The 57,671-nt window shown below is 42.4% G+C and carries 53 protein-coding genes, 1 tRNA gene and 1 pseudogene (1 of these 55 running past the window's edge); 41 read left to right on the forward strand and 14 right to left on the reverse strand.

Annotated features, from left to right (window positions below; all coding sequences use genetic code 11):
- Positions 1-228 precede the first annotated feature (228 nt).
- A complete protein-coding gene (locus DWW86_RS14545) occupies positions 229-507 on the forward strand; it encodes a hypothetical protein (RefSeq protein ID WP_015543413.1) in 279 nt (92 codons plus the stop codon).
- On the opposite strand, the gene DWW86_RS14550 is transcribed toward DWW86_RS14545, so the two are convergent.
- Positions 477-1,685 carry a metallophosphoesterase gene (locus DWW86_RS14550; RefSeq protein WP_072522559.1) on the reverse strand — a complete coding sequence of 403 codons (1,209 nt, stop codon included), beginning with the start codon at positions 1,683-1,685 and terminating at the stop codon, positions 477-479. The genes DWW86_RS14545 and DWW86_RS14550 overlap by 31 nt on opposite strands.
- A gap of 141 nt (positions 1,686-1,826) precedes the next feature.
- Here DWW86_RS14550 and DWW86_RS14555 point away from each other — a divergent pair, with 141 nt between their 5' ends.
- The 3 genes from DWW86_RS14555 (at position 1,827) to DWW86_RS14565 (ending at position 3,968) form a co-directional block, all read left to right on the forward strand.
- Positions 1,827-2,660, forward strand: coding sequence for a SpoIID/LytB domain-containing protein (locus tag DWW86_RS14555; RefSeq protein ID WP_072522560.1), 834 nt, complete (start codon positions 1,827-1,829; stop codon positions 2,658-2,660).
- Positions 2,661-2,734: 74 nt separating this feature from the next.
- Positions 2,735-3,544 (forward strand): M23 family metallopeptidase, encoded by an 810-nt coding sequence (locus tag DWW86_RS14560; protein ID WP_227196729.1) that lies wholly within the window; start codon positions 2,735-2,737, stop codon positions 3,542-3,544.
- Between the two features lie 181 nt (positions 3,545-3,725).
- Positions 3,726-3,968, forward strand: coding sequence for a GIY-YIG nuclease family protein (locus tag DWW86_RS14565; RefSeq protein WP_072522561.1), 243 nt, complete (start codon positions 3,726-3,728; stop codon positions 3,966-3,968).
- Positions 3,969-4,021: 53 nt separating this feature from the next.
- On the opposite strand, the gene trhA is transcribed toward DWW86_RS14565, so the two are convergent.
- A complete protein-coding gene (trhA, locus tag DWW86_RS14570) occupies positions 4,022-4,711 on the reverse strand; it encodes a PAQR family membrane homeostasis protein TrhA (protein WP_117943811.1) in 690 nt (229 codons plus the stop codon).
- Between the two features lie 188 nt (positions 4,712-4,899).
- On the opposite strand from trhA, the gene DWW86_RS14575 reads away from it, so the two are divergent.
- The 6 genes from DWW86_RS14575 (at position 4,900) to DWW86_RS14600 (ending at position 12,590) form a co-directional block, all read left to right on the forward strand.
- On the forward strand, positions 4,900-5,463 hold the full coding sequence (locus DWW86_RS14575) for a LytR/AlgR family response regulator transcription factor (RefSeq protein WP_117943812.1): 564 nt from the start codon (positions 4,900-4,902) through the stop codon (positions 5,461-5,463).
- A gap of 342 nt (positions 5,464-5,805) precedes the next feature.
- Positions 5,806-6,363 (forward strand): hypothetical protein, encoded by a 558-nt coding sequence (locus DWW86_RS14580; protein ID WP_117943813.1) that lies wholly within the window; start codon positions 5,806-5,808, stop codon positions 6,361-6,363.
- A gap of 221 nt (positions 6,364-6,584) precedes the next feature.
- Positions 6,585-7,289: a hypothetical protein gene (locus DWW86_RS14585; RefSeq protein ID WP_117943814.1), complete on the forward strand. Its 705-nt coding sequence runs from the start codon at positions 6,585-6,587 to the stop codon at positions 7,287-7,289.
- 194 nt (positions 7,290-7,483) lie between these two features.
- A complete protein-coding gene (locus DWW86_RS14590) occupies positions 7,484-8,923 on the forward strand; it encodes an extracellular solute-binding protein (protein ID WP_117943862.1) in 1,440 nt (479 codons plus the stop codon).
- 35 nt (positions 8,924-8,958) lie between these two features.
- On the forward strand, positions 8,959-11,952 hold the full coding sequence (locus DWW86_RS14595) for a bifunctional diguanylate cyclase/phosphodiesterase (RefSeq protein WP_117943815.1): 2,994 nt from the start codon (positions 8,959-8,961) through the stop codon (positions 11,950-11,952).
- A gap of 89 nt (positions 11,953-12,041) precedes the next feature.
- Entirely contained in the window at positions 12,042-12,590 is a 549-nt protein-coding gene (locus DWW86_RS14600) for a stage V sporulation T C-terminal domain-containing protein (RefSeq protein WP_117943816.1), read from the forward strand.
- 81 nt (positions 12,591-12,671) lie between these two features.
- Here DWW86_RS14600 and DWW86_RS14605 read toward each other — a convergent pair whose 3' ends face one another.
- From DWW86_RS14605 to DWW86_RS14615, 3 genes are all read right to left on the reverse strand, one after another.
- The gene (locus tag DWW86_RS14605) at positions 12,672-13,703 is read right to left on the reverse strand and encodes a 3-deoxy-7-phosphoheptulonate synthase (RefSeq protein ID WP_117943817.1); all 1,032 of its coding nucleotides are present in this window, start codon (positions 13,701-13,703) and stop codon (positions 12,672-12,674) included.
- Between the two features lie 102 nt (positions 13,704-13,805).
- Positions 13,806-14,369 (reverse strand): M15 family metallopeptidase, encoded by a 564-nt coding sequence (locus tag DWW86_RS14610; RefSeq protein ID WP_117943818.1) that lies wholly within the window; start codon positions 14,367-14,369, stop codon positions 13,806-13,808.
- Between the two features lie 57 nt (positions 14,370-14,426).
- Complete coding sequence (locus DWW86_RS14615) at positions 14,427-15,890, reverse strand: nicotinate phosphoribosyltransferase (protein ID WP_117943819.1); 1,464 nt, start codon at positions 15,888-15,890, stop codon at positions 14,427-14,429.
- 161 nt (positions 15,891-16,051) lie between these two features.
- Here DWW86_RS14615 and DWW86_RS14620 point away from each other — a divergent pair.
- Positions 16,052-16,123 (forward strand) — tRNA-Gln (locus DWW86_RS14620).
- A gap of 51 nt (positions 16,124-16,174) precedes the next feature.
- Here DWW86_RS14620 and DWW86_RS14625 read toward each other — a convergent pair.
- A complete protein-coding gene (locus DWW86_RS14625) occupies positions 16,175-16,783 on the reverse strand; it encodes a GNAT family N-acetyltransferase (protein ID WP_117943820.1) in 609 nt (202 codons plus the stop codon).
- A 195-nt stretch (positions 16,784-16,978) separates the two neighbouring features.
- Here DWW86_RS14625 and DWW86_RS14635 point away from each other — a divergent pair, with 195 nt between their 5' ends.
- From DWW86_RS14635 to lysS, 13 genes are all read left to right on the forward strand, one after another.
- Positions 16,979-17,686: an acyl-[acyl-carrier-protein] thioesterase gene (locus tag DWW86_RS14635; protein ID WP_117943822.1), complete on the forward strand. Its 708-nt coding sequence runs from the start codon at positions 16,979-16,981 to the stop codon at positions 17,684-17,686.
- Between the two features lie 41 nt (positions 17,687-17,727).
- Positions 17,728-18,570, forward strand: coding sequence for a CvfB family protein (locus DWW86_RS14640; protein ID WP_117943823.1), 843 nt, complete (start codon positions 17,728-17,730; stop codon positions 18,568-18,570).
- A 40-nt stretch (positions 18,571-18,610) separates the two neighbouring features.
- Positions 18,611-22,078 carry a DNA polymerase III subunit alpha gene (locus tag DWW86_RS14645; RefSeq protein WP_117943824.1) on the forward strand — a complete coding sequence of 1,156 codons (3,468 nt, stop codon included), beginning with the start codon at positions 18,611-18,613 and terminating at the stop codon, positions 22,076-22,078.
- Positions 22,079-22,194: 116 nt separating this feature from the next.
- Entirely contained in the window at positions 22,195-23,184 is a 990-nt protein-coding gene (pfkA, locus tag DWW86_RS14650) for a 6-phosphofructokinase (protein WP_117943825.1), read from the forward strand.
- A 123-nt stretch (positions 23,185-23,307) separates the two neighbouring features.
- Positions 23,308-24,084: a TrmH family RNA methyltransferase gene (locus DWW86_RS14655; RefSeq protein ID WP_117943826.1), complete on the forward strand. Its 777-nt coding sequence runs from the start codon at positions 23,308-23,310 to the stop codon at positions 24,082-24,084.
- 26 nt (positions 24,085-24,110) lie between these two features.
- Positions 24,111-24,551 (forward strand): NfeD family protein, encoded by a 441-nt coding sequence (locus DWW86_RS14660; RefSeq protein WP_117943827.1) that lies wholly within the window; start codon positions 24,111-24,113, stop codon positions 24,549-24,551.
- 1 nt (position 24,552) lies between these two features.
- Complete coding sequence (locus tag DWW86_RS14665) at positions 24,553-25,497, forward strand: SPFH domain-containing protein (protein ID WP_117943828.1); 945 nt, start codon at positions 24,553-24,555, stop codon at positions 25,495-25,497.
- A 108-nt stretch (positions 25,498-25,605) separates the two neighbouring features.
- The gene (argF, locus tag DWW86_RS14670) at positions 25,606-26,607 is read left to right on the forward strand and encodes an ornithine carbamoyltransferase (RefSeq protein WP_072522592.1); all 1,002 of its coding nucleotides are present in this window, start codon (positions 25,606-25,608) and stop codon (positions 26,605-26,607) included.
- Positions 26,604-27,410 carry a biotin--[acetyl-CoA-carboxylase] ligase gene (locus DWW86_RS14675; protein WP_117943829.1) on the forward strand — a complete coding sequence of 269 codons (807 nt, stop codon included), beginning with the start codon at positions 26,604-26,606 and terminating at the stop codon, positions 27,408-27,410. The genes argF and DWW86_RS14675 overlap by 4 nt, the downstream gene beginning before the upstream one ends.
- A 27-nt stretch (positions 27,411-27,437) precedes the next feature.
- Entirely contained in the window at positions 27,438-27,800 is a 363-nt protein-coding gene (locus tag DWW86_RS14680) for a DUF6145 family protein (RefSeq protein ID WP_072522594.1), read from the forward strand.
- 3 nt (positions 27,801-27,803) lie between these two features.
- Positions 27,804-28,769 (forward strand): tRNA dihydrouridine synthase DusB, encoded by a 966-nt coding sequence (gene dusB, locus DWW86_RS14685; protein WP_181985369.1) that lies wholly within the window; start codon positions 27,804-27,806, stop codon positions 28,767-28,769.
- Positions 28,770-28,931: 162 nt separating this feature from the next.
- A complete protein-coding gene (gene greA, locus DWW86_RS14690; protein ID WP_015543439.1) occupies positions 28,932-29,414 on the forward strand; it encodes a transcription elongation factor GreA in 483 nt (160 codons plus the stop codon).
- Between the two features lie 31 nt (positions 29,415-29,445).
- Positions 29,446-31,491: a lysine--tRNA ligase gene (gene lysS, locus DWW86_RS14695; protein ID WP_117943830.1), complete on the forward strand. Its 2,046-nt coding sequence runs from the start codon at positions 29,446-29,448 to the stop codon at positions 31,489-31,491.
- A 180-nt stretch (positions 31,492-31,671) separates the two neighbouring features.
- Here the strand turns inward: lysS and DWW86_RS14700 are convergent.
- Positions 31,672-31,872: pseudogene (locus tag DWW86_RS14700) on the reverse strand (TnpV protein); the annotation flags it as partial.
- Positions 31,873-32,402: 530 nt separating this feature from the next.
- On the opposite strand from DWW86_RS14700, the gene DWW86_RS14710 reads away from it, so the two are divergent.
- On the forward strand, positions 32,403-32,711 hold the full coding sequence (locus DWW86_RS14710) for a type II toxin-antitoxin system RelB/DinJ family antitoxin (RefSeq protein WP_026649468.1): 309 nt from the start codon (positions 32,403-32,405) through the stop codon (positions 32,709-32,711).
- Positions 32,708-33,046, forward strand: coding sequence for a type II toxin-antitoxin system RelE/ParE family toxin (locus tag DWW86_RS14715; protein WP_117943831.1), 339 nt, complete (start codon positions 32,708-32,710; stop codon positions 33,044-33,046). Before DWW86_RS14710 ends, DWW86_RS14715 begins: the two co-directional genes overlap by 4 nt.
- 397 nt (positions 33,047-33,443) lie before the next feature.
- Here DWW86_RS14715 and DWW86_RS14725 read toward each other — a convergent pair whose 3' ends face one another.
- Positions 33,444-33,797 carry a cupin domain-containing protein gene (locus DWW86_RS14725; protein ID WP_004614173.1) on the reverse strand — a complete coding sequence of 118 codons (354 nt, stop codon included), beginning with the start codon at positions 33,795-33,797 and terminating at the stop codon, positions 33,444-33,446.
- A 142-nt stretch (positions 33,798-33,939) separates the two neighbouring features.
- On the opposite strand from DWW86_RS14725, the gene DWW86_RS14730 reads away from it, so the two are divergent.
- Positions 33,940-34,272, forward strand: a complete 333-nt coding sequence (locus DWW86_RS14730; protein ID WP_008373705.1) for a winged helix-turn-helix transcriptional regulator — start codon at positions 33,940-33,942, stop codon at positions 34,270-34,272.
- Positions 34,273-34,421: 149 nt separating this feature from the next.
- Complete coding sequence (locus DWW86_RS14735) at positions 34,422-34,610, forward strand: hypothetical protein (RefSeq protein WP_330392910.1); 189 nt, start codon at positions 34,422-34,424, stop codon at positions 34,608-34,610.
- On the opposite strand, the gene DWW86_RS14740 is transcribed toward DWW86_RS14735, so the two are convergent.
- Positions 34,597-35,034 (reverse strand): Rrf2 family transcriptional regulator, encoded by a 438-nt coding sequence (locus DWW86_RS14740; protein ID WP_028087392.1) that lies wholly within the window; start codon positions 35,032-35,034, stop codon positions 34,597-34,599. The genes DWW86_RS14735 and DWW86_RS14740 overlap by 14 nt on opposite strands.
- A gap of 154 nt (positions 35,035-35,188) precedes the next feature.
- Here DWW86_RS14740 and DWW86_RS14745 point away from each other — a divergent pair, with 154 nt between their 5' ends.
- The 5 genes from DWW86_RS14745 (at position 35,189) to pepT (ending at position 40,191) form a co-directional block, all read left to right on the forward strand.
- The gene (locus DWW86_RS14745) at positions 35,189-36,058 is read left to right on the forward strand and encodes an SIR2 family NAD-dependent protein deacylase (RefSeq protein ID WP_117943832.1); all 870 of its coding nucleotides are present in this window, start codon (positions 35,189-35,191) and stop codon (positions 36,056-36,058) included.
- The gene (locus tag DWW86_RS14750) at positions 36,058-36,906 is read left to right on the forward strand and encodes an SIR2 family NAD-dependent protein deacylase (RefSeq protein WP_117943833.1); all 849 of its coding nucleotides are present in this window, start codon (positions 36,058-36,060) and stop codon (positions 36,904-36,906) included. Before DWW86_RS14745 ends, DWW86_RS14750 begins: the two co-directional genes overlap by 1 nt.
- Positions 36,907-36,953: 47 nt before the next feature.
- Complete coding sequence (locus DWW86_RS14755; RefSeq protein WP_117943834.1) at positions 36,954-37,931, forward strand: SIR2 family NAD-dependent protein deacylase; 978 nt, start codon at positions 36,954-36,956, stop codon at positions 37,929-37,931.
- A gap of 140 nt (positions 37,932-38,071) precedes the next feature.
- A complete protein-coding gene (locus tag DWW86_RS14760) occupies positions 38,072-38,752 on the forward strand; it encodes a hypothetical protein (protein ID WP_117943835.1) in 681 nt (226 codons plus the stop codon).
- 218 nt (positions 38,753-38,970) lie between these two features.
- Positions 38,971-40,191, forward strand: a complete 1,221-nt coding sequence (gene pepT / locus DWW86_RS14765; RefSeq protein WP_117943836.1) for a peptidase T — start codon at positions 38,971-38,973, stop codon at positions 40,189-40,191.
- A gap of 42 nt (positions 40,192-40,233) precedes the next feature.
- Here the strand turns inward: pepT and DWW86_RS14770 are convergent, their stop codons facing one another.
- From DWW86_RS14770 to DWW86_RS14780, 3 genes are all read right to left on the reverse strand, one after another.
- Complete coding sequence (locus DWW86_RS14770) at positions 40,234-40,998, reverse strand: TIGR03915 family putative DNA repair protein (protein ID WP_117943837.1); 765 nt, start codon at positions 40,996-40,998, stop codon at positions 40,234-40,236.
- A gap of 4 nt (positions 40,999-41,002) precedes the next feature.
- Entirely contained in the window at positions 41,003-42,547 is a 1,545-nt protein-coding gene (locus DWW86_RS14775; RefSeq protein WP_117943838.1) for a putative DNA modification/repair radical SAM protein, read from the reverse strand.
- Positions 42,548-42,648: 101 nt separating this feature from the next.
- Positions 42,649-43,431, reverse strand: a complete 783-nt coding sequence (locus DWW86_RS14780; protein ID WP_117943839.1) for an alpha/beta hydrolase — start codon at positions 43,429-43,431, stop codon at positions 42,649-42,651.
- Between the two features lie 226 nt (positions 43,432-43,657).
- On the opposite strand from DWW86_RS14780, the gene DWW86_RS14785 reads away from it, so the two are divergent.
- Positions 43,658-44,077 carry an SseB family protein gene (locus DWW86_RS14785; RefSeq protein WP_072522613.1) on the forward strand — a complete coding sequence of 140 codons (420 nt, stop codon included), beginning with the start codon at positions 43,658-43,660 and terminating at the stop codon, positions 44,075-44,077.
- A 279-nt stretch (positions 44,078-44,356) separates the two neighbouring features.
- Complete coding sequence (locus DWW86_RS14790) at positions 44,357-45,439, forward strand: transglutaminase-like domain-containing protein (protein WP_286187739.1); 1,083 nt, start codon at positions 44,357-44,359, stop codon at positions 45,437-45,439.
- 75 nt (positions 45,440-45,514) lie between these two features.
- On the opposite strand, the gene DWW86_RS14795 is transcribed toward DWW86_RS14790, so the two are convergent.
- Together DWW86_RS14795 and bilS are read right to left on the reverse strand one after the other, a co-directional pair.
- Complete coding sequence (locus tag DWW86_RS14795; protein WP_117943840.1) at positions 45,515-46,339, reverse strand: NifB/NifX family molybdenum-iron cluster-binding protein; 825 nt, start codon at positions 46,337-46,339, stop codon at positions 45,515-45,517.
- Between the two features lie 70 nt (positions 46,340-46,409).
- A complete protein-coding gene (gene bilS / locus DWW86_RS14800; RefSeq protein WP_117943841.1) occupies positions 46,410-46,913 on the reverse strand; it encodes a flavodoxin family protein BilS in 504 nt (167 codons plus the stop codon).
- A 716-nt stretch (positions 46,914-47,629) separates the two neighbouring features.
- Between bilS and DWW86_RS14805 the strand changes: the two genes are divergently transcribed.
- From DWW86_RS14805 to DWW86_RS14830, 6 genes are all read left to right on the forward strand, one after another.
- Positions 47,630-50,335 (forward strand): YfhO family protein, encoded by a 2,706-nt coding sequence (locus DWW86_RS14805; RefSeq protein ID WP_117943842.1) that lies wholly within the window; start codon positions 47,630-47,632, stop codon positions 50,333-50,335.
- 16 nt (positions 50,336-50,351) lie between these two features.
- Positions 50,352-51,698, forward strand: a complete 1,347-nt coding sequence (locus DWW86_RS14810) for a hypothetical protein (RefSeq protein ID WP_119247492.1) — start codon at positions 50,352-50,354, stop codon at positions 51,696-51,698.
- Between the two features lie 81 nt (positions 51,699-51,779).
- Complete coding sequence (locus DWW86_RS14815) at positions 51,780-52,850, forward strand: U32 family peptidase (protein ID WP_117943844.1); 1,071 nt, start codon at positions 51,780-51,782, stop codon at positions 52,848-52,850.
- 261 nt (positions 52,851-53,111) lie between these two features.
- Positions 53,112-55,367 carry a formate C-acetyltransferase gene (gene pflB / locus DWW86_RS14820; protein ID WP_117943845.1) on the forward strand — a complete coding sequence of 752 codons (2,256 nt, stop codon included), beginning with the start codon at positions 53,112-53,114 and terminating at the stop codon, positions 55,365-55,367.
- A 2-nt stretch (positions 55,368-55,369) separates the two neighbouring features.
- Positions 55,370-56,107, forward strand: coding sequence for a pyruvate formate-lyase-activating protein (pflA, locus tag DWW86_RS14825; RefSeq protein WP_117943846.1), 738 nt, complete (start codon positions 55,370-55,372; stop codon positions 56,105-56,107).
- A gap of 534 nt (positions 56,108-56,641) precedes the next feature.
- Positions 56,642-57,671, forward strand: partial view of a hypothetical protein gene (locus DWW86_RS14830; RefSeq protein WP_117943847.1) — the 5' portion only. Its footprint extends 62 nt past the window's final position; only the first 1,030 of its 1,092 coding nucleotides appear in the window; the start codon lies at positions 56,642-56,644; its stop codon lies beyond the right edge, outside the window.

Below are 57,671 nucleotides of genomic sequence, written 5' to 3' on the forward strand. Positions count from 1 at the left end.
CTCCTTTCTTTTCAAGGGTTTCAAGTGTGTAATCGGGTTCGAATCCCCGATGTCTCATTAGAAAGCACTATCATTTCGATAGTGCTTTTTTTGTACTCGGAAAAAAGTTAAAACAAAGATGCACTGTCGTTCTAAACAAGACAACTGCTGCATATATTATATTACATATGTAGTAGTGGGAAGTGCGCAGTCCCGGTGCTTTTTATGGAGAATAGCAGGAGGTTCATTATGAAAAATATGAAGGAAAGGTTTCATAAACTGATAACTGTAATTCTTTGTTTTCTGGTAAGTATGGTTCCGAAGAGGGATGAAGTAGATGTATCTGTGATCGGACAGGCTGTTACTGCATCTCCGGTTAATGGAAATGCAGCTGGCGCAGCAACTGTCTCTGCAGAAAATATGGATAAAGATGTGAATATGTGGATAGTGCACAATCGAAAACATCATCGCATGTGGAAAAAACTTTTTTTCTGGCTTCAGGGTCCGGGTGATACGAAATTGACCTGAATTGAGCAGATTTCGCTGTCCGTACCTAATCGCATGGCGGGTCCCCAGACACCGGCACCGGAAGTTACAATGCAGGTCATGGCATCCTTTTGGCTGATGCCACATGGATTCTCCCACATCGGTTTGATGGTCAGATTTCCGGGAAAGGTCTGTCCGTTGTGTGTATGACCGCACAGATCTAAATCAGTACCCGCGTCAGCAAGTTCCTGAAGTTCTTTTGGCTGATGATCAATAACAAGGATCGGTTTGTCCCTGTCCAGCAATTTGGTAAGCTGGTCAGGGGCTTTTCTTGTTTCATGGATCTTTTCTATGAGGGAGGCATCTTTGCGTCCGACAATATAAAATTTGTTATCTATCAGGACACTTTCGTCTTCGAGAAGCTTAATATTGGATTTACGGAGAAATTCATTCATGCGTGGATCTTTTACATCTGAGATATTATCTCCTTTGTGATGAAAGGTAAATCCGGCAAGAATTGCCTCGTTCAGATCATGATTTCCCCAGCATGCATATACTCCATAAGTGGATTTGATGGAACGCAGAACCTTTGAGAGCTTTTCGGGACTGCGGATCGCATCATATTCATTGTCAAAAATATCTCCGGCAATGCAGACAAGATCAGGTTTTTGCTTATTGATTTTATGGACAAGTTCATGTGCATGGATGACACCGGCATTGTAACCGAAATGTGTGTCAGCGACGAGAACAACTTTAAGTTTATCTGTATCGGGAACAGTTTTATTTATCGTAACTTCATAAGGTGTTACTTTAATGTATTTTGCATGGATAATTCCCCGGATACACAGACCAATGATTAGCAATACACAGACAGCACCTGCAACATTAAAGGCAATTCGTGAGTGAATCCACGATACTCTGCATACATATTTGAAAAATAACCGTCCGAGATCAGCCGCCATCACGATCATCAGTGAGTAAAGGAAAATACCGAGAAAATAATTTCCGGTTACTTTTAATGCGCGATGTAGCACTCTTGGCTTTTTAATAAAGAAACCGGATACAAGGCTGGTCGCGACTATGGCATAGATAATTGCGAAAATAGTGCGAAATGCCATAGTACGCAAAATACTGTGACAGCTGCCCATCCACAAATATGCCCATCGCAGAATATACAGGTTGAGGATAATATAAACAGGTGCAAGATAAATTGCAATCATATAAAACCTCCGAAATTTTTTTACATTATATAATGGATGTTTTTTGATGTCAAAGAAAGAAAAAAGGGAAAAATATCGAATTTACTTATAAAGTATGGATGATTTTCATATATTAGAGTAAAACGAGCATGGAAGATAAATATGAAGGGCAGAAAACAATCGTGGGTTACAAAAATTTTTCTGTTACTGACACTTCCATATCTGGTCACGGTCTTTGTAAATGGTCCGGAGGCAGTTGCTGTAAATAAAACAACAGATATGGAAAACATACTTCCGATAATTTTAAGTGAGCAGATTTCTCCGGAATATCGGATAGAGACGCTTGAAGCACAGGCAGTCATAGCAAGAAGTAATCTTATGCGAAAGCTTCAGGAGCAAGCAGACACAGGTTCCATTCTTTGTGAAATCAGCAATAACATAAAACAAAAAGGATGGGTATGGAAAATTCCGGAAAAATGTTATGAGACAGCGGTGAAAAATACGCAGGGTCAGATACTTACTGTGGAGGGAGAGTTAAAACTGGTACCTTATCATGAAATCAGTGCCGGAGAAACAAGAGACGGGGAGGAAGCTTTTCATGATTCGCAATATGCCTATCTGAAATCGGTGGATAGCAGTGCAGATAAAGATGCGGCAGAGTATTTAAGCAGTACTTATGTATCAGAACAACAGCTTCCAAAAGAGTTGGCGATTAGTTCACGGGATAAAAGAGGATATGTGCAGAGTCTGACGGCAGACGATAATATATTAGAAGGAACTGCGTTTGCATCCGGGATGGGAATTGCATCGCCGGCATTTTCCATGCAGAAGCTGGATGGCAGAATACGCTTTTTAAGCAAAGGAAAAGGGCATGGGCTTGGTTTTTCTCAATATGGCGGGGATGTGCTTGCAAAAGAGGGAAAAACATGGCAGGAAATTTTACATATTTATTTTCCATTGATGGAAATTGAAACAGAAGATTTTGATTATATTTAGTAAAATTGAATATTTTTGCATATACTGGACACCCTGTTAATACAGAAATGATTATAAGCAGAGGTGAAAAGAATATGGCAAATAACAGAATTGTAAGGTACGTAACAAATACGGCGCTTCTGGCGGTTCTTGCAGCGGCGGGAATTGGAGTTTATCAGCTCGGAACATCCGGAACGGATGTGGAAATTCAGGAAGAAGCACCATCGTACCTGAATGACACGGCAGATAACAAAGAGAATGAGGATTCGGCAGTAGATGCGGGAACCAGTCTTGTAGAAGCGGAGATGAAGGACGAAGGAACAGACACTGAAAAAGAGATGAGCGGTGTAGAAAACACAGTACTTGCAGACAACGAAGATGCAGATCAGACATCCGTACAGACCGTAGATGGGAACGGAGCAGCACAGAGTGCAGTCAATACAGAAAGTGTAAGCACTTCTGCAAGTGCCGAAGCAGCTCCAAAACTGAGTTTTTCGGAAGATACGCTGATGGAATGGCCGGTAGATGGATCGATCCTGTTGGATTATAACATGGATCAGACGGTTTATTTTCCGACGCTGGATCAGTACAAATTAAGCCCGGCAATTTCTGTTCAGGCAGTGGAAGGAGCTCCTGTTCTGGCATCTGTTCCGGGAACTGTTTATTCAATTGAGGAAGATCCGCAGACAGGAACTACCGTAACTATGGAAATCGGAAGTGGCTATCAGGCAGTTTACGGGCAGTTGAAGGATCTTACTGTTGAAGAGGGTGACACAGTAACAAAAGGTACAGTGATCGGGTATGTGGGGACTCCGACAAAGTATTACAGCAAAGAAGGTAGCAATCTTTATTTTGCAATGAAAAAGAACGGAGAACCTGTGGATCCGATTGCATATCTTCCGTAAATGGTTCACAAAAAAGAAAGTACAACGTATAATAAAGCAGGTAGGAAATAAAAATTCGTAGCCGGCTGCTTTATATAGAAATGAGGGTAACTGCCGGAAAGAATGGCGGTTATCCTTTTACATAGAGCAAATAAAAAGGTTGTTACATAAGATACAGCATGACCGGTAAAAGAGGAAAAGGATGAACTATACATACATGATGAAATGTGCGGATGGTACACTTTATACGGGGTGGACAACCTCGGTGGAGAAACGTCTGAAAGCGCATAATGAGGGGAAGGCCGGCGCAAAGTATACGAGGGCAAAGCGCCCGGTGGAACTGGTTTACTATGAGGGATATGCAACGAAAGAAGAAGCGATGAGCAGGGAGTATGCGATTAAGCAGCTTACAAGGAAAGAAAAACTTGCCCTGATGGATTTTTGAAAGAGAAATAATATTATTCTAGAAAGAACTTTCATAAGAAAAATACCCTGCCGTTAAATTGGCAGGGTAGAGATGAAGCAATACATGAGGATAAAGTGGCAGGCACTTCCAAGCATAATGAATACATGGAAGATTTCATGTGAACCGAAGTCTTTGTGACGGGCATTGAATAAAGGAAGTTTCAAACCATAGATGATGCCGCCGACGGTGTAAATAATGCCTCCTGCGAGAAGCCAGCCGAAACCGGCACGCGGAAGAGAATGAAAAATCGGGACAAAGGCAAGGACGCACAGCCATCCCATACCGATATAAAGCACAGAAGAGAGCCATTTCGGGCAGGTGATCCAGAGTCCCTTAAGTAGAATGCCCAGGATCGCAACGCCCCATACAAGTCCACAGAGGATATAACCGATACGGTTATGCAGTGCAATCAGGCAGATCGGTGTATAGCTTCCTGCGATCATAACAAAGATCATCATATGATCCATCTTACGCAGGCGTCGGTTAACAGTTTCGGTAGAATCAACGGAATGATAAACTGTGCTTGCTGTATAGAGAAGGATCATAGTGAGGATAAAAACTGCCAGTGCCACGATATGAAGCGGAGCATTCTCACCGGAAGCAGCCCGTAGCAAAAGAGGAGCGGTACCGGCAATTGCCAGAAGCATCGCAATTCCGTGTGTGATGGCACTCCACGGATCCTTTAAATTTAATTTTGAGACAAGTGAGTTTATATGCATCATAGTAAACGCCTCCTAAACTGTAAAATAGGTATGAGATAATTAAAAACATATCATGTAGTAATCAATACTACATAAGAAGTATGCTAAAACTATAACACTTTTATACATATTTGTGAAGAGAAAATTTATTAAAAGAATCTAAATTACTGTTCACAGGTAATATTCCGCGAGGCATTTTGTCATGAGTAATGGAAAAATCCCGAGACATACGGGGCAAATATCTTGTAACAACAGATCCTGAAGAAAAGTTCTTTTTGTCTGCACAGCAGCGTTGTACGTTTGTGTGGGAGAATACCGGCAATGGACTGCAGATCAGTCATATCCATATTTCCAATCCAATAGGTGAGCTGAAAATTGCTGAAGATGAAGCATTTCCTGATACAATGGGAAAAATGGCAAGTCACTATATGAAAGAAGAAATTTTACGTCTGACCAGTGACAGGAAACTGTCTGTCTGTGATGTTAACGGATCCCTGATGTTTTTGCAGCTGTCTGATGTTATGTTTATTTCTGCACTGGGTAAAGAAACTGTTGTCAGGACTCTTACAGACTGCATTTTTGCAAAAAACAGTATTAAAGAACTTGCACAGCAGACGCAGGATTGTTTTGTTATGACTCACAGAAGTTATCTGGTCAATCCGCAGTATATTACGGCTATCAGACGTTATGCTATTACTATGCGGGATGGTACAGAGCTCCCGGTTCCACGGAAAAAATATGATGAGATTCGCAGACAGATTCTTTCGGTATAATTTCAATATGGAATTATACCGAAAAACAATTTTAGGACCATATATATTTATTTATTAATACACATCTTTAATCGTACATTTCTTTATCAATTTTTATCTGAGTTTCTTTATTTCCATATCATGATTTTTCACACTGAAATATTATTAATTATCATATTATCAAGATGTTTTCATGTATTATATTTCACTTTGTTTTTCGTTCCATTATTGTACGTTTCATTCTTTAGATGTTGAAAAAAAATATTTCAGAGAAGTATTATAAAAATAACTATATTTTTGTGAATTGATATTCTTTAATGAAAAATTCTGAAAATTAAGAAAAGGCGGTGGAGAACAGAAATAATGAAGATAAAGAAGAAACAACAAATCAGAGGACCTTCTGAGAATTCCGGAAGGACAAAGACGAAATGGTACCGCAAAAAGTGGCTCCGTGTAACGGCGGTCTGTCTTGTGACAGTGCTTGTTGTATCGGAATTTGTAATTCATTATACAGCACAGCAGGAAATACAGACAGATTTCGGACCCGAAACACTTCTGGACGCACAGATACAGGAAGTACTGAAAGATCCAATGAAAGTGCTTGAAGCATTTAAGGATGCAAAGAGACAACTTCAGGATAAACAACAGAAACTTCTTGATGCATGTAATAAGGCCGAAAAACTCATTAAAGAAGAAAAATACGAAGAAGCTATAGAACCGGTTGATTATCTTCTGAAGGAAATGGAACTTACAGAAGAAGAAAAGATACAGATGAAGATGACCAGAACGGCGCTCTGCTTTTCAGCAGGAAGATTTGATGAAGCTATGGAGGGCTGTACAGAACTCATAAATCTGGACCGGAGTGAAGAGGGATATTATTACTTTATGTTTCTCTTACATCACCGTCTGATCTTACAGTAGACAACATCAACAGCAGTAACGGAACCGGAGATGTTACGATCCGGGTAGATGGAAATCTGAAAGATGTTCCGGGAAAATCTCCGGCAGTTAAAGCAAAAAGAGCAGATCTGTCCGCGGCGGATGGCGACATCGGAACAACGGATAATCCATTCAGTGTCAGTGTTTCAGAAGTCAAAGCAAGCGCAGATAATGTTTATCTCGAAAATGACAGAGATCTTATCGTGGATGAAATCCACGGAAAGAGAGAAGATGGCACTGTACAGATCAGAGTTGACGGTGATCTGACCGGTAAAACGGCAGATTCCATGATCAGCGGCGGACATTTGGAAGCAGAGATCAATGGCAGTCTGGGTACACCGGAAAACAGAATGAATACAGATGTGGACAGTATCAAAGCAAAAGCTGATGATATTTATCTGAATAATATTTCAGATAAAATGGAAATCAGAGGAATGACAGCAGAGGACATTGACATTATCGCAAGAGGTGATGTATCTGGAAAAGATGTAGATTCCAGTAATCTTGTGATCCGTTCCAATGGACATACTGGTTATGAAGATAATCCTCTTCTGATCCATGTCAGCGGAAACGTAGATATCAGTTCCGCATATGGCGAAGTTCATTATGTCAACAGTTACCGTAAGGTGAAACCTTCTAAGAAACCTGATAAAAACAACGGTGATGATCAGAATTCAGGAAAACGGCCTGAACAGGAAACAGACAGGAAACCTCAACAGAAACCATCTTCCGAAAAAGAGGAGGAGAAGAAGTCAGGCCAGGATATTCCGAATCAGAAGACAAAAGGAATTCCTCTTTCTGTAAAGACTGGAGATTCCACACCGACGGAAGTAAATCTGTATCTGGCATTACTTTCCCTGGCAGCAGTAATTCTTCTGCTTAAGGAAAAAAGAAGAAAGAACAGATAAAAAATATCTGAAATAAGATTAATAGGGGTTGCCGTACTGAGCAGGAATCAGTGCGGCAGCTCCTTTTTCTGTGCAGAAAATGCGGAAAATACAAGGTAGCTATTGTTGAAGACGTAGTCCTGAGATGGTACAATGGTACCAGGTTATGCTTGAAAATTGTAAAGATATACAGAAGGCTCAGGGAAGGAGACAACATGAACCAGAAGAGAATAATCACTGTACTGGCAGGAAGTGCACTGCTTGCAGGTCTGCTTACAGGATGCAGGGCAGAGTCCGGGATCGGAAAATCAGAAGAACCGGTAAACCTGACGGTATGGACTTATTATAACGGAGAACAGCTGGATGCATTTAATGCTCTGGTAGATTCTTTTAATGAAAGTGTAGGTAAAGAAAAGAATATTGTTGTAGAAAGTTCCAGTCAGGGAAGTGTTAATGACCTGGAATCAAATGTAATGGATGCTGCCGAAGAAAAAGTCGGTGCGGCCGATATGCCGAATATTTTTTCTGCATATGCAGATACTGCGTATAAATTAGATCAGGCAGGTCAGGTGGTCGATCTCAGTGATTATCTGACTGATGAAGAAAAAAATGAATATATAGATGCTTATTTAAAAGAAGGTGATTTCTCCGGTGACGGCAGTATTAAGATATTCCCGGTTGCAAAATCTACAGAACTTCTTTTTCTGAATAAAACGGACTGGGATAAATTTGCAGAAGCAACCGGCGCAGACGAGTCAGATCTGGAGACAGTAGAAGACCTGGTAGAGACTTCAGAGAAATACTATAACTGGACAGATGAACAGACAGAAGAACCAGATGACGGTAAGGCACTGTTTGGAAGAGATGCAATGGCAAATTATATGTTTGTAGGTGCGAGACAGCTTGGAGGAAATCTTTTTGAAGTGAAAGACGGTAAGATGACGTTGAATTTTGACAAAGAGATTGTCCGTAAACTTTGGGACAATTATTATGTTCCATATGTAAAAGGATATTTTGCGGCATCCGGTCGTTTTCGCAGTGATGATATTAAAACAGGAAATATTCTGGCATATGTGGGTGCAACTTCAAGTGCCACATTTTTCCCGACACAGGTAATGACCAGTGACACAGAATCACATGATATTGAACTGGAAGTACTTACACCGCCTGAGTTTGAGGGAGGAAAAAAGGTTGCAGTACAGCAGGGAGCCGGAATGGTTGTGACGAAAGGCTCTGATGAAGAAATCGAAGCGAGCGTTGAATTTTTGAAATATCTTACAGAACCGGAGAACAATACCAGCTTTTCTATTGGGTCGGGATATCTTCCGGTAACCCAAAAAGCAAACGATATGGTTGAGATCAGAAAGGGTGGAACAGATCTTCCAAAATCTATGGATAAGGTTCTGACAAAAGCTGTTGAAACAGTAAATAACAATGAATTATATACAACACCGGCATTTGAAGGCGGGCAGGATGCCCGTTCAGTACTGGAATATTCGATGAGTGATCTTGCAGATGCGGACAGAAAGGCTGTTCAGGAAAGAATTGATGCCGGACAGACGATGGAAGCGGCAACCGAAGAATTTCTGACCGGAGAATATTTTGACAGATGGTATGAAGATACGCTGACAAAATTACAGACATATGAGGGTTAGTGTATTCTGAAACTGGAGAAGGAGGATTTTTCCGGATGCATCAACAGAAGAAAAAAGAAAAATCGATTTTTCAGTCAATATTTAAGGCAATGCTGATTGTATTGATAATAGAACTGTTCCTTTTAGTGGCTACGCTGTATTTTGGAAACGTAGGGAAACAGCTTAACAAGAATGCCGTGGATATTCTGAAAAAACAGGTGGAAAACAGACAGAATTATCTGGAAACCACTATGGTAGAAAATCAAAATCTGTCGTCTATATCCGGCATATTGAATAATGCTGTAGAAAGCAGGATTGCATCAGGACTGGATATTGAAAAACTCGATTCTGATGAAAAAGCCTGTGCATCTCTGATGGAAGAAACCAGTGACAGTCTTATCAATGTGCTGCGCCACAGGTCGGTCAATGGTATTTTTGTGATATTTAATACACATGATCTTGATGAACGTGAGACAGATTCTGTATTGCAGGGAATTTATATCAGAGATCTGGATCCGATGACAGCGGCTTCCGAAAGAAATCATGATCTTCTGCTTGAGCGTTCGCCGGTGCAGCTTGTTAAGTCTCTTGGGATTTCTACGGACAAGGGCTGGACACCGGGAATAAAATTCAAAAATAACAAAACTGAGGGAATTCTTTATCCTGTTTTTCAGGCAGCATATAAGGATGGTGGACAGCTAAATGCAGTGGATTACGGACGCTGGACAAGTACACCGTATACTCTGCCGGGAGATGACCGTTCAGTGGTGGCATATTCTGTTCCGCTGATTTTGGACGATGGAACAGTATATGGTGTCATAGGTGTGGAAATGCTTACGACTTATCTGGAGACGATGATTCCATATACGGAACTTCAGAATAATAATACAGGTACGTATATTCTGGCTGAGACAGGAGAAGATCTGGACTCAGATACTGTAAATGTAAAATCTGTAGATGTATCGTCAAAAGAAGGAACACTGAAAGGTACAGTGGGTGAAGACATTACGTTGAACCGGCTTTCCAGAAATATTTATGAAATGAATGCCGGCAAAAAGAAATACATGGTATCGGCATATCCGCTGGAACTGTACAACAAAAATGCGCCATTTTCAAAAGAACAGTGGATGCTGATCGGTGCAGTAGAGCAAAAAAATCTCTATGCATTTGGAAATCAGGTTTTTGCAATGCTGAAGCTGACAATTTTGATTACGCTGCTGGTTGGTGTGGTATGCAGTTATATTATCAGTCGGCGTCTGGCAAGTCCGATTGCAAAACTTTCAGAGGAAGTGGCAGAAGCACAGGGAAGCAGAAATACGATTCCGAAACTTTCCAGCACAGGAATCCGTGAACTGGATCAGTTTTCTGATGCGATTACACAGCTCAGTCAGGATGTCCTGAACACTTCTACGAAATTCCTGCGTATTATGGAAATGGCGAGTGTGGAGATCGGTGGATATGAGATTCGGTTTGATACAGGAAGTGTATTTTTTACAGAAAATTTCTTTGCCGTGATAGGAGCGCCTTTTAGTGCAGATGCTGTTTTGAATCTCGACGAGTTTCGAAAGATACTGAGAGAATTTACAGAAAATTATTTCTTCAAATCAGAATCAGGTGATACAAATATTTACTGTGTCCGGCTTCCGAAGAGAGGTCTTCGTTATGTACGAATGGAAGTGAAAATGGAAGGCTGGGTACAGGTTGGCCTGGTGGAAGACGTGACAACTGCTATGATGGAACGTCTCCGAATCGAACATGAAAGAGATTATGATGCACTGACCGGTCTGCATAACCGTCGTGCATTTAAACGGGAAAGTGAAAAGATATTCAGTCATCCGGACAAGATCGGCCATGCTGCTTTGGTTATGATGGATCTGGATAACCTCAAGTATACAAATGATACATTTGGTCATGACTGGGGCGATGAATATATCCGTCAGGCAGGATGTTGCCTGGAAGAAGGCACACCGAAAGGAACGTTAAGTGCGCATATTTCCGGTGATGAGTTTAATCTTTTATTCCATGGATATAAGAGTCAGGATGAGATTCGTTACCAGCTCGATAAGTTGAGAAAAGCAATCGAAAGAAAGGTCATTCGCCTGCCGAATGGCCAGAAGCTGCATTTAAGTATTTCCAGTGGTGTGGCATGGTATCCGGAGGACAGTAACAGTCTGGGAGTTATGAGAAAACATGCGGATTTTGCCATGTATCAGGTCAAAAAGACAGAAAAAGGCAAAATTGCAGAGTTTAATCAGGATATTTACGAAGAAGAATTTCGTGACAGTCAGATTCGGCGTGAATTTCATCGTTTTGTGGAAGAAGAACTGGTTACGTACTACTTCCAGCCGATTGTTTCAGCCAAAACCGGTGAGATTGAAGCTTATGAGGCTCTGATGCGATCAGAACTTCCGATATTGAAGAGCCCGGATGTAGTTATGAAAATTGCACGTGAAGAAGGTGCATTGCGTGAAATTGAGCGTATGACATTATTCCACGCGACACAGGAATTCAAAGAACTGAAAGAAAAGAATCTGATTAAGGGAGATGCACTCCTCTTTGTAAATTCCATTGCGAGCCAGCATATGGACAGAGAAGACGAGGAAGAATTTGCAAGGCGTTTTAAAGATCTGGCAAAGCAGCTTGTCATCGAGATCACAGAGGAAGAATCGCTGGATTATCACGCACTGCAGCACAAGAAAAATGCGTCGGCATTCAGTGGTGTCTTTGCACTGGATGACTATGGAAGCGGTTACAGTAATGAAAAAAGCCTTCTCGATCTGGCACCGGGTTATATTAAAGTCGATCTTTCGATCATTCGCGACATTGATACGGATCCGGACAAGCAGCAGATCGTGGAAAATATTGTTGCGTATGCGCATAAGCGTGACATGAAGATTGTTGCGGAAGGGCTGGAAACACCGGAAGAGATCAACAAAGTTCTGGAACTTGGTGTGGATCTGCTTCAGGGATTTTATATTGCAAAACCGCATCCTATTCCGACAGGCATCAATCCGCTTGCATTAAAAACGATTTCACAGTTTTACACATAATTCTCCTGTTTTTCCATATAATAACGGTACAGCAAACGACACTTGTGAAGATATAAATATGGAAAAACAATAGGAGGAACATAAAAAATATGAAGGCAACAGGAATCGTCCGCCGTATCGATGATCTCGGAAGAGTTGTGATTCCGAAAGAAATTCGTCGCACATTGCGGATAAAGGAAGGTACGCCGCTTGAGATTTTTACGGATAAAGAAGGCGAAATCATCCTGAAAAAGTATTCGCCTATCGGAGAATTGAATCTTTTTGCCAAAGAATATGCCGAGGCACTGGCTCAGGCGACAGGAATGGTCGCATGTATCACAGACCACGATCAGGTGGTGGCGGCAGCAGGGCAGAGGAGCAGGGAATTTGCCGGTAAGGAGATCAGCAGGGAACTGGACAGAGTAATCTCAGACAGAGAAATGCGTTGTTTTCATTCCGGGGAACGCGGAAAAATCTCTCTGGTCGAGAACCAGAAAGAAAATGCGGGAGCAGTGATCGTACAGCCAATCATCTGCGCCGGAGATGCGATTGGTTCAGTATCACTGATCGGAAAAGGCAATGGAGAAAAGTTCGGAACCCCGGAAAAGATGCTCGTACAGACGGCTGCAGGGTTTCTTGGACGACAGATGGAATCATAAAATAATAATAATAAAAATGGAAGATTTTCGGAGAGCCGAAAGTCTTCCATTTTTATTAACAGAGAGTTTATTGAAAATAAGTTAACATTTCTCAGCAATTTCGTAAATGAGACGTTCCGTATCTTCCCATCCGAGGCACGGATCAGTGATAGAGCAGCCCGGAGTCATGTGGTCACTGATGTCCTGTCTGCCCTCAAGCAGATAGCTTTCGATCATAACACCTTTGATCAGTTTGCGGAGATCCGGATTGTAGTTGCGGCTGTGAAGTACTTCGCTTACGATACGAATCTGTTCTTTGAACTGCTTGCCGGAGTTGGAATGGTTTACATCTACGATGGCAGCTGGATTTTTGAGATTTTTTTTGCCATACAGGTCATAAAGACGCATCAGATCTTCATAATGATAGTTAGGGATGGTCTGACCGTATTTGTTGACACCACCACGGAGAATCGTATGTGCAAGTTCGTTTCCGCTGGTTTCTACATCACAGCCACGGTAGATGAAGTGATGTGGGTGCTGTGCGGCAATTACAGAATTAAGCATAACGGACAGGTCACCACTTGTCGGATTCTTCATGCCGACCGGGATGTCCATGCCGCTTGCAGTCAGACGGTGCTGCTGGTTCTCGACGGAACGTGCACCGATTGCTTCATAGGAAAGCACATCATCCAGATAGCTTCGGTTTTCCGGGTAAAGCATTTCATCTGCTGAGGAAAGACCGGCTTCTTCAAGCACACGGATGTGCATCTTGCGGATTGCGATGATGCCGGCAAGAAGATCCGGGGCTTTATCCGGATCCGGCTGATGAAGCATGCCCTTGTAGCCGTCACCTGTAGTACGTGGTTTATTGGTATAGACTCTCGGAATGATCATTAACTTGTCAGATACTTTGTCAGCGACTTTTTTGAGACGATTGACATATTCGCAAACCGTGTCTTCGTTGTCTGCGGAACAAGGGCCGACCAGAACGACAAATTTATCTGATTCGCCGGTAAAAATACGACGGATCTCCTGATCGCGAAGCAGCTTGGCTTTCTGCAGCTCTTTGCTGAGTGGATATTCTTGCTTCAACACTTCCGGAAGCGGAAGCTGGTGATTGGTTTTCATAGACATAATTGTTTCCTCCATGGATATTTTCACACATATACTGTGTTTTTATCAGCTTTGAACAGTAGTATAACACGTTATTTTAAAAAAATAAAGTAAATTAACGCGTTAAACTGTCATAGTGCAGTTCTTTTTTTGAATAGTATAGTATTCATCCAGCGTCATGCCTGTTTTTGTAAGGTAGATGGCCAGGGTTCGGGTGACAAAACGGATATGCCAGGGTTCATAAGGATACCTGGTAATATCTTCTTTTCCGAGAGGATAGCGAAGGATAAAACCATAAAAAGGTGCGTGGGAGGCAAGCCAGCGTCCCTCCGAAGTATCTCCGAATTTTTCTGTAAGCTCCATCTGTACGGATGGACTGGAAAGATCAAGGGCAAGCCCGCTCTGATGTTCGCTGGTACCGGGAGCTGCGACGTAGGAACTGCCATGGAAAAGTTCTTTTTGGCGGTCATAGGAGCGGTAACCGGAGATACAGCACAGACTGATTCCTTCGTGCTGACTGCGACAGATCAGTTCTCTGGCAGCATATGCAGTCCTTTTTTCGAGAAGTCTTTTGGGATTGCCGGGAGCACAGTCAAATGGAAGTCCGATGTCGATCAGATCCGGTGGCACATAGTCCGGTGGAAGTGGATACTCTTTATTGATAAGACGTGTGTAATCAGTAATCATAAAAATCCCCCCTCATTTTCCAGTATATGAAAGTTGAGAGGGGAGTATGAAGCCTTTTTAATCGAGAGCTTTTTCGCTCATTTCTTCAAGAAGGTTTTTCTTAAGATCAAACAGCTTCTGAGAAAGGTCTACGTAAACTTTCTGCGGATTTACGAGACGGCGGGATTCATCCCACAGAGTATTCTGTTCTTTCTGGCAGTATGCACGCAGATCCATGACTTCAGGAGAAGTATAGACACGTTTGCCCTCACGGATGACTGGAACCAGAAGCTCACGGAGTTCATAGGTGCCGCTGAGGACTTTGGTCTTTTTCCATGTATCAGTCGGATCAAAAATGATCATAGTTTCCTCCGGATCAAAGACTTCGTCTGCGAGACAGATAAGATCAGCTTTGATCTTGCCGGTGGATTTGCTGTAAATACGATAAACGGTCTTGTTACCAGGATTGGTGACTTTCTCAGTGTTTTCGGAAAGTTTGATCTTTGGAGTGAAGGAACTGCTTCCGTCATCTTTGACTGCGGCGAGCTTATATACACCACCGAAAGCCGGGTTATCTTTGCTGGTGATCAGGTTGGTGCCGACACCCCAGGAATTGATTTTTGCATCCTGAGTCTTCAGGCTGTCAATCAGGTATTCGTCGAGGTCACTTGATGCAGAAATCGTTGCATCGTCAAAACCGGCAGCAGCCAGCATTTTGTAAGCTTCTTTGGAAAGGTAGGCAAGATCACCACTGTCAATACGGATACCGTAGTGAGTGAGCTGGATGCCCTCCTCACGCATTTCTTCGAATACACGGATCGCGTTTGGTACACCGGATTTCAGGACATCGTAGGTATCTACGAGCAAGGTACAGGAATTCGGGTACATTTTTGCATAGGTTTTGAATGCGGTATATTCATCCGGGAAACTCATGATCCAGCTGTGGGCATGCGTTCCGAGAACAGGCACATTGAACATCTGACCGGTGAGGACATTGGATGTTCCGGCGCATCCGCCGATCACTGCAGCACGTGCACCGTAGATGCCGGCATCCGGTCCCTGAGCACGGCGAAGACCGAATTCCATGATTCCGTCACCACGGGCTGCATAGCATACTCTGGCTGCTTTTGTGGCAATCAGACTCTGATGGTTAATGATATTCAGGATCGCAGTCTCAACAAGCTGAGCTTCCATGATCGGCGCGATTACTTTAACGAGAGGTTCGCGTGGGAAGACAACTGTTCCTTCCGGGATTGCATAAATATCACCGGTGAAATGGAATGATCTCAGATATTCCAGAAAGTCATCTTCAAAAATATGAAGGCTGCGGAGATATTCAATATCTTCATCACTGAAATGAAGGTTCTCAATATATTCAATCATCTGCTCCAGACCTGCTGTAATAGCAAAACTGCCGCCACAAGGATTCACACGATAGAACATATCGAAAATTACAGTCTGATTGGTCGGGTTCTTAAAATAGCCCTGCATCATGGTTAATTCATATAAATCGGTGAGCAGGGTCAGATTCATTGCTCTCATCTGTTATCTCCTTTTCTTTAAGGTTAATCTATTATACCATTATTCCCGTAGAACGGCACGAAATATTTTTTTGAAAAAAATTAAAAAAAGGGGTTGATTTTTTCGGAAGGCTGTAATATAATAACATTCGTCGCGAGCGATGAGCAAGCGAAAAACAATAAAGGGCTATCGCCAAACGGTAAGGCAACGGACTCTGACTCCGTCAGTTCAAGGTTCGAATCCTTGTAGCCCTGCTAAGTGGAGCACCTCGGAAGAGGTGCTTTTTTCGTATTTGTTACAGGAAATTACTTCATAAATTTCCTGTAACAGATGTCGGATTCTATATCCCTGAATTTTCGGATCTCAGGCTGATCTGTCAGATGCTCTCCAATCTGTTTTTCCATCCAGACCATGTTGTACCACGTGCGGAATTTGTATCCGCACTGATAAAATTCACCAACGAGACGATAGTCCATGTGTGTATGGAACTCGACGCTGTTGTTATTGAGGTGAGGGTCTTCTGTTGGTGTGCAGGCAATACATGCATTCATATTGAGAATGCCCTGTTTTTTTAATGCATTTTCCAGCGCATCATGGAGAAGCCCGCCGATACCGGAGTGCTTTAGATTCTGATCTACATAGATGGAAGTTTCAACAGCCCAGTCATATGCAGCACGCTCGTGAAACGGTCCTGCATAGGCATATCCCAGAATTGTGTGATCCTTTTCTGCAACAAGGTACGGGTATTTTTTCAGTGTGTGTGTGATCTGCCGGGCAAATTCCTCTGTGGATGGAACCTCATATTCAAAGGTGATGGCGGTTTCACGCACATAAGGTGCATAGATTGCAAGGAGTGCGGCTGCATCGTTGGGGGAGGCGGTACGAATGTGAATGTTGGAAGCGGCTGATGACATGATAATACCTCCGTTGAATTGGATGAATTTTGATGTTACTGTGGACGGTAACATTTTAATCCAGAATATTTTCTGCATTCAGCATACCACAATTGACCTTAAGATAAAAGACATGGTAAAATGGAAAACAGAGCAAAATGATTGTAGAATTGATGTGAACAGTAACATTGTAGAATTCTGAAAGAGAGTGAAAGTATGAAATATAGTTTCGGCGGTCGTGTCCGCTACAGTGAAATCGGGGAAAACGGTTTGCTGACGCTTCCCGGAGTTTTAAATTATTTTCAGGACTGTAGTACTTTCCAGTCTGAGGAAGTCGGACTTGGGATCAGTGTACTGAAAGACTGGAAGCGCTTATGGGTATTGTCTGCATGGCAGGTGATTGTTGAACGCTATCCGGCAATGGGCGAGGAAATCAGGACATCTACCTGGGCGTATGGATTCCGTGGATTTATGGGCTTTCGTAACTTCACGATGGATACGGCAGATGGCGAACGGCTGGCCTATGCAAATACTTTCTGGACGTATATCCATGCAGAGAATGGTTTTCCGGTAAAACTGACAGAGCGGGATACAACTGCATATGGAATAGAAGAAAAACTTGATATGGATTATGCACCGCGAAAGATCCTTTTACCGGAGGAGACGCAGCCACAGGAAAGTTTTACTGTACAGAAACATCATCTGGACACCAATCATCATGTAAATAACTGTCAGTACGTGCAGATGGCAATGGATTATCTGCCGGAAGATTTCTGCATTCATCAGATGAGAGCAGAATATAAGCAGCAGGCAAGATTAAATGATGTCATCTGTCCGGCAAGAGCAATCGAGGATAATAAAACAACGATCCTTCTGAATGATCAGAAGAATGAACCATATGCGGTCGTTGAATTTGAGAGATAAGCAGCATAATAAATCACAGAAAATCAGTATCGGAGGAAAATATGATTGAATTAGGAAAGAAACAGACTTTATTTATCGTAAAATCTGTAGAATTTGGAGTATATCTGGCAGAAGATATGCATGCAGATACGAAGCATCAGGTGCTTTTGCCGGCAAAGCAGGTTCCGGCAGGCAAAAAGGATGGAGATAAGATCGAAGTATTTATTTACAAAGATTCACAGGATCGTCTGATCGCCACAACGAATGAGCCGAGACTCACAGTAGGCGAGGTGGGTCTTCTTAAAGTAAAACAGGTGACAAAGATCGGAGCATTCCTTGACTGGGGACTGGAAAAAGACCTTCTTCTTCCGTATCATGAGCAGACAACAAGGATTTTTGAAGGACAGGAATGTCTTGTTGCTGTTTATGTGGACAAGAGCAGTCGTCTCTGTGCAACCATGAAAGTTTATCCTTATCTTTCTAAGGAGACACCGTACAAGGAAGGTGATCAGGTAAAAGGCCGTGTATACCAGATCAGCGAAAACTTCGGCGTTTTTGTTGCGGTAGATAATAAATATACAGCACTGATCCCGGCAAGAGAGGCAAAGGGCAAATACCGTCCGGGTACTGTGCTGGATCTCCGTGTCACAAGAGTCAAAGAAGACGGCAAAATGGATGTCAGTGACCGTCAGGAGGCATATCTGCAGATCAGCGAGGATGCAGAGAGTGTACTTGGAATCATTGAGGAATTTGCAGGAGTACTTCCGTTTGATGATAAGGCATCTCCGGAAGTTATCCGCCGGGAATTCGGTTTGAGTAAAAATGCATTCAAGCGTGCCGTAGGACACCTTCTGAAAGAAGGAAAAATTCAGATTAAAGATCGCAGGATCTATCTGGTGAAATAACTGTACATTAAATTGGACATATAGAGCAAAGGACGAGATTATGAATTTTACACATCTTCATGTTCATACAGAATACAGTCTTCTGGATGGTTCCAACAAAATAAAAGAATATGTAGACCGTGTCAAGGCGCTTGGCATGGACAGTGCGGCCATTACAGATCATGGTGTCATGTATGGCGTGATAGATTTTTACCGCGCAGCACGGGCAGCAGGAATCAATCCAATCCTCGGCTGTGAGGTTTATGTGGCACCGGGTTCCCGGTTTGACCGTGAAGCGGGAAGCGGCGATGACCGTTATTATCATCTGGTGCTTCTGGCAGAAAACAATCAGGGTTACAGTAACCTGATGAAAATCGTATCAAAGGGATTTGTTGAAGGATTTTATTATAAACCACGAGTGGATCTTTCGCTTCTTGAGAAATATCATGAAGGAATCATTGCATTAAGTGCGTGCCTTGCCGGCGAAGTGGCGAGATTTCTCACAAGAGGGATGTATGAAGATGCAAAAAAGGCTGCTCTTCGTTATCAGGATATTTTTGGCAAAGGGAATTTCTTTCTGGAACTGCAGGATCACGGCATTCCGGAACAGCAGAATGTCAATCAGCAGCTTCTGAAAATGCATCGTGAGACAGGAATAGAACTTGTTGCGACCAATGATGTGCATTATACGCTTGCAGAGGATGCACAGCCGCATGATGTACTGCTCTGTCTTCAGACAGGTAAGAAACTGACAGATGAAGACCGTATGCGTTATGAGGGCGGTCAGTATTATGTGAAATCTCCCGAAGAAATGGAACGTCTTTTTCCATATGCGCCGGAGGCGCTTGAGAATACACACAAGATCGCACAGAGATGTCATGTGGAAATTGAATTCGGTGTGACAAAGCTTCCGAAATTCGATGTTCCGGAAGGTTACACTTCATGGGAATATCTGAATGAGCTTTGTTTCAAAGGATTGGAGGAGCGTTACCAGCCAGTCACAGAAGAACTGAAAGAGCGGTTAAATTATGAATTGTCCACGATCAGGAATATGGGCTATGTCGATTACTTCCTGATTGTGTGGGACTTTATTAAATATGCGCGCGACCATGACATTATGGTAGGACCGGGACGAGGTTCCGCTGCAGGAAGTCTGGTTGCCTATACTTTGGGGATCACACAGCTGGATCCGATCCGGTATGATCTGCTGTTTGAGCGTTTCCTGAATCCGGAACGAGTATCCATGCCGGATATCGACGTTGACTTCTGTTTTGAACGAAGACAGGAAGTTATCGATTATGTAAGACGTAAATACGGGGATGACTGTGTCGTACAGATCGTTACATTTGGTACACTGGCGGCCCGTGGTGTTATCCGTGATGTCGGTCGTGTTATGGATCTTCCATATGCACAGGTGGATACTATTGCAAAAATGATTCCGCAGGAGCTGAATATCACGATCGACAAAGCGCTGCAGATGAACCCTGAACTCAAAAAAGTCTATGAGGATCAGAAAGAGATTCATGATCTGATTGATACGGCGAAGCGTCTTGAAGGACTTCCCAGACATACATCCATGCATGCGGCTGGTGTTGTGATCAGCCAGAAGGATGTTTCAGAGTATGTGCCGCTTTCTCGGGCATCCGACGGTTCGATCGTTACACAGTTTACGATGACGACACTTGAAGAACTCGGACTTCTGAAAATGGACTTTCTGGGTCTTCGTACGCTGACAGTTATTCAAAATGCCGTGCATCTGATCGAACAGGATGCCGGTGTGAAGCTGGATATGCAGCATATTGATTATAACGATAAAAAAGTCCTGGATTCTCTCGGAACCGGCCGTTCTGACGGTGTATTCCAGCTGGAAAGTGCGGGAATGAAGAACTTCATGAAGGAGTTGAAGCCGCAGAGCCTTGAGGACGTTATTGCGGGAATTTCTCTGTACCGTCCAGGTCCGATGGACTTTATTCCACAGTACATTCGTGGCAAAAACCGCCCGGATACGATCAAATATGACTGTCCACAGCTGGAGCCGATTCTGAAACCGACTTATGGCTGTATCGTATATCAGGAGCAGGTTATGCAGATCGTACGTAACCTGGCCGGCTATACGCTTGGAAGAAGCGATCTTGTGCGCCGTGCCATGTCAAAGAAAAAAGCCGCAGTCATGGAGAAAGAGCGCCAGAACTTTGTTTACGGAAATGAGGCCGAGGGAGTTCCGGGATGTATTGCAAACGGGATTTCCGAGCAGACTGCAAATAAAATCTATGATGATATGATCGATTTTGCAAAATACGCGTTCAATAAATCTCATGCAGCAGCTTATGCAGTCGTTTCTTATCAGACGGCGTTTTTGAAATATTACTATCCGGTGGAATTTATGGCTGCGCTTATGACATCGGTGATTGAAATGCCGACAAAAGTGGCAGAATATATTCAGGTATGTCGGCAGATGAATATTAAGATACTTCCGCCGGATGTCAACAGAGGTGCATATGGATTTTCTGTGGATAATGGCGCGATTCGTTATGGGCTTTCTGCGATCAAGAGTGTGGGCCGCCCGGTCATCAATGCGCTGGTAGAAGAAAGAGAAGTAAAGGGCGAGTATCGTTCTCTGAAGGATTTTATCGAGAGACTGACAGGAACGGTCAACAAGCGTGCAATCGAAAACTTCATCAAAGCCGGTGCACTGGACTGTCTGGAAGGCAACCGCCGTCAGAAAATGCTTGTTTACAGTCAGATCGTGGACAGTATTGCACAGGAAAAGAAAAATTCTTTTGTCGGTCAGATGAGTCTGTTTGACCTGGTAAGTGATGAAGAAAAGAAAGAATATGAGATCCGGATGCCGGATGTGGAAGAATACGACAAAGAAATGATCCTTGCTTTCGAGAAAGATGTACTCGGAATTTATCTGAGCGGTCATCCGCTTGAAAGATACCGTAACATCATGGAAAAAATGATATCTGCAAAAACTACGGATTTCCAGCCGGATGAAGAATCCGGTATACCGAAAGTGTATGATGGACAGAAGGTGATTATTGGTGGAATGATCACGGAGAAGACGATCAAATACACCAGGAACAATAAGGTAATGGCATTTCTTACTGTGGAGGATCTGCTTGGCACTGTCGAGATCGTGGTATTTCCGCGTGATTACGAGAAATGGCAGTCAATGCTTAATGAGGACGCGCGTGTATTTGTGCAGGGACGTGTCAATGCAGAAGACGACAAGCCGAGTAAGTTGATCCTTGAAAAAGTCAGAGCTTTTGAGGATATGCCGCAGGAGCTTTGGATCCAGTTTAAAGACAAAGCCGAGTATGCCGAAAAAGAGCAGGAACTTCTTGAGACGCTGAAAGGATATGCCGGTGTTTCGGCAGTTGTGATCTATCTGAAAGATGTAAATGCGATGAAGCGCCTTCCGGCAGGATATCACGCACGGATCAGCGATTCCCTGACAGGTGAACTCAGGAAAAAATATGGAGAATCCAACGTTAAAGTTGTGGAAAGAGTATTGAAAAACTTCTGAAAATGCTTTACACTATACAACGAATATGTGTAGAAGATATAACTAAGATTTCCTATTATAATATAATTTTTCGAATACAGATTATAATTCGAGATCTGGAGATGGAGGAATGAATCATGGCAGAGAAACAGATAAAAACCATCGGTGTACTTACAAGTGGCGGTGATGCTCCGGGAATGAATGCTGCGATCCGTGCGGTTGTAAGACGAGGACTGAGCAGCGGACTGAATGTAAAGGGTATTTACAAGGGATACAACGGACTTCTGAATGAAGAAATCGTTGATATGTCTGCCAGAGATGTATCAGATACAATCGAACGTGGTGGAACAATCCTTTATACAGCAAGATGTGCAGAATTCCGTACACCGGAAGGTCAGCGGAGAGGTGCTGAAATCTGCAAAAAACATGGAATCGACGGACTGGTAGTTATTGGTGGTGACGGTTCTTTTGCAGGTGCACAGAAGCTTGCTAACCTTGGAATCAATACGATTGGTGTTCCGGGAACAATCGACCTGGATATTGCATGTACCGAGTATACGATCGGATTTGATACAGCTGTAAACACAGCAATGGAGGCCATTGATAAGGTTCGTGATACTTCCACATCTCATGAAAGATGCAGTATTATTGAAGTTATGGGACGTAACGCAGGATACCTTGCTATGTGGTGCGGTATTGCCAATGGTGCAGAGGATGTCCTGATTCCTGAGAAATATGATTACGATGAGCAGAAGCTGATCAACAATATCATCGCAAGCCGTAAGGCAGGAAAGAAACACCACATTATCGTAAATGCAGAGGGTATCGGCCATTCAGAGGCAATGGCAAGACGTATCGAAGCTGCAACCGGTATTGAGACACGTGCGACCATTCTTGGCCACATGCAGCGTGGTGGTAATCCGACATGTAAAGACCGTGTATATGCATCTATGATGGGGGCACTTGCAGTAGATCTTCTTGTACAGGGTAAATCCTGCAGAGTTGTTGGATATCGTCATGGCGAGTTCATGGACTTCGATATCAACGAAGCGCTTGCAATGCAGAAAGATGTTTCCCCATACATGTGGGAAGTTTGCAATTCTCTTTCTCATAATTATTCTAAATGATATCAGGTAGAATTGTGAGAGTGCATAGCACGAAACAATTCGCAGGTATCAAAAAACCAGCATAATATTTACATCGGAGGCAACCATCAGGTGGCCTCCGTTCTGGATTAAAGGAGCAATTATATGATTACCAGTGCACAGAATACACAGGTGAAAAATGTGATCAAACTCAATCAGAAGGCAAAAGCCCGCAGAGAGCAGGGGCTTTTTATCGCAGAAGGAAGAAAGATGTTTCTGGAAGCGCCAGATGACTGGATCGAGAAGGTCTATGTGGCTGAATCTCTGCTTGACGATGAGGAAATCATGCAGAAAGCAAAGCGTTTTTCCTGGGATGCAGTTGAAAACAGTGTTTTTCGCCAGATGAGTGACACACAGACCCCGCAGGGAGTTCTGACTGTTCTCAGACAGCCGTCCTATCAGATAGAGGATCTTCTGAAGCAGGAATCACCTCTTCTTATGGTGCTTGAGGACCTGCAGGATCCGGGAAATGCCGGAACGATCATCCGTACAGGGGAAGGTGCCGGCATCGGAGGTGTTTTTCTTACAAAAACCTGTGTGGATATCACTAATCCGAAAGTTATTCGTGCAACAATGGGATCTATTTACAGAATTCCTTTTTTCTACGTAGAAGATGTGGTATCATTAAAGCAGAAACTTCAAAATTGCGGAATCCGTTTTTTTGCAGCACACTTGCAGGGTAAAAATGCATACGACAGGGAATCCTATCAGGGTGGAACCGCTTTCCTTATCGGAAACGAAGGCAAAGGACTGACTGACCAGGCAGCAGATGCTGCGGACTGTCTGATCCGTATCCCGATGTGCGGTCATGTAGAATCCCTGAATGCAGCAATGGCAGGTGGCATACTGATGTATGAGGCTGCGAGGCAGAGACGGAATTGATGCCGTGATCCGGAAGGAGGAATAAGATGGAACCGATAATGTGGCTTATACTTTTGGCCTGTTTTCTGGTAGTTGAGGCAATCACAGTAGGATTGACTACGATCTGGTTTGCGGGAGGCGCACTTGTTGCGGCAATCGCTTCCGGTCTGGGAGCGGGAATCCTGATCCAGTGGGTTCTGTTTCTGGTCATTTCACTGGTACTTCTGATCTTTACACGTCCGCTTGCCGTGCGTTACATGAACAAAGGCGTACCAAAGACGAACGTTAACAGTCTGATCGGCGAAAGAGCAGTAGTGATTCAGAAAATTAACAATCTGGAACAGTCCGGACAGGTTCGGATCAATGACATCGAGTGGATGGCAAGGACATCTTCCGATGAAGTAACAATACCGGAACATGCAATTGTTACAATTGAAGATGTTCAGGGAGTAAAACTGATTGTAAAAGAAGAAACGGAGGGTAAGTAAAATGGCAGGAATTATTATTTTTATCGTGCTGGTAGTTCTCGCACTCTGGATACTGGCATCCTGTATCCGCATTGTGCCGCAGGCATATGCAATCGTTGTAGAACGTCTTGGTGCTTACAAAGAAACATGGAACACAGGTATTCACTTTAAGACACCATTTATTGACCGTGTAGCGAGAAGAGTAAATCTGAAAGAGCAGGTAGTGGACTTCCCGCCACAGCCGGTTATCACAAAAGATAACGTAACCATGCAGATCGATACGGTTGTATTTTTCCAGATCACAGATCCGAAGCTTTTTGCATACGGAGTTGAGAACCCGATCATGGCAATCGAAAATCTGTCTGCGACAACACTGAGAAATATCATTGGTGATATGGAACTCGATGAAACACTGACTTCCCGTGAAGTAATCAACACAAAAATGCGTGCATCTCTGGATGTTGCCACAGATCCATGGGGAATCAAAGTCAACCGGGTAGAGCTCAAAAACATCATTCCTCCGGCTGCTATTCAGGAAGCCATGGAAAAACAGATGAAAGCAGAGCGTGAAAGACGAGAAGCTATCCTTCGTGCAGAAGGTGAGAAGAAATCTACGATCCTTGTTGCAGAAGGTAAAAAAGAATCTGCAATTCTGGATGCAGAAGCTGAGAAACAGGCTGCAATCCTCAAAGCAGAGGCACAGAAAGAGCGTATGATCAAAGAGGCCGAAGGTCAGGCAGAGGCTGTACTGAAAGTACAGCATGCTAATGCAGAAGGTATCCGTATGATCCGTGAAGCAGGTGCAGATCAGGCTGTTCTGACGCTGAAGAGTCTGGAAGCATTTGGCAAGGCCGCAGACGGCAAAGCTACAAAGATCATTATCCCATCTGAGATTCAGGGACTTGCAGGTCTGGCTTCCTCTCTGAAAGAAATCGTTACAGAGGACAACACAGATACCAGGGAGTAACTATTTAGCAGGCAGCATTCCGCGAGGCATTTTGGCTCGTAACTGTGAGAGTGCAGAGCACGCAACAATCCGTATGTACTGAGATAAGTTAAAAAGAGGAGATTTATTATGAACTTAAAGGGACGGAATTTTCTTACACTGAAAGACTTTACACCGGAAGAAATCACATACATGATCGATCTGGCAGCAGAATTAAAAGCAAAGAAAAAAGCCGGAGAACTTCATGAATATTACAAAGGCAAAAACATTGCCCTGATTTTTGAAAAAACAAGTACCAGAACACGTTGTGCATTTGAAGTAGCTGCTCATGACCTTGGAATGGGCAGTACATATCTGGATCCGACAGGTTCCCAGATCGGAAAGAAAGAGAGCATCGCTGATACAGCAAGAGTTCTCGGAAGAATGTACGAGGGAATCGAGTACAGAGGTTTTGGCCAGGATATCGTAGAAGAGCTTGCAAAATACGCAGGAGTTCCAGTATGGAACGGTCTGACAAATGAATATCATCCGACACAGATGCTGGCAGATATGCTGACGATCCGTGAGCATTTCGGTGACCTGAAAGGCCGTCGGCTGGTTTACATGGGTGATGCCCGTTACAACATGGGTAACTCCCTGATGATCGCATGCTCCAAACTTGGTATGCATTTTGTAGCCTGCACAACAAAGAAATACTTCCCGAATCAGGAACTGGTTGACCTGTGCAAGACCTATGCAGAGGCTTCCGGCGGAAGCGTAACTCTGACAGAAGACGTAGAATCCGGAACAAAGAATGCTGACGTTATTTATACAGATGTATGGGTATCTATGGGCGAGCCGGATGAAGTATGGGAAGAACGTATCAAAGACCTGACACCATACAAAGTAACATCTGCAGTTATGAAAAATGCAGGAGAAAAGGCAATCTTCCTTCACTGTCTGCCGGCATTCCATGATCTCAAGACAAAGATCGGCAAAGAAATGGGAGAACGTTTCAACCTGACTGATATGGAAGTTACTGATGAAGTATTCGAATCTGCACAGTCACATGTATTTGATGAGGCAGAAAACCGTATGCACACGATCAAAGCAGTGATGGTAGCTACTCTTGGAGAGCCGGAGACAAAATGAGTGTAATACCTTATAATACAGATACAATTTCAAATGAAATACACACAGAATGGGCGGGCAAAACCGTCCATTTTGCAAAAGAAATCGATTCTACGAATGAATGGTGCAAGCGCCTCTCGAAAGAAGATGCCGTACATGGGACACTGGCGGTTGCAGAATTCCAGTCTGCCGGTAAGGGAAGACTCGGACGCAGATGGGTTGTGCCGGAGGGGAATTCGATTATGATGTCGATCCTTCTGAGACCGGACTTTGAGCCGCGTTTTGCATCCATGCTGACACTTGTCATGGGATTGAGTGTGGCGCAGGCGGTCAAAGAACTGGGGGTGGACGTTTCTATTAAATGGCCGAATGATGTTGTAGTTTCACGGAAGAAAATCTGTGGAATTCTGACAGAGATGGGCCTTGAAGATGGTAAGATCCGCGAAGTTGTGATCGGGGTCGGAATCAATGTCAATCTGGCAGAAATTCAGGAAGAACTCAAAGATAAAGCAACTTCTCTTTATCTGGAAACAGGGAAGACTTACGACAGAAATCTTCTGATCGGCCTTGTTATGGGCAAATTTGAAAAGAACTACGGGAAATTTGTACAGACCTGTGATCTTTCACTGATGATCGATGATTACAATATGATGCTTGCAAATAAATGTCAGCCGGTTAGAATATTGGATAAACTGGATCCGTACGAGGGCGTGGCGCTTGGTATTGACCGCGAGGGAGAACTTCTGGTGCGGGTAGCAGATGGCAGAATCCGCAAGGTGTGTTCCGGTGAGGTGTCTGTGCGTGGACTGTACAGTTATGTGTGAGCAATTATAATACAAGGAGTTATTTTTATGTATCAGGAAAATGTTGTGCTCTGCGGTGCAAGCGCCTATGAGCAGAAATATTATTTTAATCAGGATTTTGATTCTCTGCCGGAATCTGTAAAGCAGGAACTGCACATTATGTGCGTGCTTTATACAGAAGAGATTGGAGGTATCCTGACGTTGGAGTTTGATGATAACGGAAGCCTTCAGTTCAAGACAGAAGCTCTCGATGCTGATGCAATGTATGATGAAATCGGCAGTGTTCTCCGAATCAAAAAACTGCAGACTGAGAAGAGAGAACTTCTGGAATCTCTGGAAATGTATTATCGGGTATTTTTCCTCGGCGAAACAATTGAAGACGATGGGGAAAATGTGGATAAAGGAAACTGATTTATGGAGATGAAGTGGAAAATCGGTTCAGTTGAGATGGAAAATCCGTTTATCCTTGCGCCGATGGCCGGTGTGACGGATCTTCCGTTTCGTATGCTTTGCAAAGAGCAGGGAGCAGGACTTCTCTGTACGGAGATGGTCAGTGCGAAGGCAATTTCTTTCCATAATAAAAATACGATTTCGCTGATGCAGATCAATCCTTCGGAGCATCCGGTGTCCATGCAGATTTTTGGAAGCGAACCGGATCTGATGGCAGAGGTGGCAAAGAGTATTGAAGAACAGCCTTTTGACATACTGGATATCAACATGGGCTGCCCGGTGCCGAAAGTAGTCAACAATGGTGAGGGCTCTGCGCTTCTCAAGAATCCGGAGCTGATTCGTGAGATTGTGACGCAGGTTTCTCATGCGGTAAAAAAGCCTGTAACAGCCAAAATCCGTATTGGTTTTGAGGGATATCCGGTGGATCCGGTAGAAATTGCGAAGATCATCGAGGATTCCGGCGCAGCAGCTGTAGCAGTCCATGGAAGGACAAGGCAGCAGTACTATGCAGGGGAAGCAGACTGGGATACAATCCGCAGGATCAAAGAGGCGGTTTCGATTCCGGTTATTGGAAATGGTGATGTGGATTCGCCGAAAAAAGCAGAAAAACTTGTCAGAGAAACGGGTTGTGACGGCGTGATGATCGGACGTGCGGTAAGAGGAAATCCATGGATTTTCCGGGAAATGAACCATTATTTTACAACCGGGGAATTACTTTCGAGGCCGTCATGGGAAGAAATCAAAGAGATGATTCTTCGTCATACGAGAATGCAGATTGAACTGAAGGGAGAATTTACCGGAATTCGTGAGATGCGTAAGCACATTGCATGGTATACAGCCGGTATGAAACACAGTGCAGGATTGCGCCGGGACTCCAATCTCGTAAGCAGTTATGAAGAACTTGAAAAATTGCTGGATTTTCGCGGTTAATCGCGGATTTCCAGCCTTTTTTGTCCTTGACAAGGCATATAGATTTCGGTATAATACAGGAATTGTGAATATCCTAGAATAAGTCTGCCCTTTTTGCGGTATGATAATTCTGGGAGAGTATATCCAATGAATATCCGGCTATTTTGAAAGGGTGTAAGGATTATGGAAGAAAAGAAGAATTTATTGACATATGCAGGTCTCAAAAAACTCGAAGATGAACTGCATGATTTAAAAGTAGTAAAAAGAAAAGAAGTTGCAGAAAAAATCAAAGAAGCAAGAGAGCAGGGTGACCTGTCCGAGAATGCTGAGTATGATGCTGCAAAGGATGAGCAGAGAGATATCGAAGCAAGAATCGAAGAAATCGAGAAGATCCTTAAGAACGCAGAGGTTGTAGTTGAGGATGAAGTTGACCTTGACAGAATCAGCGTTGGCTGCAAAGTAAAAGTATATGATTACGAATTTGAAGAAGAGATGGAATTAAAACTTGTCGGTTCTACAGAGGCAAACAGCCTGGAAGGTAAGATTTCCAACGAATCTCCTGTAGGTAAAGCACTGATCGGTGCACACACAGGTGATGTTGTAGAAGTTGAGATGCCGATGGGTATTATGAAATATAAAGTTCTGGAAATCCAGAGAAACGTATAAATAATCAAAAGAACAGAAGGAGGCCAAAGAAGTGGCAGAGCAGAAGAAGCAGGATACAAACCAGCTGCTGAAGGTTCGTCGTGAAAAGCTTGCAGACCTGCAGGCAAATGGAAAAGACCCGTTTCAGATCACAAAATTTGACCAGACACATCATTCACTTGAGGTGAAGAATCTCTATGAAGCACATGAGGCAGAGATCTTAAAAGACCGCAAGACTCCGGATGTAGAAGGTCTTGATGAAGCACAGGCAAGAGAAGTCCTCAAGAAGGACTATGAAGAAAGAAGAGAAATCATGGATGCGAGCCCGATCCACGTTGCGATCGCCGGCCGTATGATGTTCAAGCGTGTCATGGGAAAAGCTTCTTTCTGTAATATTCAGGACCTGCAGGGAAATATCCAGGTCTATGTGGCAAGAGATGCTATCGGAGAAGAATCTTATACAGATTTCAAGAAATCCGACATTGGAGATATCTTCGGTCTGGAAGGCTTTGCTTTCAGAACAAGAACCGGTGAGATCTCTATTCACGCTGAAAAAATGACTATGTTAACCAAGAGTCTGCAGATCCTTCCGGAGAAATTCCACGGACTGACAGATACAGATACTCGTTATCGTCAGAGATATGTAGACCTTATCATGAACCAGGACAGCAAGAACGTATTTATCAAACGTTCCCAGATCCTCAAAGAAATCCGTAACTTCCTTGCAGGGCGTGACTTCATGGAAGTAGAAACTCCGATGCTGGTTTCCAACGCAGGTGGAGCAGCTGCAAGACCGTTTGAAACACATTACAATGCACTGAACGAAGATGTAAAGCTTCGTATTTCACTGGAGCTCTATCTGAAACGACTGATCGTCGGAGGACTTGAGCGAGTTTATGAGATCGGACGTGTATTCCGTAATGAGGGTGTTGATACACGCCACAATCCGGAATTTACTCTGATGGAGCTTTATCAGGCATATACAGACTATGAGGGAATGATGGAACTTACAGAATCCATGTTCCGTTATCTGGCAGAGAAAGTATGCGGTTCCACAAAGATTTCTTATAATGGTGTAGAGATCGATCTTGGTAAGCCGTTTGCACGTCTGACAATGAATGATGCAATCAAGAAATATGCAGGAATCGATTTTGATGAAGTTGCAGATGACGAAGCTGCAAAGAAACTTGCTGACGAGCATCATATTGAATATGAGGCACATCATAAGAAGGGTGATATCATCAACCTGTTCTTCGAGGAGTACTGTGAGAAAGAACTGATCCAGCCTACATTTATCATGGATCATCCGATCGAAATCTCTCCGCTGACCAAGAAGAAACCTTCTGATCCAAGCAAGGTAGAGCGTTTTGAGCTCTTCTGTAATACATGGGAAATGTGTAACGCATATTCCGAGCTGAATGATCCGATCGATCAGAGAGAGCGTTTCAAAGCACAGGATGCTCTTGCTGACGCTGGTGATGAGGAAGCAAACCACACAGATGAAGACTTCCTGAATGCACTTGAGATCGGTATGCCGCCTACAGGTGGTATCGGATACGGAATTGACCGTCTGGTTATGTTGCTTACAGACAGCCAGGCAATTAGAGACGTACTTCTGTTCCCGACAATGAAGTCCTTAGATGGTGTAAATAAGAAAAATGATGTAAATAATACAGCTTCTGAAGCACCTGAAAAAAATGTAAAAACTGAGTCTGAAAAGATTGATTTTTCTAAGGTAAAGGTAGAGCCTTTATTTGAGGAATTTGTTGATTTTGATACATTCAGTAAGTCAGATTTCCGTGCAGTAAAGGTTAAAGAGTGTGTTGCAGTACCGAAGTCAAAGAAACTGTTACAGTTTACGCTTGATGACGGAACAGGCACAGACAGAACCATTTTAAGCGGTATTCACGCTTATTATGAGCCTGAAGAACTGGTTGGAAAGACGCTTATCGCTATCACAAATCTTCCACCGAGAGCGATGATGGGCATTGACTCTTGCGGTATGCTCCTCAGTGCTATCCACGAAGAAGAAGGCGAAGAAAAGCTCCATCTTCTGATGGTTGATGACCATATTCCAGCAGGTGCAAAGCTCTATTAAGATGATGTAAAGATGTACCGTTTTACCGAATAGACGGGACGTACTTCATTTGATAAAAAACTAAAAAAACAGCGATTTACATCAAACTTACATCAATTGATGCAGAAATCGGTGCAAGCAAGAAAAAATCGCATAATTGGCAGAATGAATGGGCAGTCCTGAAATCGGGATTGCCCATTTTTAGAAGAAAGACGAAAAACTCTTGACCTGCACGCAGCGTATAAGCTCACTCGAAACGATTTCCATAGCAGCACTGCGGATGTTGTTCATCCTCTGCACCCACAGCATTTGATTTTCCGCTTTGAGGGCTTCCGTAACGCCCTCTTTTTCGGAAAGCTGCTTTACCAGCCGAGAAAGCATTGCTTCTGCCTGCTCGTTGAGGTCTGCAAGGTAAGCCTTTCTTCCTCTGCTCTTTCAAACGGGTCGTCAAACATAATGGCAAGTTCTTTATGGAACTGTGATGACATTTCATCGTCATATCCATAGCAGTCAAGTGTGCGACTGCTTCTCTTTGCATACTTGTTCTAATTTCGGTTTGTATCGTCAATTACCTCTCCCTGTGCAATGGAAAGATGAACAAACGGAGAATATCTTTCTATAACAAGGGGATACTTCTCCCAAAGCTTTTTTACCGATAATTCCGTAATAATCGCCCATCTCTCATCTCCGGTATAACCGTTATATTCGTATTTAAGATTTATCAGTTTATCAAGTAAATGAAAAGCAGGAGAACAGTATTCGATTAAAAGAATGACAGGTGGCAGAGTCATTGAAGCAAATACAGATTTTTATAGATACCTTATCTGCCACCTGCCGTCTGCCAGTGTATGAAATTACGAAAACAGATTGCGAATCGCTTGCAACTTGCAATTAAACAAGATATAATGAAGAAAAAAGAGGAGGCGATATCTATGGCAAGAACAGCAAATGTATTTGCACGTGTCGAACCTGAAGTAAAAGAACAGGCAGAGCAGGTGCTTGATCGACTTGGAATTCCAATGTCCAATGCAGTAGGAATGTTTCTGAGACAGATTGTACTCCAGAGAGGAATTCCTTTTGAGATGAAACTTCCAGCTTATGAGGAGCCTGTTGCATATGGCTCTCTGACAAAGGAACAGTTCAATGCAGAAATAGAAAAAGGTATGGAAGATATTAAGGCTGGCAGAGTGTATTCAGCAGATGAAGTTGAAGCAGAAATGAAACGGGAATTTGGTATATGAAATATAAAGTGATGTATACAGCAGGAGCAAAGAAAGATCTGCGAAATATTTTCAGATATATTTCAGAGGAACTGTTAGATCCGGAGAATGCTGCAGGACAGGCAGAGCGGATTATGACGGCAATTCGGAAGCTGGATACTATGCCGAATAGAAATCGGCTCTATGAGGAAGAACCGTGGCACAGCAGAGGACTTCGATTCTTTCCGGTGGGTAATTATCTGGTATTTTACAAAACAGATGATGAAACTGAAATAGTATATGTGGTGCGAATTATGTATGGTGGACGTGATGTTCATAAACAGTTAAGCCAAACAGAAGACGTTTCAGTAAATTAAAACAGAATATGGAACAAAAACACGAGCAGTTAGTCTATGAAAAATAGGTTAGCTGCTTTTTTTATGCAAACAAGGAGGTGCCGTGTATGGGATATGCACGTAAAGATGTAGAGAAAACAAAGAAAATAGCAAAGAAATTTGTTCGCTATCAGGAAGGGGCAGAGCTTTACAGCATACCGCATTACTTATGAAGAGTGTGTTCAGATGGTTGGTCAGATGAAGGATTCTTTTGAAACAGATGTATTTGGTGTAGAAAAAGATGTGATGGTAAAACTGATAATGAATGTATTGATTTCCGCATAATTAGTGCAATGAGTGGGCAATTCCAATCGGGATTGCCCATTTTTAAAACAAACAAAAATACAAATCAAAATTTGCTGTGTCTAAATACTTTTAATTAGCCGATTACGGCATCCTCTGCTGTAAAATGTTCCAGAGAATTTTCTTTTACCTGAATGCAGATATAAGTAATTCCAGAAATATCGGATGCAAAAAACTGACGCTTTGCAGCAGGTGCGATTTTTAGCCAGTCTCCAGTTGAAAGGCTGATTTCTTCTCCATCAATTATGGCTTTGCCGTTACCTGAAAGAATTCCATAGATTTCTTCATTTTCTTTATGAGAATGAACAAATGGGACATTTGCTCCTGCAGGTAGTTCGTTTAAACTGATTTCTGCACCTGTTAAAGACAACTTTTCATGCAGCTCAATTCGGTTTTCCTTTCCAATAGTTGTTTTTGTGTAATTTGCCATAATAATACCTCCATAGTTAATTTGTAGTTTCTGGTTGCTTGGTATTAGTATAGTGTGAGACACATACAAAAACAAGTACGCACCTTTTTGTAACTGTACACTCAAAAATGAATGTGTTACAATAGAATCGGAGGTGAGAATTATGCGAGCAAAAGAAGAATTACCGGAATGCCCAGTTGCAACAGCAGTATCTCTTATCGGAGGAAAATGGAAACTGCTGATTTTGCGTAACTTGAAAGAGCGTCCATGGAGATTCAATGAGCTACAACGAAGTATAGATGGTATTTCACAAAAGGTTTTGACAGATAGTTTAAGACAAATGATGAGTGATGGGCTGGCATATCGCCACGATTACCATGAGCAGCCACCGAGAGTTGAATACGGCTTAACGGAACTCGGAACAAAAATGCTTCCAATTGTTAATTCACTTGCTGACTTTGGTAACTACTATAAATCAATTATTGAACAGAATTAAGGACGTTAGTATTTGAAGAGCTCGAACAATTCAAGTTTGTAGAATTCAAAAATTTAATATGAAATGTGAGATAGAGCGTATGGAAATTAACTATACGTTCTATTTTTTTGCCTTTTTTGAAAAAGTGATTAAAAAACTATTGACATTTTGTGACTGGCAAGACAGCTAAGTCGACTTTGATTTCCTGCGGTGCCAGACTTTCACCATTTGATATTCAGGAGCTTCGAGAAATCATGTCGTATGACGAAATGGAACTGGATATGATCGGCGATCAGAGAACAGCCATGTTTGTCATCATCAGTGATACCGATGACACATTCAATTTTAAAGGTTTTTAACTTTCCTGATTTTAAAATAATACCGATCAATAATATCCTGCAATGTAATGGATTTCATTTTTTCATCTACCATATTTTGAATTTCATGATAGAAGTCTCCAATAGCAAATTGAATGTTGATACCGATTCCACAATCCGGATTGGTATCTGTGTCCAGGTGAAGCAGCGGCTTATCGCCCTCTACGGCTCGGTAGATGTCATACATATTGATTTTATCTGCCGATTTTGCAAGAGCGGCATTCGCATGACCTTGTGTGTTGACAACAATGCCTGCATTTTTCAGGGTTGCCATAAGCTGTCTGACATAAGCCGGGTTTGTCTTGATACTTTCTGCAATTTTTGTGCTGGAGAGTTGTTCGTCATCTCCAAGAGCAATAAATATAAGAATATGAATGGTGTCACTAAGCTTTGTGGAATATTTCATTTGTCACCTCGAATTTTCTTCTTGCAATTTTTAAACTTACATGATAATATAACTTTAATGCTTGATGTAAATTTAATTTTAACAAGTAAAAAAATAAAAGTCAAGCAAAATAAAAAGTGTGAAATCTGATATAAAAAAGGAGATAAAGTGGTGTATGCAAAAGGAGGAACAAGTCAGTTTTCTGGCAGAAAAAATCCGTCAGGCAGATGCCGTTTTGATAGGCGGTGGTTCTGGTCTTTCCAGTGCGGCGGGATATGACCATTATCATTGGCTACCCTATATGGAGGAATGTTTACAAGATTTCAAGGAGTGGTATGGACTGAAATCTCCTTTTGACGGTTTTTACTACTGTTATTCATCGCCGGAACAACAGTGGGCATATTATGCACGTTACATACAAAGTATGTGGGATGCACCTACAGGGCAGCCATACTATGACCTGCGTGATATTGTGGCGGAAAAAGAAGTCTTTGTTTTAACAACCAATATAGATATGCAGTTTGAACGGATTTTTAAGAAAGAAAGGATTTGCGATTATCAAGGTAACAGCGGCTATGTTCAATGCAGTCAGCCTTGCCATGACCAAATTTATTCCAATGTAGAAATGATTCGCAGGATGAACGAAAATATCCGGGAGCTGCGTGTTACTTCCGAGATTCTGCCAAGATGTAATGAGTGCGGGAGAATCATGGTTCCCTGGGTAAGGGATGATACATTTTTGGAGGGAAAAGACTGGAGGGAAGGTGTAAGGCGATATGAGAATTTCCTAAAAAAATATCTCATGAATGGAACAGATAAGAATGTTGTACTGCTGGAGCTGGGGGTTGGTGAGATGACACCCAGTATTATTAAACTTCCTTTTTGGGAAATGACATACAAAAATGAAAAGGTGTTTTATGCCTGTCTGAATCAGAAGAAATCCTCAGCTCCAGAGCATATAAAAGACAAAAGCATTTATATAGCAGGAGATTTGGCAGAAACCCTGCGGGATTTAAAAGAAAACATAGCGGGGAAGGAAATGTGATGAAGATGAATGTATATCAAGAGATAAGTCAAATCATCAAAGAAGCAGATGGTATTTTGATTGGAGCCAGTAATGGTTTGTCTATCGCAGAGGGATATAATATTTTTGCAGATGACGCATGGTTTCAGGAAAATATGGGAGATTTCAGAGAAAAACACGGACTGCGTTGTGTTTTACACGGATTTTCAGTGCCAATGAAGGTAGAAGAAAAGTGGGCGTTTGTAAGCAGACTTGTTAAGGCAAAAGCTATGCAGGATGAGCCGAGTGAGATTATGAAAAACATCTATGCACTAGTAAAGGATAAAGAATATTTCGTGGTAACTTCCAATGCGGAGGATCATTTTGTGCCGGCAGGTTTTGAGTCAGACCGTGTTTTTGAAATGGAAGGGAAATTAACCCAGATGCGGTGCAAGAACAGATGTCATGACGAGGTCTATCCTAATCAAAAAGCAGTTCTCGCCATGACAGAAGAGGAAGTAAACGGAAGAGTACCCAAAGAGTTACTGCCGAAATGTCCAAAATGCGGTGGAGATATGGAAGTAAATTGGGGTGAGATATCCTCGTTTACAGAAACGAAAAATTGGAAGGAAAAGGCTGCCCGCTATCAAGAATTTATTCAGAATTTACATGGAAAGAAGCTGGTAATTCTGGAATTTGGCATTGGTTGGAGAAATCAGATGATTAAAGCTCCTTTGATGCAACTAGCAGCGGTAGAACCACAGGCAAGATATATCACATTTAACAAGGGCGAAATTTATATTCCAGAGGAAATCAAAGAAAAATCCATCGGTGTGGATGGTAATCTTACGGTAGCGTTAAAGGAAATCAGAAAGGGAAGGATAGATTAAGTAAAGTGGTTAAAGATATTACAGTTGTGAGATAGGAGAATGAAAAAATGAGCTGTTATGAAAATTTGGTAATGAAAACACAAATGAACTATTCCAGACACTATAGTACCTATGCATCCGGCGGTACTGCTGTAGTGTTGAGCAAACAAAAACCACTTTCTTATGAGGAACAGATTCAGGAATTTGTTCGCAGAGTGCAGGAGGCAGAGTGTATCATAGTAGGCGGAGCATCCGGTTTATCAGCGGCTGGAGGTGGTGACTTTTATTATAGTGATACCCCTTCTTTTCGTGAGCATTTTGGAAAATTTGCAGATAAGTATGGATTCAAAGGTGCTTTTAGCGGCATGATGCATCGGTTTTCTACAAGAAATGAACACTGGGGATATGTGGCAACCTTTTTAAATACTACACAAAATGCTCCTATCAGAGAGCCATATCTGGATTTGGATAGAATCTTGCAGGGAAAGGATTTTCATATCTTAACGACTAATCAGGATACACAGTTTGTAAAGATTTATCCGGAAGAAAAGGTCAGTGAGATTCAGGGAGATCATCGTTTCTTCCAGTGTTCTCAGTGCTGTCAGGATGAAACATGGGATGCCGTACAACCTGTGGCAGATATGATTGCGGCTATGGGAGAGGGGACAATGGTGCCGGATGAACTGATTCCTCGCTGCCCTCATTGTGGTGCGGAAATGTTTCCGTGGGTAAGAGGATATGGGAATTTTCTGCAAGGGAAAAAATACGAAGAAGAATATGAGAAAATCTCAAAATACATTCAAAAGAACAAAGATAGAAAAATTCTCTTCATAGAACTTGGAGTAGGGCGCATGACACCGATGTTTATACAGGAACCGTTTTGGGAACTGACAAACAGTTTGAAAGATGCATATTATATTTCCGTAAATTCAGAATATCAGTTTTTGCCGGAATTCATTGAAGATAAGGGGATTGCTATTTTGGGAGATATAGGAACAGTGTTAAAAGATTTGCGGAAAGCAAAAGAGGAAAGTATATTTGTATAGGATACTTGTTCTTGATATTCCACTTAATGGAGAAACATTAGAATATTGATTGATACAAAACTGCACTCAGAGATATGGTGGGTGCAGTTTTGCAATGCAGAAAAATGTCTGAAAGAACATAAGGAGGAGCAGAATTAAGAATGAAAGAGAACACGTATAAACCACAGATTCCGGACATGATGGAAGCAATATTTGATGCAGCGTATCTGATTTTTGATCTGGTAGCTGCAATTTTGTTTTTTATATATGCAAAAGGAAACACATTATTTGTGCTTTATGGAATTTTGACATTGACGCTTTGTGGAGGGGATGCTTTCCATCTGGTGCCAAGAATTATCAGAGCAGTACGCGGAACCAGCGATAAGATAAAAAGACAGCTTGGCATAGGATTGCAGGTATCATCGATTACAATGACGGTGTTTTATATTATTCTGATGTATATCTGGAAGTTTACGTTCCCGGAATTTACGATACCGGTAGCAATCGAGGCCATTGTCTGGATATCGGCGGTTGTCAGAATTGTGATATGTCTGTTCCCGCAGAATAACTGGTGTACAGATGAAGGAAACATGAAATTATCGATCATCAGAAATACAGTCTTTGCAGTGACAGGCATCGGAGTCATTATTCTGTATGCGATTTCCGGAAATGCAAATGGATATCATATGACAAGAATGGTTGCAGCGATTATTATTTCGTTTGGTTGTTATCTTCCGGTAACGTTATTCAGCAAAACAAAACCGAAGGTTGGATTATTGATGATTCCAAAGACATGCGCCTATATGTGGGTTATAGCGATGGGACTCCAGCTTTTATTTTAAGCAGTTAGTCTGTGAAAAACAGGCTGGCTGCTTTTTTCGTCGAGTGGTACAAGATGATAGAAAAAGAGTGCTTGATTGTGTTATACTCAGTTTAAAGTATGGGGAGTATAGATGGACGATTAAATCAAGAAAAGTGGATATTCGATATGAAAAGTGGACATTCAGGACAAAAAAGTGGACATTGAAATATAAATTCAAGAAAAAGAGGAGCAAAATATATGAAGGTACAGGAAAGGCTAATCAGTTATGTGACAGTGCGGACACCGAGCAATGAAGAAAGTGAGACGGTTCCGTCTTCGATGTGTCAGTTTGATCTGGCACGAAAGCTGGAAAAAGAAATGCAAGAACTTGGTCTGACAGAAGTCGTTCTTGATGATAAGTGCTATCTGTATGGTAAACTTCCGGCGACGAAAGGAAAAGAAAATATTCCGGCGCTTGGATTTATTGCACATATGGATACCGTATCGGATTTCTGCGATCACGAAATCCATCCGATAATTACAGAAAATTATGATGGTGGAGAGCTTACACTTGGGACAAGCGGTCTGATATTAAATCCGAAAGAATTTCCTCATCTTGCAGAATTGAAAGGTCGTACACTGATCACCTCAGATGGAACAACGATTCTGGGAGCAGATGACAAGGCAGGAATTGCCGAGATTCTGACTATGATTGAAAGAATCCAGACAGAAAAATTGCCGCACGGAACAATCTGTGTGTCATTTACTCCGGATGAAGAAATCGGAATGGGAGCAGAGCATTTTAATTTAGAACAGTTTGGAGCAGAGTATGCATATACACTGGATGGAGATACAGAGGGAGAAATCCAGTATGAGAATTTTAATGCATGTAAGGCAGAGTTTGAAATCAGAGGGTTTAATGTACATCCGGGTGAAGGCAAAGATACAATGATCAATGCCAGTCTGGTTGCAATGGAAATCAATAGTTGTCTGCCGTCTATGGAGACACCGAGAGGAACGGAAGATTATGAAGGATTTTATCATCTGATCAGTATGCAGGGCGAAGTTGGTGAAGCGAAGCTGAATTATATTGTGAGGGATCATGATAAAGCAGGGTTTGAGGAGAGAAAAAAGACACTCCGTCTGATTGAGAAAAATTTAAATGAAAAGTGGGGCGAAGGTACGGTAACACTCAAGATCACCGATCAGTACCGCAATATGAAAGAAATTGTGGAAGAGCATATGCACCTGATAGATCATGCAAAGAAAGCATGTGAGACAGCAGGTGTAACACCACTTGTTCTTCCAATCCGTGGAGGCACAGATGGCTGTCAGTTAAGCTTTAAAGGACTTCCGTGCCCAAATCTCGGAACAGGAGGCCATGCTTTTCATGGACCTTATGAACACATCAGTGTAGAAGGAATGGAAAAGAGTGTGGAGATCCTTCTTGCACTGATTAAAGAATATACAGAAGAATAATTTATAAACCGGTGCCGGGCATAATGCCCGGCATTAACTTTTTCAGGGCTTAAATTCCACGGCATGTTTCCTTTTCCAGAGTGGAAAAAGATTTCTCTGGCAGATATAATTCCTGCGCTGTTCAATGCTGATCGCATGAAAAAAGGTCTTCCACATATCTGTATATTCATCTTCATAGGATTCTGTCTGGCGCAGAGTTTCGAATTCTTCGTCTGTCAGGTAACGCAGATAGTTTTCGCCGTCTTTTACGTGTACACAGGCCGTCTTGCGGTTATCATCAATGATCATCCAGTGTTCGGAGGGCATACGGTCTGAGAAATGGTTTCCGACCAACATGATCACGTCATTTTGGGGCTCCAGATGACAGACATAAACTTTAGAATCCAGACTCTGAAAACGGGCAAATTCGCGGAAATGGTGTGCCTCATTCGATACTCTTCGGCGAATTTCCAGGAGTTTCATGACATGTGGATTGGTATATTGTCCAAGTACGGTGCTTCCGACTGCAAAACCCACACGCAAAAAGTTATAGATTGCCTGCAGAGAGTCCTCATCTGCACACAAAGTGGCATAGTAAACGTTCAGGTATGCTTCCTCGGAAATGCTTCTGCGGATGGAACGGATTACTTTTTCTGCTCTGGAGGCGTCTCCATCTATATGAATGTATTCATCAAATAATGTCTGCTGAAATACAGGTTCTTTTTTTAGCTGAATCTGGTTATGGCCGATCCGCAGAGCCTCCGACCATGCGTCGTAAATACAGGTCATGATGTCTGTCAGGCGGTCTTTGCAAGTGTATACTTTCATATGTTTATCCTATTCCGAAATCGGCAAGGGTCATCTGAGAGTATGTCTCATTGGCATGTTGCATTTTCCAGAGATCCTTCGTATCTACATGAATTAATTGTCTGGTAATATAAGCCTCTTCGATGGGGGTATGATACATCTGCTTTCCTCCACAGGTAATAAAATAGTGTGCGCGTTTCAGTACGACACCCATTTTTTTCAGACTTTCGAAGGTTAAGCGTCCGTATTTCCGGGCATAGGTGATGCGGCTGGCTGATTTGGGACCGATACCGGGAACACGAAGTAAGGTGGCATAAGAGGCCGTTTCTACTTCTACTGGAAAATGTTCCAGATGGCGCAACGCCCAGTCACACTTTGGATCCAGCAGTTCATTAAAGTTTGGCTGAGACTCAGATAACAGTTCCGTTGCCTGAAAACCATAGAAACGAAGAAGCCAGTCTGCCTGATACAGGCGATGCTCACGCAGAAGTGGTGGAGGTGTTCCGAGCTGAGGCAGGTTGGTATCGTCATTTAGTGGAATATAAGCGGAGTAAAAAACTCGTTTCAGATCGAATCCCTGATATAATGCCTGTGTCGTTTGCAGCAGGGTATAGTCACTCTCTCCGGTAGCGCCGATGATCATCTGGGTGCTTTGCCCTGCCGGCGCGAAGCTGCGCCTCAGATCTGACATGTCGAGAGGAGCCAGCTGGCAGGCATTTTCCCAGGTCAGAGCATGTTTGCAGAGTTTGTTTTCACCTGGAAAGGAAGAGGTTTTTTGAAGATGCTTTTCTGAGTGAAAACTGCCATGGAGTCGTGCATCTGTATTTTGCGCATTAAGTTTTTCTTTGAATTTATTCTTGGAATTATCCGAAAAGATACTATGGTTTAAAAACTGATTTCCACGGCTTCGTTCCATGTATGTGGACTTTCCGATCGCCATCCGGTGAGATGCAATCGTACTCTGTACTTTCCCCATAGGATTTAAGATGTTCTGCATGGTTTTATTTGGTGCCAGTGAACGCAGAGCATCCTCAGTAGGAAGTTCCAGATTTACACTGATACGGTCGGCCAGATAACCGGCTGCGGCAAGCAGCTCATCTGATGCGCCGGGAATTGTTTTTACGTGGATATAGCCATTAAAATGGTATTTCGTACGGAGCAGAAGCAATGTCTCGCACATTTTTTCCATAGTATAGGTAGGATTGCGCAGGACACCGGAACTCAGGAACAGTCCTTCGATATAATTTCTTTTGTAAAATTCAATTGTCAGTTCACAAATTTCCTGAGGCGTAAAAGTGGCGCGCTTTACATCATTGCCGGATCTGTTGATACAATATTTGCAATCATAGGCACAATGATTTGTCATCAGGATCTTGAGAAGGGAGATACATCTTCCGTCTGCAGCAAAACTATGACAGATGCCGCATGCTTCTGCATTGCCGAGCTCTCCTTTCTTTCCCCGGCGGCTGGAACCGCTTGAAGTACATGCAACATCATATTTTGCTGCGTCTGCAAGAATCTGTAGTTTCTCCTGTGTGGTGTAGTTTTCATTTACAATTGAGGTGGTCATATTTGTATTATACAAACATCTGTTCGAAAATACAAGAGAAAATAGAACAAATGTTTGCGAAACCATATAATCTTATTACAAAATATCCTGTATAGTCAGTTTTATGGATTAATAATAAAGCGTTCCACACGATCCATTGTAGTTTTCAGGATGGAAAGATCGGTCTGCACATCGCCGGTTTCCAGAGAATGGTTGGCATTTTTGGTAAGGAAAAGAGGAACTTCTTTTTGTGTTGCGAGTGCCTGAACAGAATCTGTTTCGGCCCACGGATCAGCAGTGCCGTGAAAGGCAATACTTCCCTGGAGTGGAAATGAAAAAGTTTCTGCCAGTGGAGTAAACAGGATACTTTTTACCTTTAAATTGTGTCTGAAAGCATAGGCAGAAGATATGGCTGTGCCAATGCTTTTGGAAATAAAAAGAATACTGCCATAGGAACTCCAGTCAATGCCGTGCAGAAGCTGTTCTGTCTGTTCCGAGGCAAGTTCAAATGCCTGTTTCATTTTGGCAGAATCGCCCCTGATGTTTTCAGGGAGCGTGCCATAAGACACGGTCTGAATCTGATAGCCGTGTTTTTTTGCAAGACGGGTTGTGTAATAAAGAAGTGGTTTGTCAGCAGTATATCCGATGCCGGGAAAAATAACAGCCAGTTTTGGCGCATTTTTGTCTGCTCCGGCAGTGTATGCGGAAGCTTTGTCATAGAGCATCTGCTCATGAAGTTTTTCCTGAAGATCCTTTAAAGTGGTGGAAGTCATACAGAGATCTGACGGAAGGTAATCATAATCTGTGATGACACCGTTTTCTTCCGCAGAATAAACAATGTGTGAAGCACCCATGAGCTCCATATCTTCTTCAATATCTGAAAGTAATTCTTCGTATGTTTTCATTTTGATCAAATCCTTTTTATAATGTAGGGGTAAAAAACAAGATAATTATGGCATGTTTTAGCGGAGCTGGCAAGAAAATCCGTTGTTGCTCATAATAGCAATTGTGGGATTCGTCATTACAAAAGTATAAGTCAGGACAAGAGAGTGTGCATAACGATATTGCCCGTTTACTCTTGTGATGGTATCATAAAATATAAATAATAAATATTTTCAGAGGAGAACTCAGATGGCAATATCACAGGATGAGACATTAAAAGGAAATGAAAAAATAGAAGAAGCAATTCTGGGATTACAAAAAGAAACTTCGCAGGAAATGCTGGCGCATGTACTTACGGTTATCCGCCGGAGAATGAACGAAAACGGACAGGTGATCGTTGCTGTGGAGATGAATCCCGGAAATACTCAGATGGCAGTAAAAAGTGTCCAGACTGAAGATGGAAAATGTTGGTGGTATGCGTTTACCAGTTTTGATGAGGAGATGAAAGGCCCGGAATCGGTAAAATCCACTTTTTTGACGGATATAGGGAAATTGTTTGATGCAGCAATGACTGTTCCGGAAATCGAGGGTGTGATTCTGAATCCGTGGAATCGTACGATCATGCTTGATAAGCAGCTGATCCGAATCATCAAACCAGAAAACAAGTAAGAATTAAGAAAATCGATATTAAGTCCCTGTTCAATCTGGAAGTGCATATTCCGGCACCGGGTGAAGAAATATGGGAGATTTTATAGATGCAATAGAGGATAACCAGGAGTATAATAAAGGCATAATCAGATTTAACGCAAAGGAGAAGAGCGTGTATGAAAAAGAAACCTATTACCGTATCATCCATCCTGAGCATATTTCTATTTTTGGCAATAGCATTTCTGATCATAGGATGTTGGAGTATCACCGGTAAAGGCCGACTTCGAACAAAAGATACAATTGAACCGCTGCTATGCCAACGGCAGTGAAATCAACATTGAATCCTATGTTCAGGGAAGCCAGTATGATTATGTACAGATTTATCGTGCGGACGGAGCCCCGTCGCAGGGAAGTACCTTTGTACTTTTAGATCAGATGCTTATCTCAACCAATTACTGGTATTCGGATTCTTATGGAGGAAAGTACTGGTATACATCAGGGGATAATGACAAAATAACCTGCTTTTCTCATTCTTGCAGTGTAGATGAAGATGTTGTTTCTGCAACAGTCAAATTATCCGCTCCGGTAGTGACAAGATGCCATTCTTATAACAACAAAAATGTTAAACTTTGTTGGTGCTGCACTCCAAAAGCCAAAGGTTACCAGATATACAAATACACTGGAAAAAAATGGAAACGAATAAAGACAATTAACAAAAAATCTACTCTCACTTATACAGATAAAAAAGTAAAAGAAGGAAAAACCTACAAGTATAAAATCCGTTCATACAGCGTTGTATCCGGGAAAAAGATTTACAGCAGCTTTAGCTCTGTTCGTAAGGTATCACTGAAACGTCTTACTGTGCGTGGAGATTACAAGGCCAACAGTGTCTATGGCCCTTCGCTGAATTCCAGCCAGCTTATGCAGGTTCGAAGAGTTGTTCAGAGCTTCAAGACCAATTATATCCGAAAGGGAATGAGCGAGTATGATAAGGCTCTTGCAGTTTTCCTTTATCTGAGAAGCAACTGCAGTTATGCGAGACGTGGCTTGCAGTACAATAATGCCAATAATGCATGGGGAGCCCTCGTTTACAACGAAGCTCAGTGTTCAGGTTTTGCCAGAGCCATGAAAGCGCTCTGTGATGGAGTCGGAGTCAAGTGCAAATATGTACATGCAAATTCCAAAGCTGTTAATCCGAGTCATCAGTGGAATGAGATCCGCATTAATGGCAAGTGGTATATTGTGGATGCCCAGAGTGGATTTTTCCTTGCCGGATCGCACACCTGGAAAAATATGATGGGTATGCGTTGGAATACGAAAGGTCCTCCTAAATGCAGCGCCAGTGATCACAAAAAATTTGGATTTTATGGCAGTATTGTATAATAATGTTTGAAATAACATAAGAGAAGCCTCCGCTTAAATCTTACGATTTTGAAGCGGAGGCTTTATTTTATATATTTATTTTACTTCCACAAGTTCAATTGTGAAGTTCAGTTCTTTGCCTGCCATTTCGTGGTTTGCATCAAAAGTGATCGTTGTTTCTTCTTTTGCGGCTACTTTAACCGGGAATGGCTGTCCGTACTGGTTGGACAGATATACCTGCTGTCCGACCTCCAGATTCTCTGAACCAGGAAGCTGTGCAATCTCAAGTGTAAAGATAGCATCCGGATTTGTCTGTCCGTAAGCTTCTTCCGGCATCAGATGAACTTCTTTGATCTCGCCGATTTCCATGTTTGCAACGGCAGCATCAAAGCCTTTGATCATCTGTCCTGCACCGCAGATAAATTCCAGCGGTTCTCCGCGGTCATAGGAAGAATCAAACTGGGTTCCGTCGTTGAAGGTTCCTTTGTAATGTGTACGGCAGGTTTTTCCTACGTTTGGTCCTGTGATATCACTCTTGTGGCCACCGCATCCGCCGCAGCTTCCTCCGCAGGAATGACCTTCTTCGTGGTGATGGTGGTCACAGTTTGCTCCTGTAGAAACCAGTTCACCTTTCAGATATGCTTCAACAACATCATCAGTGTTTCCCTGTGCACCGGCAACCATCTCAATTCCTGCCTCTGTGAGAGCTGTCTGAGCGCCTTCGCCGATACCACCACAGATCAGAACATTGATACCCTGTTCAGCCAGAAGTCCTGCCAATGCGCCGTGTCCTGTTCCGTTGGAACCGATCACTTCGCTTGAAACAACCTTGTCGTCTTCTACTTCATAAACTTTGAAGTTTTCTGTTTTTCCAAAATGCTGAAAAACATTTCCGTTATCATAAGTAACTGCAATTTTCATTGTAAAAATCCTCCAATTCATACTATATTGCTCAGATTAGTATATCTTGTCAGGCAAATAAAAGCAACCTCTATGCAGTTACCATTTTTTGGAGTCTGTCCAAATCGGCAGCATCCGGATGGGATAATGCTTTGTCAAAGTTCTCAATCAGCATGTCCAGATGCGGCATAGGATCTGGCTGCTCTTTCATTTTTACATAACGTGCTCTTACAGAGCCCGGCATCCTGCCCTGACACATATACTCCCCAACCACGGTATTGCTCTCATTAATAAGCTTTTTGACATTGTCAAGGATATTTGTGAAGTACTCTTCACTGCCACCGAATCCGGCTGTCCCAAACAGAAAGATTTTTCTGTTTTTCAGCTTCGCCAGCAGTTCTGCTGTAGCTTTGTCCGCACTTCCCTTATCTGTCCAGAATCCAATATACAATGTTTCTGAAGCAGGAACGTCTCCTTCAACTGCACCAAAAAGATCGCAGTTTTCCTGCGGCAGTGCCTCATGGATCGCATCAGCCAGTTTTCTGGTGTTTCCTGTTTTACTGTTAAATATAATTGAATATCTGTCTTTGTTCATCTCTCAGCGCACCTTTCATTATTTTTTGTTATACCTATTGTAGTCTTCTTACTTATATTAATGCAATAAGATTTTTTTGATAAATGGTATGACCGTTATATGAAGTTGAGGACAAGAAGATTATTGGAACTGAACTTCAAGATTGAACTTGTCGAAGTAAAATAATCAGCCTGAGTCAGAAACATAGCGCGGTTTTTGTCATATAATGTCGAACTGTTTTTATGGACGGAAAGACCATAACGTGCTACCATTAAAGAAATAAAGTTGTAACAATTCTACAGAACATATCTTTTTCTTTAATGAGCAACAGCCTCATGTCTGACATTCAAAAACTGTTCTGGTTGATAAGGGGAATCTCCATGTTTCAGTCAATATTGTTGGATGGATTTCCACAGGAAACAAAATATGTACGAAAGAAAAAGACCAGAGCGAGAAGTTCTGGCCTTTTTCTGTAGATGGTATTCCGTGAGGTGCTTTGCCATGAAGATGATAACATACAGAGACATGCAGAATCCCGTTGCATTGTTGAGGGAGTGAAGATTATAATGAGGTAAATGGTAATTATCCGGCAGGTAGTAACAGTGAGGGTGCTGAACAGTTGCAGTAATGACAGAATCGATTAAATGAGAGTGAGGTAGATAAAAATGGCAAAAATTTGTGTTATAAAGAAAAATGATGAGTATTCTGTGGATTATCAGACAGGAAAGTAAAATGAAATGAAAAGAAAAGAACGTTTGCGTTATTATAGTCTGTATACAGTGATTTTTGCAGTACTCAGCTTTCTGGTATTCTTCATATTCATCAAAAATGGAAGATCCTTCGTCTATGAATCAAATGGAGAAGATGGGATTGCTCAGCATTATATGTCACTTGTATATTTGGGAAATTATCTTCGGGATATTCTGCATAATCTGTTTATAAACCATAAGCTGATTATTCCACAGTGGGATATGACGCTAGGGCTTGGGGCAGATGTGATCACTACCATGAATTATTATGTGCTGGGGGATCCGCTGAATTTGCTTGCGGTATTTGTATCCCCTGAAAAAACGGAATATTTGTATACATTTTTGATCGCTTTAAGGATTTATCTTGCAGGGCTGGTCTTCTCTGTGTATTGCAGACACTGGAATTTCAGACCATTTTATATCCTGCTGGGAAGCTACATATACTGCTTTGGAAACTTTGCTTTATATACAGGAATCATGCATCCGTTTTTCCTGAATCCGATGATTTATCTTCCTCTTTTGCTTCTTGGCATTGAGAAGATTTTTGAGAGAAAATCACCGGCAGTTTTTGTATTGTCTGTGTTTCTGTCGGCGGTCAGCAATTTTTATTTCTTTTATATGCTGTCAATTTTTATGTTTATTTATGCGGTTTTCCGATATGTAATGATTTTTCATAAAATCCAGCTGAAGGAACTTGTGGGATGGCTGATCAGATTTATTGCATTGTACATACTGGGAATCGGGCTGGCGGGATTTTTGTTTCTGCCGAATGCACTTTCAATACTGACTTCATCCAGAATGAGCGTTGCACATTATGTTCCGCTGCTCTATCCAGCGGAGTATTATCAGCAGTTTCTGGCTTCTTTTGTGTTTAATAACTGCGGATATTATACACTTATGGGATTTTCGTCAATGGCACTTTTGAGCATGTTTCTGCTTTTTATGAAAAAAGGAAACCTGCATCTGAAGATCGGAACGGGGCTTCTTGTGGCTTTTCTGGCAATTCCGTATGTAGGACATGTGTTGAACGGATTTACTTATGTATCAAACCGCTGGAGCTTCGTTTTGGCGTTTCTGGTGGCGCTGATTTCTGTTAAAATGCTTCCGGAGCTTAAGACACTGACACGCAAAGAAAAAATAAAGCTTTGTTTTGTGCTTCTTATATATACGCTCCTTGCACTCTTTCCGCCGGCATCCCGTGAGAAGGGCAATTTTGCGGCAGTTGCGCTTGTGTGGTGCTGCCTTTTAGTGATACTGATGATATTGCAGCTGCGTGTCTCCTTGCGTAAAGCCTGGAACGGAATGTATATGTTTGTGCTTATAGGCTGTACTGTAGCGGGAATTTTGCTGAATGCCTGTGCCAGATATGCCTCATTTGGAGCAGATATGGCGCAGAAGTGTACAGAGTCTGGTAAAGTACTGGAAACGGTAACCGGAAATGCAAACCGTCTTTTGCAGGAGAGTGGAGATAATGCAGTTGACGTCCGGATGGATACAACAGGCATTAATTTCAAAAAAAATATTCGTAATGGTGGATGTATACAGAACGTAAACAGTACAAATTTCTATTTTAGTACGACGAATACTGCTGTAGCAGAATATATGCGTGAGATGTATCTGAATACGGCATTTGAGCAGAGCTTTACAGATCTTGACGGCCGGTTTGTGCTGAATGCGCTGGCCGGATGCGAATATACTACAGTTTATAAGGGAAAGGAAGAGCAACTTCCTTATGGATATGAAGAAAAGATAAAAGAGGATGATACTTATGCAATGTATCGGTCTGGCAGCTCACTTCCTTTTTCTTATGTGTACGACAGTTATATGGACAAAGAGGATTATGATAAACTTTCAGTCACAGAAAAACAGCAGGCTGCACTGCAGGTATGTGTGGTTGATAAAGACGAGGAACTGACGGGACTGAACGAGGCATCAGAATCTGTGAAATACACAGATCAGGAGATTCCGTATGAGGTAGAATCATCAAAAGATGTGAAAATTCTTGAAGATGGTTTTAAAGTCAGCAGGAATGGTGGCAGTATTACATTAAAGTTTGATGGCCTGGATGAAAGTGAAACATATCTGATTGTGGAAGATATGGATTATCAATCAGAGAAGCAGGAACTGGAAGAAGCGGCTGCGGTAAATCTGAACATAGAATATGAGAACAATAAAAAGACGATTCACTATATGACGGATAAAAATAATTTTTACTGTGGGGTGAAGGATTTCCTTGCAAATATGGGATACCACAGAGGCGGCGGAAAGGAGATGACAATCTCTTTTCAGAAAGCCGGAACTTATACTTTTTCGGATTTCAGAATTGTTTGTCAGCCGGTAAAAGATTTTTCAGAAATGACCGCTGCATGTAAACAGAAAGGTCTTTCTGACGTGACCTTTGAAGGAAATTCCATGACCGGAACGATAACAAATGAAGAGAGCCAGATGCTGTGTATCACGATACCGTACTGTGAGGGATGGACGGCATATGTGGATGGCGAAGAAACCAACCTGTATCAGATAAATACGTTGTATTCAGGCATATATCTGACACCGGGGAAACATACGGTTCAGATGACCTATCATACCCCGTTCCTTTGTGAAGGAGTATGGATCAGTCTGTGCAGCTTGCTTATATTCGCGGGAATCATGAGACAGTACAACATGAAAAAGAAGAAGCTTGAGTATGTCTGAAATGAGGAGCCGGGAAATGAAAATGATAAATGGAGTATCTATGATTCCGTTTGGTCTGCTTGCAGGTTTTGCAGACCAGAATGAAATCCGTATCATAGAACTTGCGGAAAACGGTTTCCGATTTCGGATGGCAAAGAATCAGAAAAATATAGAAAATGCAGAAAGCTTCAGAATCTGTTTTTACGATGGGGAAATATCTGATTATCGAGAAATCATTTTGCAGAAATTTCATATAGAAAAGCCGGAAGAAGAAAAGTTTTATTTTACTTATTCCGTATTTACAAAGCAGGAGGACTTTCGAAAAGAAGTACAGGGACTGCTCAGACGTTATACCCGATATATTCATCTGAAAACAGAAGAAGACGATGCTGCGCTTGCTGAAGCACTGACCGGCTATCCCGCAGAAAAAGATGAAATTTTCGCGAAAAATCTGACAGAACAGAAAAATATATGGTTTCAGGATGTCCCGGGAACAAAACTTGCGGAGGTTTTGCATGAATCGAAGGAATTTGTACTGGAACTTGATCGCCCCGAACTGTACAGGATGTACCTTGAAGAAAATATTCAGGATTTTATGAAACATTACTGGGAGCAGACGTTTTTTGCATTTTCCGAGGAGATACCGGAGTGTGTTCCGGACAGGCTTTACATTGGAAATCAGTTTTGCCATCTGCTGTTTCCAGAGGAAAAGACACTGAAAACCCTGCTTGATAAAGCATACCGGGAGGATCTGGCAATCACGATCGTTTACACATATGTCCGTGAAAACCTGTTGAAAAACACCGAAAAAATGCTTCGTATGGTGGATAACTGGTGCGAAGAAAAACAAAAAGATGTAGAAATTGTGGTAAATGACTGGGCGGTACTCTCTATGGCGAAAAAGACCCCGCATCTGAAACTATGCATGGGAACTTTGCTCAACAAAAGAAAAAAAGATCCCCGGATGAAATACAAAAAAGGAACGCGGGAATTTTACAGTGAAAACAGCCTGAATGCAGATTTTTACAGAGATTTTCTGCGGGAGAAGTGCGGATTTCAGCGCTTTGAATGGGAGAGCTGTGGTTATCCCCAGCGTTTTCCGGAAGGAAAAAACAGTCTGCATTTTCCTTTTTATCAGACGAATACTTCCCAGTACTGTCAGCTTCATGCAATCTGTACAGAGGGAGAACGGGGAAAACAGTGTTTTGTAGAAAACTGTCCGCATTTTTGCGAAAAATATATGCTGATATATCCGGAACATCTGCATATGATCGGCAGATATAATTCGCTGTTCGGGCTGGATCTGGAAACTCTGATGCACCCGGAAATACTTAAAGAGAAGGAAGAAGCAGGAATCGACCGGTTTGTGCTGGGGTTGATATAAGCGAAAAACATTGATTCAGACGAAATGGATAAAATCGATAAGGATAGAAATGACAAATACGATAATGGAGAGGAAATGCAAATGAAGATTACTGCAGGTTTAGGATCGGTAGATGAATATGAACGATTTGTCCATGCCGGAGCAGATGAATTTTTTTGCGGTTATGTGCCATACGAATGGACAAAGAAATATGGGACGGTCATGCCGCTCAATCGCAGGGAAGTCCTTTCTTATAATGTGCAGATTGGTTCTTTGGGAGAGCTGGAAATCCTTGCCGCAATGGTGAAAGAGTATGGGAAACCGGTGCATCTGACGTTTAACGCCCTTTATTATATCCCGGAACAGTATCCGGAAATTGCAGAAATCATAAAGAAATGCATGAGAATTGGATTTAACAGCTACATTATCGCAGATCCGGCACTGATTTTGTATCTTCGAAAACAGCATATCGACTGTGAGATTCATTTAAGCGGAGAGACCGCGGAAGTAAATTCTGGAATGGTGGATTTTTTTCAGCAGATGAAACTCAAACGAGTGATTTTTCACAGGAAGAATACAATTGAGGACATGAAATCTGTGATTACACATGTGCGGAGGCAGAATGTCGGAGATACAGAAGGTAAGCGAGACGTAAGACCATTACAGAGCAGACTTGAGTTCGAGGCATTTGCTTTGAATGAACTCTGCCAGTTTACCGGTGCATTCTGTAATTCCCTTCACTGCGATGAGATGGGATATCTTTGCCGTGTACCTTATCTGCTTACATGCATAAAAAACGGACAACAGAGGAATGACTATATAACGTGTGGTAAAACAACATCAGACCGGGATGACATTCCGGGACAGGAAACACCTTCCACAGAAATTCCGGCAGAAGACGATACGGGCTATCTCCCCGGAGCAAGCGGCTGCGGTTTTTGTGCACTTTATCGCCTTAAGGAAGCGGGCATCACACACCTGAAACTGGTCGGCAGGGGAAATTATACGGATTTTATGGAAAAAGATATCCGAAATCTGCGAAGAGCACTGGATATTCTTAAAGCGTCCAAAACAGAAAAAGACTATATAAACTCCATGAAAAAAATACTGTTTCCTTATGGGTGCAGCGGGAACTGTTATTACAGGCAGCATTATTATAGAAGCAAAAAATAAGATCTGATATCTGACAAAAGAAATATTGTACCTGTAAAAATACAATATATTGATGATTATTTTCAAGAAGACACCACAAATTGTACAAAATTAAAAGCATTCGTTAAATAATTGACATTGGTACTTTCTATAGTGTAAACTAGCAGCGTGAACAAGGGAGTGTTCACTTGAAACTAATAAGATTCCGGTCTTATTTTTCTTTTGTGAGAAAAGTTAGACGGGACATACGCGGAATAAATTATATTATAGTGAGGTGCAAAAATGAAAAACTTTTCACAGTGGGAAGGTTTCAAAGGGAACCGTTGGAAAGAAAAAATTGACGTTCGTAACTTTATTTCAATGAACTACACACCATATGACGGAGATGCCTCCTTCCTGGAAGAACCAACAGAAGCAACAAACAAACTGTGGGGAAAACTTCAGGAACTGCAGAAAGAAGAACGTGCCAAAGGCGGCGTTCTGGATATGGAAACAGAGGTTGTCACATCTCTGACAGCATATGGCCCGGGATACATCGATGAAGATCTCAAAGATCTTGAAACAGTTGTTGGTCTTCAGACAGACAAACCGCTGAAACGTGCATTTATGCCATACGGTGGAATCAAAATGGCAGAGCGGGCCTGCGAAACTTACGGATACAAAGTAAGCGACAAGATCAAAGACGTATTCCACAATTATGAATTCAAAACACACAACCAGGGCGTATTTGATATCTACACACCAGAAATGAAATTAGCCCGTCACAGCAAGATCCTGACAGGTCTTCCGGATACTTACGGACGTGGACGTATCGTTGGTGACTACAGACGAGTTGCTCTGTATGGTATCGATGCTCTGATCGAAGGAAAACAGAAAGACTTCGCAGCATGCGACCGTCAGGGTATGAGACGTTATGACTTCCAGCTTCGTGAAGAGATCGCTGATCAGATCCGCGCTCTCAAGGGCATGAAGGTTATGGCTGAAGCATACGGATTTGATATTTCCCAGCCGGCTAAGAATGCAAGAGAAGCGTTCCAGTGGCTGTACTTCGGATATCTTGCAGCAATCAAGACTCAGAATGGTGCTGCAATGAGTGTTGGACGTATCTCCACATTCCTTGATATCTATATTGAAAGAGATCTTGAGAACGGAACTCTTACAGAGAAAGAAGCTCAGGAGCTTGTTGACCACATGGTAATGAAATTCCGTATGGTTAAATTTGCACGTATTCCTTCTTACAACCAGCTGTTCTCCGGTGACCCGGTATGGGCAACTCTGGAAGTTGCAGGTATGGGACAGGACGGACGTTCCATGGTAACAAAGAACGACTATCGTTTCCTGCACACTCTGGAAGACATGGGACCGGCTCCGGAACCGAACCTTACTGTTCTGTATTCTTCAAGACTGCCGGAAAACTTCAAGAAATATGCAGCTGACATCTCCGTACTGACAAGCTCTATCCAGTATGAGAACGATGATGTTATGCGTCCGGTATGGGGCGATGACTACAGCATCTGCTGCTGTGTATCTGCTACTGAAACAGGTAAGGAAATGCAGTTCTTCGGAGCTCGTGCAAACCTTGCAAAATGCCTTCTGTATGCTATCAACGGTGGTGTTGATGAAAAGACAAAACAGCAGGTAGGACCGAACTATCAGCCGATTACTTCTGAGTACCTTGATTATGACGAAGTAGTTGCTAAATATGACAAGATGATGGACTGGCTGGCTCATCTGTATGTTGGAACACTGAACATGATCCACTACATGCATGACAAATACTACTATGAAGCAGCAGAGATGGCTCTGATCGATACAAAAGTTGACCGTTCTTTCGCAACTGGTATCGCTGGATTCTCTCACGTAGTAGACTCCCTGTCCGCTATCAAATATGCAAAAGTTAAAGCTATCCGTGACGAAGACGGAATTACAACAGACTTCCAGGTAGAGGGTGACTTCCCACGCTATGGTAACGATGATGACAGAGCAGATGAGATCGCAACAACACTGCTTTCTACATTCCTTGAGAAACTGAAACACATCCATACCTATCGTGATTCCAAACCTACTACTTCTATCCTTACCATCACATCCAACGTTGTTTATGGTAAAGCTACAGGATCCCTTCCGGATGGAAGAAAAGCAGGCGAGCCGCTGGCACCTGGAGCTAACCCGTCCTACGGCGCAGAGCAGAACGGACTTCTTGCTTCCCTCAACTCTGTTGCAAAACTGGACTATGAGGATGCCCTTGACGGAATCTCCAATACTCAGACCATCAACCCGGATGCTCTGGGACATACAGAAGAAGAACGTACAGAGAACCTTGTTCATGTACTTGACGGATACTTTGACCAGGGTGCTCATCACCTCAACGTTAATGTATTTGGTAAAGAAAAACTGATCGATGCAATGGAACATCCGGAAAAAGAAGAGTACGCAAACTTCACAATCCGTGTATCCGGATATGCAGTTAAATTCATCGACCTTACAAGAGAGCAGCAGCTGGATGTTATCGCCAGAACCTGCCACGACAGAATGTAATAATGAGTGAAGAAATCAAAGGATATGTCCATTCTCTGGAAAGCTTCGGATCAGTAGACGGACCGGGCGTCAGATATGTGATATTCCTGAGTGGATGTGCAATGCGCTGCCAGTTCTGCCATAATCCGGACACCTGGAAAATGGGAGAGGGGCAGCAGTACACCCCGTCTCAGCTTCTGAAACAGGCTCTTCGCTATAAGAATTACTGGGGTAACAAAGGTGGAATCACTGTGAGCGGAGGAGAACCGCTTCTCCAGATTGATTTCCTGATCGAATTTTTCCGTCAGGCAAAGGCAGCAGGAGTCCACACGACTCTTGATACCAGTGCCAATCCTTATACAGAAAAAGAACCTTTTTATTCCAAATGGCTGGAGCTTATGAAGTATACTGATCTTGTTCTTCTTGACATCAAACAGATCGACGAAGAAGAACATATCAAGCTTACAGGACAGTCCAATAAGAATATCCTGGCAATGGCGCGGAAATTGTCAGATATGGGAAAACCGATGTGGATCCGCCACGTACTGGTTCCGGGAGGCAGCGATAAAGATGAGTATCTCCACAGGCTTGCAGATTTTATCCATACTTTAAAAACAGTGGAGAGAGTCGAAGTGCTTCCGTACCATACACTCGGCGTATTTAAGTGGGAACAGCTCGGAATTCCTTATCCGCTGGAAGGTGTCAGACCACCATCCGAAGAACGGATCAACAATGCAAGAGAAATTCTGGGAGCGATATAAAACCGGTCAGAAGACTGGAAAAGAAAAAGATCTCAATGCCAGTGATGGCAGGGGGATCTTTTTTATGTAATAGGAAATTACTCCGTAATGTTCCTATTACATAAAAACGCTCCGCGCGGATGCGACCAGATGCATGAGGAACATGTCTGCTGAAGCAGACTGCATCTGGCGCGCAAAGCGTAACAAGTCCCTCAAAGATTGAGGAATTCAGGGAATTTGAAGCGGACTTGTCCGCTTTGTTATGAATAAAGTGGCCGGAAATGCTTTTTCTACTTGACATTCCGGGCGGTTCATCATACTCTTTTGTAGATGTGTTATTGTGAATGGAGAGAGCAGTAACTAAGATATATGGTAACTATTCAGAAGGTAGTATCCCGCGAGGCGTTTTGGCATGTTTTTTGCCAAAATCCCGAGACATATAAGGCAAAATGCCATCACCGAGGGTGATTTGGAATGCATTTTGACTCGTAACTGTGAGGGTACTGAACAGTTACGATGTATAAATATAAAATGTAGAGGAAAGGGAAGGTACAAATGAAAAACTGGGACAATGTGGTTTTGGTGCCGGAGTTCGATGAGCAGGGCGTTGCATGCTACCGACTTGAAGGCGGAGAGTATGAAAATGAGTATTACGTGATTTCTGAGGCGGAGTCCAGAAAGCTTCTGAATACACCGGAGATTGTCGGTTATGAGGTGTATAACTGCCTGGTGTCCTCTACTTCTCAGATGCTTTATTATCTGAAGGAGCAGAAAAAGGTTACGACCGCAAATATTCTTTCTATTTTAAGAGGAGCTTTAAACTACCCTCTGGAAGAGGCTTGCTACAGAGAGCATATCCGTGTTCACGATATCAGCTTTCTTTCCAGTGAGCGTGTATTTGAAAAAGAAGAGATCGCAGGTCTTGAGATCAAGTACAGCAAACTTACAATGGTTCCGGACAGTACACTGATGATCGGTGACATCATTGCAAGTGGAGAGACTCTGATCCACTGCCTTCGCTATGTGACTGATTTTTACAGAGATCATGGTGCAAGACTCCGTAACATCATTATTTTTACAATCGGCGGAACCAAGGGAATTGATATCCTTGAGAAGCTTACTGCAGAGATCCGTGAATTCTGGCCGGAATTCGAAGGATTTATCACTGTTTATTATGAGGGAATCTTCAGTACATATCAGGACAAGGGTGTATCCGGAATCAACCTTCCGGATGTGGATTTCTACTGGAAGGGCGGTATTGTTGCTCCGGAATTCAGAAGAGAGACACTTTCCATGTGCAGCCCTCTTTTTGAGAAATGTATCATCTATGATGGTGGTGCAAGACGTTATGAGATTCATGAGCATGTAGAAGAGGTTCTGGAATTTTGGGAAGGAATTAAAGAAAGAGCCGACAAGATCGACTTCAAGGAACTTCTGGATGAGAAACTTGGCTATCCGACCCCGATCAGTTATGAAGATTGGGTAAAAGCAAACCATTACCAGAAAGTCCGTCCGGCAGATGCAAAATGGCTGTATCGTCAGGAACTTGGCTATATCGAGAGTATGAAGGATATCACTTTAAAGG

Source organism: Ruminococcus sp. AF17-22AC, from assembly GCF_003460065.1.
In the GTDB taxonomy this organism is placed as follows: domain Bacteria; phylum Bacillota; class Clostridia; order Lachnospirales; family Lachnospiraceae; genus Blautia_A.

What these genes read in the sequence shown, in the direction of transcription:
- DWW86_RS14545 (WP_015543413.1), top strand. Translation starts at nt 229, where the DNA reads ATGAAAAATATGAAGGAAAGGTTTCATAAACTGATAACTGTAATTCTT.
- DWW86_RS14550 (WP_072522559.1), bottom strand. Translation starts at nt 1,685, where the DNA reads ATGATTGCAATTTATCTTGCACCTGTTTATATTATCCTCAACCTGTAT.
- DWW86_RS14555 (WP_072522560.1), top strand. Translation starts at nt 1,827, where the DNA reads ATGAAGGGCAGAAAACAATCGTGGGTTACAAAAATTTTTCTGTTACTG.
- DWW86_RS14560 (WP_227196729.1), top strand. Translation starts at nt 2,735, where the DNA reads ATGGCAAATAACAGAATTGTAAGGTACGTAACAAATACGGCGCTTCTG.
- DWW86_RS14565 (WP_072522561.1), top strand. Translation starts at nt 3,726, where the DNA reads ATGAACTATACATACATGATGAAATGTGCGGATGGTACACTTTATACG.
- trhA (WP_117943811.1), bottom strand. Translation starts at nt 4,711, where the DNA reads ATGATGCATATAAACTCACTTGTCTCAAAATTAAATTTAAAGGATCCG.
- DWW86_RS14575 (WP_117943812.1), top strand. Translation starts at nt 4,900, where the DNA reads ATGGAAAAATCCCGAGACATACGGGGCAAATATCTTGTAACAACAGAT.
- DWW86_RS14580 (WP_117943813.1), top strand. Translation starts at nt 5,806, where the DNA reads ATGAAGATAAAGAAGAAACAACAAATCAGAGGACCTTCTGAGAATTCC.
- DWW86_RS14590 (WP_117943862.1), top strand. Translation starts at nt 7,484, where the DNA reads ATGAACCAGAAGAGAATAATCACTGTACTGGCAGGAAGTGCACTGCTT.
- DWW86_RS14595 (WP_117943815.1), top strand. Translation starts at nt 8,959, where the DNA reads ATGCATCAACAGAAGAAAAAAGAAAAATCGATTTTTCAGTCAATATTT.
- DWW86_RS14600 (WP_117943816.1), top strand. Translation starts at nt 12,042, where the DNA reads ATGAAGGCAACAGGAATCGTCCGCCGTATCGATGATCTCGGAAGAGTT.
- DWW86_RS14605 (WP_117943817.1), bottom strand. Translation starts at nt 13,703, where the DNA reads ATGTCTATGAAAACCAATCACCAGCTTCCGCTTCCGGAAGTGTTGAAG.
- DWW86_RS14610 (WP_117943818.1), bottom strand. Translation starts at nt 14,369, where the DNA reads ATGATTACTGATTACACACGTCTTATCAATAAAGAGTATCCACTTCCA.
- DWW86_RS14615 (WP_117943819.1), bottom strand. Translation starts at nt 15,890, where the DNA reads ATGAGAGCAATGAATCTGACCCTGCTCACCGATTTATATGAATTAACC.
- DWW86_RS14625 (WP_117943820.1), bottom strand. Translation starts at nt 16,783, where the DNA reads ATGTCATCAGCCGCTTCCAACATTCACATTCGTACCGCCTCCCCCAAC.
- DWW86_RS14635 (WP_117943822.1), top strand. Translation starts at nt 16,979, where the DNA reads ATGAAATATAGTTTCGGCGGTCGTGTCCGCTACAGTGAAATCGGGGAA.
- DWW86_RS14640 (WP_117943823.1), top strand. Translation starts at nt 17,728, where the DNA reads ATGATTGAATTAGGAAAGAAACAGACTTTATTTATCGTAAAATCTGTA.
- DWW86_RS14645 (WP_117943824.1), top strand. Translation starts at nt 18,611, where the DNA reads ATGAATTTTACACATCTTCATGTTCATACAGAATACAGTCTTCTGGAT.
- pfkA (WP_117943825.1), top strand. Translation starts at nt 22,195, where the DNA reads ATGGCAGAGAAACAGATAAAAACCATCGGTGTACTTACAAGTGGCGGT.
- DWW86_RS14655 (WP_117943826.1), top strand. Translation starts at nt 23,308, where the DNA reads ATGATTACCAGTGCACAGAATACACAGGTGAAAAATGTGATCAAACTC.
- DWW86_RS14660 (WP_117943827.1), top strand. Translation starts at nt 24,111, where the DNA reads ATGGAACCGATAATGTGGCTTATACTTTTGGCCTGTTTTCTGGTAGTT.
- DWW86_RS14665 (WP_117943828.1), top strand. Translation starts at nt 24,553, where the DNA reads ATGGCAGGAATTATTATTTTTATCGTGCTGGTAGTTCTCGCACTCTGG.
- argF (WP_072522592.1), top strand. Translation starts at nt 25,606, where the DNA reads ATGAACTTAAAGGGACGGAATTTTCTTACACTGAAAGACTTTACACCG.
- DWW86_RS14675 (WP_117943829.1), top strand. Translation starts at nt 26,604, where the DNA reads ATGAGTGTAATACCTTATAATACAGATACAATTTCAAATGAAATACAC.
- DWW86_RS14680 (WP_072522594.1), top strand. Translation starts at nt 27,438, where the DNA reads ATGTATCAGGAAAATGTTGTGCTCTGCGGTGCAAGCGCCTATGAGCAG.
- dusB (WP_181985369.1), top strand. Translation starts at nt 27,804, where the DNA reads ATGGAGATGAAGTGGAAAATCGGTTCAGTTGAGATGGAAAATCCGTTT.
- greA (WP_015543439.1), top strand. Translation starts at nt 28,932, where the DNA reads ATGGAAGAAAAGAAGAATTTATTGACATATGCAGGTCTCAAAAAACTC.
- DWW86_RS14710 (WP_026649468.1), top strand. Translation starts at nt 32,403, where the DNA reads ATGGCAAGAACAGCAAATGTATTTGCACGTGTCGAACCTGAAGTAAAA.
- DWW86_RS14715 (WP_117943831.1), top strand. Translation starts at nt 32,708, where the DNA reads ATGAAATATAAAGTGATGTATACAGCAGGAGCAAAGAAAGATCTGCGA.
- DWW86_RS14725 (WP_004614173.1), bottom strand. Translation starts at nt 33,797, where the DNA reads ATGGCAAATTACACAAAAACAACTATTGGAAAGGAAAACCGAATTGAG.
- DWW86_RS14730 (WP_008373705.1), top strand. Translation starts at nt 33,940, where the DNA reads ATGCGAGCAAAAGAAGAATTACCGGAATGCCCAGTTGCAACAGCAGTA.
- DWW86_RS14740 (WP_028087392.1), bottom strand. Translation starts at nt 35,034, where the DNA reads ATGAAATATTCCACAAAGCTTAGTGACACCATTCATATTCTTATATTT.
- DWW86_RS14745 (WP_117943832.1), top strand. Translation starts at nt 35,189, where the DNA reads ATGCAAAAGGAGGAACAAGTCAGTTTTCTGGCAGAAAAAATCCGTCAG.
- DWW86_RS14750 (WP_117943833.1), top strand. Translation starts at nt 36,058, where the DNA reads ATGAAGATGAATGTATATCAAGAGATAAGTCAAATCATCAAAGAAGCA.
- DWW86_RS14755 (WP_117943834.1), top strand. Translation starts at nt 36,954, where the DNA reads ATGAGCTGTTATGAAAATTTGGTAATGAAAACACAAATGAACTATTCC.
- DWW86_RS14760 (WP_117943835.1), top strand. Translation starts at nt 38,072, where the DNA reads ATGAAAGAGAACACGTATAAACCACAGATTCCGGACATGATGGAAGCA.
- pepT (WP_117943836.1), top strand. Translation starts at nt 38,971, where the DNA reads ATGAAGGTACAGGAAAGGCTAATCAGTTATGTGACAGTGCGGACACCG.
- DWW86_RS14770 (WP_117943837.1), bottom strand. Translation starts at nt 40,998, where the DNA reads ATGAAAGTATACACTTGCAAAGACCGCCTGACAGACATCATGACCTGT.
- DWW86_RS14775 (WP_117943838.1), bottom strand. Translation starts at nt 42,547, where the DNA reads ATGACCACCTCAATTGTAAATGAAAACTACACCACACAGGAGAAACTA.
- DWW86_RS14780 (WP_117943839.1), bottom strand. Translation starts at nt 43,431, where the DNA reads ATGAAAACATACGAAGAATTACTTTCAGATATTGAAGAAGATATGGAG.
- DWW86_RS14785 (WP_072522613.1), top strand. Translation starts at nt 43,658, where the DNA reads ATGGCAATATCACAGGATGAGACATTAAAAGGAAATGAAAAAATAGAA.
- DWW86_RS14795 (WP_117943840.1), bottom strand. Translation starts at nt 46,339, where the DNA reads ATGAAAATTGCAGTTACTTATGATAACGGAAATGTTTTTCAGCATTTT.
- bilS (WP_117943841.1), bottom strand. Translation starts at nt 46,913, where the DNA reads ATGAACAAAGACAGATATTCAATTATATTTAACAGTAAAACAGGAAAC.
- DWW86_RS14805 (WP_117943842.1), top strand. Translation starts at nt 47,630, where the DNA reads ATGAAAAGAAAAGAACGTTTGCGTTATTATAGTCTGTATACAGTGATT.
- DWW86_RS14810 (WP_119247492.1), top strand. Translation starts at nt 50,352, where the DNA reads ATGAAAATGATAAATGGAGTATCTATGATTCCGTTTGGTCTGCTTGCA.
- DWW86_RS14815 (WP_117943844.1), top strand. Translation starts at nt 51,780, where the DNA reads ATGAAGATTACTGCAGGTTTAGGATCGGTAGATGAATATGAACGATTT.
- pflB (WP_117943845.1), top strand. Translation starts at nt 53,112, where the DNA reads ATGAAAAACTTTTCACAGTGGGAAGGTTTCAAAGGGAACCGTTGGAAA.
- pflA (WP_117943846.1), top strand. Translation starts at nt 55,370, where the DNA reads ATGAGTGAAGAAATCAAAGGATATGTCCATTCTCTGGAAAGCTTCGGA.